Source organism: Flavobacterium ammoniigenes (assembly GCF_020886055.1).
Classification (GTDB): domain Bacteria; phylum Bacteroidota; class Bacteroidia; order Flavobacteriales; family Flavobacteriaceae; genus Flavobacterium; species Flavobacterium ammoniigenes.
Map to the genome: position 1 here is coordinate 1499455 of NZ_AP025184.1, position 57671 is coordinate 1557125.

The 57671-nt window shown below is 33.8% G+C and carries 55 protein-coding genes and 1 other RNA gene (1 of these 56 running past the window's edge); 20 read left to right on the forward strand and 36 right to left on the reverse strand.

The annotated features are described in order from the left end of the window. Positions 1-67 precede the first annotated feature (67 nt). The 6 genes from LPC21_RS06905 to LPC21_RS06930 all read right to left on the reverse strand — a co-directional run bounded on the left by LPC21_RS06905 (position 68) and on the right by LPC21_RS06930 (position 5817). Complete coding sequence (locus LPC21_RS06905; protein WP_229316431.1) at positions 68-808, reverse strand: acyl-[acyl-carrier-protein] thioesterase; 741 nt, start codon at positions 806-808, stop codon at positions 68-70. 7 nt (positions 809-815) lie between these two features. Further along, entirely contained in the window at positions 816-1745 is a 930-nt protein-coding gene (gene miaA / locus LPC21_RS06910; RefSeq protein ID WP_229316432.1) for a tRNA (adenosine(37)-N6)-dimethylallyltransferase MiaA, read from the reverse strand. A gap of 96 nt (positions 1746-1841) precedes the next feature. Continuing rightward, positions 1842-3203, reverse strand: coding sequence for an exonuclease domain-containing protein (locus LPC21_RS06915; RefSeq protein WP_229316433.1), 1362 nt, complete (start codon positions 3201-3203; stop codon positions 1842-1844). A gap of 70 nt (positions 3204-3273) precedes the next feature. Continuing rightward, positions 3274-3939: a YggS family pyridoxal phosphate-dependent enzyme gene (locus LPC21_RS06920; RefSeq protein WP_229316434.1), complete on the reverse strand. Its 666-nt coding sequence runs from the start codon at positions 3937-3939 to the stop codon at positions 3274-3276. A gap of 14 nt (positions 3940-3953) precedes the next feature. After that, complete coding sequence (locus LPC21_RS06925; protein ID WP_229316435.1) at positions 3954-4841, reverse strand: 3-hydroxyacyl-CoA dehydrogenase family protein; 888 nt, start codon at positions 4839-4841, stop codon at positions 3954-3956. A gap of 7 nt (positions 4842-4848) precedes the next feature. Further along, on the reverse strand, positions 4849-5817 hold the full coding sequence (locus LPC21_RS06930; protein ID WP_229316436.1) for a Gfo/Idh/MocA family protein: 969 nt from the start codon (positions 5815-5817) through the stop codon (positions 4849-4851). Positions 5818-5960: 143 nt separating this feature from the next. On the opposite strand from LPC21_RS06930, the gene LPC21_RS06935 reads away from it, so the two are divergent. Further along, the gene (locus LPC21_RS06935) at positions 5961-6602 is read left to right on the forward strand and encodes a protein-L-isoaspartate(D-aspartate) O-methyltransferase (RefSeq protein ID WP_229316437.1); all 642 of its coding nucleotides are present in this window, start codon (positions 5961-5963) and stop codon (positions 6600-6602) included. 25 nt (positions 6603-6627) lie between these two features. On the opposite strand, the gene LPC21_RS06940 is transcribed toward LPC21_RS06935, so the two are convergent. The 3 genes from LPC21_RS06940 to LPC21_RS06950 form a co-directional block, all read right to left on the reverse strand. Next, positions 6628-7677 carry a Fic family protein gene (locus tag LPC21_RS06940; RefSeq protein WP_229316438.1) on the reverse strand — a complete coding sequence of 350 codons (1050 nt, stop codon included), beginning with the start codon at positions 7675-7677 and terminating at the stop codon, positions 6628-6630. A 66-nt stretch (positions 7678-7743) separates the two neighbouring features. Beyond that, complete coding sequence (gene smpB / locus LPC21_RS06945) at positions 7744-8196, reverse strand: SsrA-binding protein SmpB (RefSeq protein ID WP_229316439.1); 453 nt, start codon at positions 8194-8196, stop codon at positions 7744-7746. Between the two features lie 53 nt (positions 8197-8249). Then, positions 8250-8735, reverse strand: coding sequence for a histidine phosphatase family protein (locus LPC21_RS06950; RefSeq protein WP_229316440.1), 486 nt, complete (start codon positions 8733-8735; stop codon positions 8250-8252). A gap of 47 nt (positions 8736-8782) precedes the next feature. Here LPC21_RS06950 and LPC21_RS06955 point away from each other — a divergent pair, with 47 nt between their 5' ends. Beyond that, the gene (locus LPC21_RS06955) at positions 8783-9007 is read left to right on the forward strand and encodes a VF530 family protein (RefSeq protein WP_229316441.1); all 225 of its coding nucleotides are present in this window, start codon (positions 8783-8785) and stop codon (positions 9005-9007) included. Positions 9008-9012: 5 nt separating this feature from the next. Here the strand turns inward: LPC21_RS06955 and LPC21_RS06960 are convergent, their stop codons facing one another. Together LPC21_RS06960 and LPC21_RS06965 are read right to left on the reverse strand one after the other, a co-directional pair. Then, complete coding sequence (locus LPC21_RS06960) at positions 9013-9567, reverse strand: GNAT family N-acetyltransferase (protein WP_229316442.1); 555 nt, start codon at positions 9565-9567, stop codon at positions 9013-9015. Between the two features lie 8 nt (positions 9568-9575). Further along, the gene (locus LPC21_RS06965; RefSeq protein ID WP_229316443.1) at positions 9576-10430 is read right to left on the reverse strand and encodes an aldose 1-epimerase family protein; all 855 of its coding nucleotides are present in this window, start codon (positions 10428-10430) and stop codon (positions 9576-9578) included. Between the two features lie 141 nt (positions 10431-10571). Here LPC21_RS06965 and LPC21_RS06970 point away from each other — a divergent pair, with 141 nt between their 5' ends. Further along, positions 10572-12827 (forward strand): M1 family metallopeptidase, encoded by a 2256-nt coding sequence (locus LPC21_RS06970; protein ID WP_229316444.1) that lies wholly within the window; start codon positions 10572-10574, stop codon positions 12825-12827. 67 nt (positions 12828-12894) lie between these two features. Here the strand turns inward: LPC21_RS06970 and LPC21_RS06975 are convergent, their stop codons facing one another. Together LPC21_RS06975 and LPC21_RS06980 are read right to left on the reverse strand one after the other, a co-directional pair. Further along, positions 12895-13935: an agmatine deiminase family protein gene (locus tag LPC21_RS06975; protein WP_229316445.1), complete on the reverse strand. Its 1041-nt coding sequence runs from the start codon at positions 13933-13935 to the stop codon at positions 12895-12897. 2 nt (positions 13936-13937) lie between these two features. After that, a complete protein-coding gene (locus tag LPC21_RS06980) occupies positions 13938-14825 on the reverse strand; it encodes a carbon-nitrogen hydrolase (protein ID WP_229316446.1) in 888 nt (295 codons plus the stop codon). 147 nt (positions 14826-14972) lie between these two features. On the opposite strand from LPC21_RS06980, the gene LPC21_RS06985 reads away from it, so the two are divergent. The 5 genes from LPC21_RS06985 to LPC21_RS07005 all read left to right on the forward strand — a co-directional run bounded on the left by LPC21_RS06985 (position 14973) and on the right by LPC21_RS07005 (position 20065). Next, positions 14973-15827 carry a CvfB family protein gene (locus LPC21_RS06985; RefSeq protein WP_229316447.1) on the forward strand — a complete coding sequence of 285 codons (855 nt, stop codon included), beginning with the start codon at positions 14973-14975 and terminating at the stop codon, positions 15825-15827. A gap of 104 nt (positions 15828-15931) precedes the next feature. Next, positions 15932-16771, forward strand: a complete 840-nt coding sequence (locus LPC21_RS06990; RefSeq protein ID WP_229316448.1) for a 1,4-dihydroxy-2-naphthoyl-CoA synthase — start codon at positions 15932-15934, stop codon at positions 16769-16771. 47 nt (positions 16772-16818) lie between these two features. After that, positions 16819-17769: a 1,4-dihydroxy-2-naphthoate octaprenyltransferase gene (gene menA, locus LPC21_RS06995; protein WP_229316449.1), complete on the forward strand. Its 951-nt coding sequence runs from the start codon at positions 16819-16821 to the stop codon at positions 17767-17769. Between the two features lie 43 nt (positions 17770-17812). Then, positions 17813-19021 carry a tetratricopeptide repeat protein gene (locus LPC21_RS07000; RefSeq protein ID WP_229316450.1) on the forward strand — a complete coding sequence of 403 codons (1209 nt, stop codon included), beginning with the start codon at positions 17813-17815 and terminating at the stop codon, positions 19019-19021. 6 nt (positions 19022-19027) lie between these two features. Continuing rightward, positions 19028-20065: an o-succinylbenzoate synthase gene (locus LPC21_RS07005; protein ID WP_229316451.1), complete on the forward strand. Its 1038-nt coding sequence runs from the start codon at positions 19028-19030 to the stop codon at positions 20063-20065. A gap of 38 nt (positions 20066-20103) precedes the next feature. Here the strand turns inward: LPC21_RS07005 and ssrA are convergent. Continuing rightward, positions 20104-20500: a transfer-messenger RNA gene (ssrA, locus tag LPC21_RS07010) on the reverse strand. Between the two features lie 115 nt (positions 20501-20615). Then, a complete protein-coding gene (locus LPC21_RS07015; RefSeq protein ID WP_229316452.1) occupies positions 20616-21818 on the reverse strand; it encodes a serine hydrolase domain-containing protein in 1203 nt (400 codons plus the stop codon). 218 nt (positions 21819-22036) lie between these two features. Between LPC21_RS07015 and LPC21_RS07020 the strand changes: the two genes are divergently transcribed. Then, positions 22037-22996 (forward strand): Rossmann-fold NAD(P)-binding domain-containing protein, encoded by a 960-nt coding sequence (locus LPC21_RS07020; protein WP_229316453.1) that lies wholly within the window; start codon positions 22037-22039, stop codon positions 22994-22996. 141 nt (positions 22997-23137) lie between these two features. Next, positions 23138-23308, forward strand: coding sequence for a hypothetical protein (locus LPC21_RS07025; protein ID WP_229316454.1), 171 nt, complete (start codon positions 23138-23140; stop codon positions 23306-23308). Between the two features lie 89 nt (positions 23309-23397). On the opposite strand, the gene LPC21_RS07030 is transcribed toward LPC21_RS07025, so the two are convergent. Together LPC21_RS07030 and arsC are read right to left on the reverse strand one after the other, a co-directional pair. Then, positions 23398-25857, reverse strand: a complete 2460-nt coding sequence (locus LPC21_RS07030) for a TonB-dependent receptor (RefSeq protein ID WP_229316455.1) — start codon at positions 25855-25857, stop codon at positions 23398-23400. Between the two features lie 79 nt (positions 25858-25936). Beyond that, entirely contained in the window at positions 25937-26284 is a 348-nt protein-coding gene (gene arsC, locus LPC21_RS07035; protein WP_229316456.1) for an arsenate reductase (glutaredoxin), read from the reverse strand. Between the two features lie 81 nt (positions 26285-26365). On the opposite strand from arsC, the gene LPC21_RS07040 reads away from it, so the two are divergent. Both LPC21_RS07040 and LPC21_RS07045 read left to right on the forward strand, forming a co-directional pair. Next, positions 26366-27277, forward strand: coding sequence for a CPBP family intramembrane glutamic endopeptidase (locus LPC21_RS07040; protein WP_229316457.1), 912 nt, complete (start codon positions 26366-26368; stop codon positions 27275-27277). Between the two features lie 27 nt (positions 27278-27304). After that, positions 27305-28351 carry an AMP-binding protein gene (locus LPC21_RS07045; RefSeq protein WP_229316458.1) on the forward strand — a complete coding sequence of 349 codons (1047 nt, stop codon included), beginning with the start codon at positions 27305-27307 and terminating at the stop codon, positions 28349-28351. Positions 28352-28388: 37 nt separating this feature from the next. Here the strand turns inward: LPC21_RS07045 and LPC21_RS07050 are convergent, their stop codons facing one another. The 3 genes from LPC21_RS07050 to prfB all read right to left on the reverse strand — a co-directional run bounded on the left by LPC21_RS07050 (position 28389) and on the right by prfB (position 32353). Beyond that, positions 28389-30017, reverse strand: a complete 1629-nt coding sequence (locus LPC21_RS07050) for an acyl-CoA carboxylase subunit beta (protein ID WP_229316459.1) — start codon at positions 30015-30017, stop codon at positions 28389-28391. 98 nt (positions 30018-30115) lie between these two features. Continuing rightward, positions 30116-31114: a UDP-3-O-(3-hydroxymyristoyl)glucosamine N-acyltransferase gene (lpxD, locus tag LPC21_RS07055; RefSeq protein WP_229316460.1), complete on the reverse strand. Its 999-nt coding sequence runs from the start codon at positions 31112-31114 to the stop codon at positions 30116-30118. 140 nt (positions 31115-31254) lie between these two features. Continuing rightward, a protein-coding gene (gene prfB / locus LPC21_RS07060) for a peptide chain release factor 2 (RefSeq protein WP_229316461.1) occupies positions 31255-32353 on the reverse strand; the annotation gives its coding sequence in 2 pieces (ribosomal slippage) (positions 31255-32289 and positions 32291-32353; 1098 coding nt in all). Positions 32354-32442: 89 nt separating this feature from the next. Between prfB and LPC21_RS07065 the strand changes: the two genes are divergently transcribed. Both LPC21_RS07065 and LPC21_RS07070 read left to right on the forward strand, forming a co-directional pair. Beyond that, a complete protein-coding gene (locus LPC21_RS07065; protein ID WP_229316462.1) occupies positions 32443-33468 on the forward strand; it encodes a threonine aldolase family protein in 1026 nt (341 codons plus the stop codon). Positions 33469-33470: 2 nt separating this feature from the next. After that, on the forward strand, positions 33471-34151 hold the full coding sequence (locus tag LPC21_RS07070; RefSeq protein ID WP_229316463.1) for a VOC family protein: 681 nt from the start codon (positions 33471-33473) through the stop codon (positions 34149-34151). A gap of 1 nt (position 34152) precedes the next feature. On the opposite strand, the gene LPC21_RS07075 is transcribed toward LPC21_RS07070, so the two are convergent. Next, positions 34153-34473 (reverse strand): YbaB/EbfC family nucleoid-associated protein, encoded by a 321-nt coding sequence (locus tag LPC21_RS07075; RefSeq protein WP_229316464.1) that lies wholly within the window; start codon positions 34471-34473, stop codon positions 34153-34155. Between the two features lie 72 nt (positions 34474-34545). Between LPC21_RS07075 and LPC21_RS07080 the strand changes: the two genes are divergently transcribed. Continuing rightward, positions 34546-36681: a S9 family peptidase gene (locus tag LPC21_RS07080; RefSeq protein ID WP_229316465.1), complete on the forward strand. Its 2136-nt coding sequence runs from the start codon at positions 34546-34548 to the stop codon at positions 36679-36681. Between the two features lie 72 nt (positions 36682-36753). Then, the gene (gene capA, locus LPC21_RS07085; protein WP_229316466.1) at positions 36754-37794 is read left to right on the forward strand and encodes a cysteate synthase; all 1041 of its coding nucleotides are present in this window, start codon (positions 36754-36756) and stop codon (positions 37792-37794) included. A 72-nt stretch (positions 37795-37866) separates the two neighbouring features. On the opposite strand, the gene LPC21_RS07090 is transcribed toward capA, so the two are convergent. Both LPC21_RS07090 and gcvT read right to left on the reverse strand, forming a co-directional pair. After that, positions 37867-38577 (reverse strand): YebC/PmpR family DNA-binding transcriptional regulator, encoded by a 711-nt coding sequence (locus tag LPC21_RS07090; protein WP_229316467.1) that lies wholly within the window; start codon positions 38575-38577, stop codon positions 37867-37869. A 57-nt stretch (positions 38578-38634) separates the two neighbouring features. After that, positions 38635-39717, reverse strand: a complete 1083-nt coding sequence (gene gcvT, locus LPC21_RS07095; protein WP_229316468.1) for a glycine cleavage system aminomethyltransferase GcvT — start codon at positions 39715-39717, stop codon at positions 38635-38637. A 128-nt stretch (positions 39718-39845) separates the two neighbouring features. Between gcvT and LPC21_RS07100 the strand changes: the two genes are divergently transcribed. Further along, positions 39846-40184, forward strand: coding sequence for a 7(1) septoil knot domain-containing protein (locus tag LPC21_RS07100; protein ID WP_229316469.1), 339 nt, complete (start codon positions 39846-39848; stop codon positions 40182-40184). Between the two features lie 224 nt (positions 40185-40408). Here the strand turns inward: LPC21_RS07100 and LPC21_RS07105 are convergent, their stop codons facing one another. Further along, positions 40409-40648, reverse strand: coding sequence for a helix-turn-helix domain-containing protein (locus LPC21_RS07105; protein ID WP_229316470.1), 240 nt, complete (start codon positions 40646-40648; stop codon positions 40409-40411). 269 nt (positions 40649-40917) lie between these two features. Here LPC21_RS07105 and LPC21_RS07110 point away from each other — a divergent pair, with 269 nt between their 5' ends. From LPC21_RS07110 to LPC21_RS07120, 3 genes are read left to right on the forward strand one after another with little or no spacing between them, the layout of a single operon-like run. Further along, positions 40918-41133: a helix-turn-helix domain-containing protein gene (locus LPC21_RS07110; RefSeq protein WP_255657588.1), complete on the forward strand. Its 216-nt coding sequence runs from the start codon at positions 40918-40920 to the stop codon at positions 41131-41133. Then, positions 41133-41456 carry a HipA N-terminal domain-containing protein gene (locus tag LPC21_RS07115; RefSeq protein ID WP_229316472.1) on the forward strand — a complete coding sequence of 108 codons (324 nt, stop codon included), beginning with the start codon at positions 41133-41135 and terminating at the stop codon, positions 41454-41456. The genes LPC21_RS07110 and LPC21_RS07115 overlap by 1 nt, the downstream gene beginning before the upstream one ends. Before the next feature lie 2 nt (positions 41457-41458). Then, on the forward strand, positions 41459-42445 hold the full coding sequence (locus LPC21_RS07120) for a type II toxin-antitoxin system HipA family toxin (protein WP_229316473.1): 987 nt from the start codon (positions 41459-41461) through the stop codon (positions 42443-42445). A gap of 288 nt (positions 42446-42733) precedes the next feature. Here the strand turns inward: LPC21_RS07120 and LPC21_RS07125 are convergent, their stop codons facing one another. The 12 genes from LPC21_RS07125 to LPC21_RS07180 all read right to left on the reverse strand — a co-directional run. Further along, positions 42734-43378: a nucleotidyl transferase AbiEii/AbiGii toxin family protein gene (locus tag LPC21_RS07125; RefSeq protein ID WP_229316474.1), complete on the reverse strand. Its 645-nt coding sequence runs from the start codon at positions 43376-43378 to the stop codon at positions 42734-42736. Next, positions 43368-43829 carry a helix-turn-helix transcriptional regulator gene (locus tag LPC21_RS07130; protein ID WP_229316475.1) on the reverse strand — a complete coding sequence of 154 codons (462 nt, stop codon included), beginning with the start codon at positions 43827-43829 and terminating at the stop codon, positions 43368-43370. Before LPC21_RS07130 ends, LPC21_RS07125 begins: the two co-directional genes overlap by 11 nt. 430 nt (positions 43830-44259) lie before the next feature. Next, positions 44260-45552, reverse strand: a complete 1293-nt coding sequence (locus LPC21_RS07135; protein ID WP_229316476.1) for a type II toxin-antitoxin system HipA family toxin — start codon at positions 45550-45552, stop codon at positions 44260-44262. Further along, on the reverse strand, positions 45552-45866 hold the full coding sequence (locus LPC21_RS07140; protein WP_229316477.1) for a helix-turn-helix domain-containing protein: 315 nt from the start codon (positions 45864-45866) through the stop codon (positions 45552-45554). The genes LPC21_RS07135 and LPC21_RS07140 overlap by 1 nt, the downstream gene beginning before the upstream one ends. Before the next feature lie 507 nt (positions 45867-46373). Further along, the gene (locus LPC21_RS07145; RefSeq protein WP_229316478.1) at positions 46374-48005 is read right to left on the reverse strand and encodes a tetratricopeptide repeat protein; all 1632 of its coding nucleotides are present in this window, start codon (positions 48003-48005) and stop codon (positions 46374-46376) included. Positions 48006-48079: 74 nt separating this feature from the next. Continuing rightward, positions 48080-49156: an AAA family ATPase gene (locus LPC21_RS07150; protein WP_229316479.1), complete on the reverse strand. Its 1077-nt coding sequence runs from the start codon at positions 49154-49156 to the stop codon at positions 48080-48082. Positions 49157-49285: 129 nt separating this feature from the next. Further along, positions 49286-51244 (reverse strand): DUF2779 domain-containing protein, encoded by a 1959-nt coding sequence (locus LPC21_RS07155; protein ID WP_229316480.1) that lies wholly within the window; start codon positions 51242-51244, stop codon positions 49286-49288. A gap of 10 nt (positions 51245-51254) precedes the next feature. Then, the gene (locus tag LPC21_RS07160; protein WP_229316481.1) at positions 51255-52841 is read right to left on the reverse strand and encodes a hypothetical protein; all 1587 of its coding nucleotides are present in this window, start codon (positions 52839-52841) and stop codon (positions 51255-51257) included. 56 nt (positions 52842-52897) lie between these two features. Continuing rightward, entirely contained in the window at positions 52898-53626 is a 729-nt protein-coding gene (locus tag LPC21_RS07165) for a M48 family metallopeptidase (RefSeq protein ID WP_229316482.1), read from the reverse strand. Beyond that, on the reverse strand, positions 53616-56654 hold the full coding sequence (locus LPC21_RS07170; RefSeq protein WP_229316483.1) for a type I restriction endonuclease subunit R: 3039 nt from the start codon (positions 56652-56654) through the stop codon (positions 53616-53618). The genes LPC21_RS07165 and LPC21_RS07170 overlap by 11 nt, the downstream gene beginning before the upstream one ends. A gap of 4 nt (positions 56655-56658) precedes the next feature. Beyond that, positions 56659-57591, reverse strand: coding sequence for a hypothetical protein (locus tag LPC21_RS07175; RefSeq protein ID WP_229316484.1), 933 nt, complete (start codon positions 57589-57591; stop codon positions 56659-56661). Positions 57592-57602: 11 nt separating this feature from the next. Further along, positions 57603-57671: the 3' end of a restriction endonuclease subunit S gene (locus tag LPC21_RS07180; RefSeq protein WP_229316485.1), read on the reverse strand. Its footprint extends 1089 nt past the window's final position; only the last 69 of its 1158 coding nucleotides appear in the window; its start codon lies beyond the right edge, outside the window; it ends in the stop codon at positions 57603-57605.

Below are 57671 nucleotides of genomic sequence, written 5' to 3' on the forward strand. Positions count from 1 at the left end.
TTATTTGTATATACAAATAAAAATTATTTTTTTTGTAAAAATTTTATATAAGTTGATTCAATACGTTTTATTTCCAGTTTAATTGTAAGGCAAAACAGTTTTTGTCTTCTTTTGTAATACTAAAAATACTGGTGCTAGATTCTGTATTTTCATGAATAATCACTGCGTCATTTAATGAAAGTTCTTTCATAAAATTCATTTCGAAACTATCAATTTCTTGGTTCAAAATTTTGGTTTCGTCGGCTAGATCCAAACACCATTCTAAATATTTGACATTGTTGGCATGATTGACAATGTCCAAATCGGAGAGACGAACCGTTTTTTCAAAGACCATTTCTTTGTCGTGATTCAAGTTTATTTTAGAAAAAGTAGCTTGTGTTGCCTTATTATCCGGAAATAATTCGAAATGTTCATAAGGCAAAGCCAAAGCTTCGGGGCGACGAAGTTCGGTATTGAAAACCGCCCAAAAGGTTTCAGATCCTACGATTTTTTTTCCATTAACATACATTTCTAAAGCACGAACCGAGCGGGAGTTTTCTAACGAATTAATCCAAGTCTTTACTGTAACTACATCGCGCCATTTAGGCAATTTATTAACTTCGACACGCATTCTACTCAACACCCAAGCTTGGTGAAACTCCTGCATATCAGTAAAACTAATTCCGCCAATTTCAGAATGGGCTGCAGCAGTCATTTGCAATAAATTACACAATTCGGTGTATTTCAAATAGCCGTTAGGCGCACATTGAGTGAAATTAATTTCCCAGTCTTTGCTTAAAACAGATGTAAAATTTGGAGCGATTGGCATAAAAAAATTATGAATTATAAATTATGTTTGATTGGATATAATTGATAATTGTTTTTCTATCGGTTTCAAAGTCAAACCATTGGGCATTTTCAGTTCTTTTAAACCAGGTCAATTGGCGTTTGGAAAATCGGCGCGTGTTCTTTTTGATTTCTTCAATAGCAAAGTCCAATGTACTTTCACCATCAAAATGCGCAAACAATTCGCGATAGCCCACGGTTTGTAAGGCGTTTAATTCTTTGTGTGGATATAATTTTTCGGCTTCCGCCAAAAGACCATCGTTTATCATGATATCCACTCGTTGATTGATTCGGTCATACATCACGCTTCGTTCGGCTTCCAAACCAATAATGATAGGCGTAAAATTCCGATTGTTTTTTGCTTGATTTAAGAAAGAGGAGTAAGGTTTTCCGGTACCAATACAGACTTCTACAAATCGCATCATGCGTTGCGGATTTTGTAGTGTTTGCGGATTTTCCAAACTTATTTTTTTAAAATAGTTGGAATCCAAAAGGGCTAATTGATCTTGTAAATACGAAATTCCATGTTGCTCGTACTTTGTATTTACTTCTTCACGAACTGAAGTATCAATATCAGGAAAAGAATCAAACCCTTTTAGAATGGCATCGACATACAAACCAGAGCCTCCTACCAAAATAGCAAAATCATTGGTTTTAAATAATTCGTTGAGTTTTGGAATGGCCTCTTTTTCAAAATCACCAACGCTATAGTTTTCAAAAATGGATTTGTTCTGAATGAAATGGTGAGGTGCAGCAGCTAATTCTAGATCCGTTGGAACGGCGGTGCCTATGCGCATTTCTTTAAAAAACTGTCGGCTGTCACAGGAAATAATCTCACATTGAAATTCTTGTGCCAAAGCAATGCTTAAGGAAGTTTTTCCTATAGCAGTAGGTCCAATGATGGTAATGAGGTATTTCATCTGCGAATTCTAAACGTGTTCTAGCCCCGATTGTAGTGAAAATCCTTTGCTTTAGAGCAAAGATTGTAACGGAAAGCGGGAATAGCTCCTAATAAATTAAAACGAAATTACTTTTAGCGATTTACTTTTCCTAATTTGTCCTTGAATAATTGTTTTGGCATCGCGGTTGTGTTGCATAGGAATCAAAATATTTTTTAAGACGTCAATGTTGGTCACTTGATAATTCAAATCGTAAAACGCATAGCCTTTGTAAATGCCATTTTCAATAAGCACAACGGAACGTTCGTTAATGTTTCGGCCACGGTCAAGTATCACGATATTTTTGTTTTCGAAACTATTTTCGGTAATGAATTTTTGAACTCGTGCATTGTATTCTTCAGGGGTGATTTTGCCAATACAAGCGCCATCACATTCTTTGATTTTGTATTGAAAACAGTCGGCATTGGTTTGGTATAAACCCGTTAATTTTTGGCACAAATGGTACTTTTCGGTAATGCGAAAAAGGGCATTTTTACCTTCTTGTAAAGTGGTAAAAGAGGTGATTTCTTTTTTGCGACCGTCGACTTTTTGGAGTCTCAAATTCAAGTAACCACTGCTGTCTTTTTCAGTATACAAAGCCCATTCAAAGATACTTTTGCGTTGGGCACGATTATAAACGGGCTTATTGATTTTGATTTCTTCGCTTTCTTTTAAAAGCGCAATCAATTCGCTACCCGTTTCTTCGGGAGTAACCGAATAAACTTCTCGTTGTATTTTTTTAGACTTGGTTGAAGTTCCTGTAAAATGCTGGTTGATTCGCTTTTTAATGTTGCGGCTTTTGCCAATGTAAATTAAATCGCCTTTTTCGTTATGAATGTAATATATTCCTGTTTTGGAAGGTAAATGTTCTACTATATCCAACAATTTTGGCGCAATTCCTTTTTGAATTTCCTGTTTGATATAGTCGTTTAATATTTGCTTTTCTACATCTTTTTCCAAAAGCATTTTGAACAATTTGGTGGTTGCTATGGCATCGCCACTAGCTCGGTGTCGGTCGGACATTGGAATACCCAAGGCACGAACTAATTTACCTAAACTGTAAGAAGGTTGGTCCGGAATTAATTTTTTAGACAATTCTACGGTACACAATGTTTTGGCTTGAAAATCATAGCCTAGACGTTTGAATTCGGTTCGTAAAATTCGGTAGTCAAAGGAGGCATTGTGTGCCACGATGATACAATCAGAAGTGATCTCGATAATGCGTTTGGCCACTTCAAAAAATTTGGGTGCCGAACGCAACATGGCGTTATTAATTCCTGTCAATTTGACCACAAAAGGCTGAATGGGTATTTCGGGATTGACTAAACTGATGAATTGATCCACCACCTCGTGACCATCAAATTTGTAAATGGCGATTTCGGTAATTCCTTCTTCGTTGAATTGACCTCCGGTAGTTTCTATGTCAAGTATACAGTACAAATTAGTAGGCAGTGTTCAGTTGATTAGTATTGATTCATTGCTAAGTAGGAAGCAATTTCTTTTTTGTTATTTATCTTCCTCCAAAGATACTACTTCCAATACGAACCATGGTGCTGCCACATTTGATGGCGAGTTGATAGTCACCTGACATGCCCATGGAGAGTGTATTCAGTTGGCAGTTTTTAGTATTCAGATTCGAATACGAATCAAAAATGGTTTTCAAACGACTGAATTCTTTTTCTACTTGAGCTGTATTGTTCGTAAAGGTTGCCATTCCCATGAGTCCCACAATTCGGATGTGGTTCATTTCATTTTTCTCTTCTTGAATGAATTCAAAAATTGTTTCTAATTCTTTTTCGTCCAAACCAAATTTGGATTCCTCTTCAGCGATATAGATTTGTAATAAACAATCAATGATTCGGCTGTTTTTTTGGGCTTGTTTGTTGATTTCTTGTAATAATTTTAAACTATCCACACCATGAATCAAACTCACAAAAGGCGCCATGTATTTTACCTTGTTGGTTTGAACATGTCCAATCATATGCCATTGAATGTCCTTGGGCATGGCTTCCCATTTTTCGGTCATTTCTTGGATTTTGTTTTCACCAAAAATACGCTGACCCGCTTCATATGCCTCCATTAAATCGGAAACGGGTTTGGTTTTGGAAACCGCAACCAAAGTCACTTTTTCAGGAAGGGATGCTTGGATAGATCGTAAATTATTTTGAATTGACATAGCTGTCTTTAGTATTAAATGAATTGAGCGGATACTTTTTCAGCCTTTTTGCTTTCGGCATAATTATAAAAACCTTCTCCTGATTTTGCACCTAATTTTCCGGCACGAACCATATTGACTAACAAAGGACAAGGCGCGTATTTTGGATTTTTAAAACCATCATGCATCACGTTTAATATAGAAAGACATACATCAAGTCCGATAAAATCGGCTAATTGTAAAGGTCCCATGGGATGTGCCATTCCTAATTTCATAACAGTGTCTATTTCATGAACGCCAGCTACTTTATTGTATAAGGTTTCGACCGCTTCATTGATCATGGGCATCAAAATTCTATTAGCAACAAATCCAGGATAATCATTGACTTCAACAGGTACCTTCCCTAATTTTTCCGAAAGATTCATGATGATTTGAGTGACTTCATCGCTGGTGTTGTACCCTCGAATTACTTCTACTAATTGCATGATGGGCACTGGATTCATAAAGTGCATGCCTATTACTCGTTCTGGATGTGCTACTACAGCTCCAATTTGAGTGATAGAAATGGAAGAAGTATTCGTTGCTAATATCGTATTATGGGAACAAGATTCGTTGAGTTGTTTGAAAATAGCCAATTTCAAATCGACATTTTCTGTAGCGGCTTCAATCACTAAATCAGCGCCAACTACTCCGTCTTTTAAGTCGGTATAGGTAATAATATTGGTGATAGTTGTAGCAACATCTTCCTGCGAAATAGTTCCTTTGGCTAGCATTCGATTCAAATTAGACGCTATTGTGTCCATTCCTTTGTCCAAAGCCTTTTCAGAAACATCAATCAATTTTACAGTAAAACCTTTTTGAGCAAAAGTATGGGCAATTCCGTTACCCATGGTACCAGCTCCAATTACAGCAATTGTTTTCATTTGGTACTTATTTATTTTCCATAGAATCTATAATCTGATAGGCCACACGCAAAGCGTTGGTTGCTTGTTCCAAAGTAACTACTGGTGTAGTGTCGTTAGTAATAGCATCAGCAAACGATTCTAATTCGTCTAAAATTGCGTTGTTTTGTTGCACTTCAGGATTAGAAAAATAAATTTGTTTTTTCACACCTTCAGCATTTTGTAAAATCATATCAAAGTCACCAGGAACCTCAGGAGCGTCTTTCATTTTGACTACCTCACATTTTTTTTCTAAGAAATCAACAGAGATATAAGCGTCTTTTTGAAAAAAACGTGTTTTGCGCATGTTCTTCATCGAAATTCGGCTGGAAGTCAAATTGGCTACACAACCATTTTCAAATTCGATTCGAGCATTGGCAATATCAGGAGTTTCACTAATTACTGAAACGCCACTAGCATGAATGTTTTTTACTTTTGAATTGACAACACTCAAAATAGCATCAATATCGTGGATCATTAAATCCAAAACTACAGGAACGTCAGTACCTCTTGGATTGAATTCAGCCAAACGATGTGTTTCAATAAACATCGGGTTTTCAATCATATTTTTAGTAGCAATAAAGGCAGGATTGAAACGTTCTACATGTCCTACTTGACCTTTTACTTTGTATTCATTGGCTAAAGCGATAATTTCTTCCGCTTCTTCAACAGTGGTAGCGATGGGTTTTTCGATAAACACATGTTTTCCTGATTTGATAGCAACTTTGGCACATTTGTAATGCGATAGTGTAGGAGTTACGATGTCAATAACATCTACAGCATGAATTAATTTAGCAATTGTATCAAACTGTTTGTATCCAAACTCCGCAGCTATTTTCGCCCCGTTTTCTTGATTTTCATCATAAAAACCAACTAATTCGAATTTTTCCGATTGTTGCAACAAACGCAAATGTATCTTTCCTAGGTGACCAGCACCCAATACTCCAATTTTCAGCATAATAATGTAGTTTGGACAAAAATAGCAATAAATTGGTGAATTAATTAGGCGATAAAGACAATTATTTGTTCCATTTATAATTAAATTTTGCTATTTGGAATTGGAATTTCTTTGTTACTTTTACCAAAATTAAATCCCGAATTTTGAGAGACACTGCAAAACATCAAGGGCTTCGTAATCAATTAGTAAGCGTTTTAGAGCAAAAAGGTATTACGGATAAAAAGGTACTTGAGGCGATAAAAAAAGTGCCAAGACATTTGTTTTTGAATTCCAGTTTTGAAGATTACGCCTATCAAGACAAAGCATTTCCAATAGGTGCTGGTCAAACTATTTCTCAGCCGTATACTGTTGCATTTCAATCCCAATTATTAGAAGTTCAAAAAGAACATAAAATTTTGGAAATAGGAACGGGATCGGGCTATCAAACCGCTGTTTTATGTGCTATGGGAGCCAAAGTATATACGATAGAACGCCAAATAGAATTGTTTAAAAAAACTTCGGTTTTATTACCAAAATTAGGTATTCGTCCTAAGTATTTTGCTTCGGGAGATGGATACAAAGGATTAGAAATTCACGGACCTTTTGACAGTATAATTGTTACTGCGGGTGCTCCAATTATTCCGAAACCATTGATGGCACAATTAAAAATAGGAGGACGACTAGTTATCCCATTAGGTGAAGAAGTGCAAATAATGACACTATTGATCCGTAAAAATGAAACGCAATTTGAAAAACACGAATTGGGAGAATTTAAATTCGTTCCTCTTTTAGAAGATACTAATTAAATAATCCCATTGATTCGGTATTTTTTTATTGACTACTACTAGCCAAATATCGTTCTAGACTTTCTTTTTCTACTTGAGCTATAAACAAAATAAAATCTTCTTTGTTGTTTAGAGTTTGTGCTATTTGCAAAGTTTCATAATAGCGTATTTTGGTTTCGAAATCTCCTTTGATATTGGCTATTACATAACCGTGTTGTAATAAAATTAAGTTCATTATTAAACGAGAAGTTCGTCCATTTCCATCAATAAATGGGTGAATGTTAAACAAACGTTCGTGCATTTCTGCTGCAAGAATTAAGGGGTGTACTTTATCTTTATTTGCTTTGTACCAAATAAAATAATTGTCCATTTCCTTCGCAATTAAATAAGGTTGTGGTGGAATAGAAGAACTTCCTTTGATTTCTATTGGTACTTTCCTGTATCGACCTGCATCTTCCGGTTGAATTCCTCTGAGAATAAGGTTATGGATTGCTAATAAATCGCTTTCGATTAATGAAGTTTTTTTAATCATTAATTCTTTTATGCAACCAATCGCTTCCTGATGGTTAATCGCTTCCAAATGCTCCCGCATACTTTTCCCCGCAATAGTCAAGCCTTTATTAATAACTAAATCCGTTTCATGTAGCGTTAAAGAATTACCCTCAATACGATTACTTTCAAATGTATATTGCAATTCTAACGATTGTGATATTCTGTAACCCTTAGATTGAGGAAGGCTATCCAGTTTGGCTTTCAAAAGATCAATTTGGGATAAAATGTCTGCTAAATTGGTAGGCAATGTACTCGATGTTCTTTTTGTGAGATGGCGTATTTCTTCTTCGGCAAGTTGCAAGGCTTTTAAAGCGAATTCATCTTGGCCAATTTCATGCACTATTTTCTCTTTTAGCCATGCTACCATTAAAGTTTCATAATCGATCTCCAATAGCGAAGCCATCTTTATGACCTGTTCCTTTGTAGGTTTTCTCCTTCCTGATTCAAACTTGCTAATCAATGCTTGGTCTATTCCTAATAACTGCGCGAGCTCTCTAGTTTTGAGTCCTTTTTGTTCTCGTGCTTTTTTGATTAGCGTTTTCATCGCACTACTATTAAGTTATTTGTCAAGACAAAATCAGTCATAAATGTATGTAAAAAAACTTTTTGATTAAAAAGCTTTCTTAATTCGGTCTAGATCTCTTTTGGTATCTTGTTCTTTTAGAGATTCTCGTTTGTCATAGGTTTTCTTTCCACGACACAAACCGATTTCTAGTTTTGCCATTCCTTTTTCATTGGTAAACATTTTTAAAGGAACAATGGTAAGTCCTTTGGCTTGAACGCTTCGGGCCAATCCTTTTAACTCACGCTTATTTAAAAGTAGTTTGCGCTCGCTTCTTGATTTGTGGTTGAATTGATTTCCAAAGGCGTATTCTTCAATGTAAGTATTGATGGCAAAAAGTTCATTGTTGCTAAATTCACAAAAACTCTCTGTAATATTGGCTTTGCCAAGTCGAATGGACTTAATTTCCGTACCAGCCAATACAATTCCAGCGGTGTAGGTTTCGATTATTTCATAATCAAAACGAGCTCGTTTATTAAGTATGTTGACTGTTTTTAGCATAGTGTGGCAAAAGTAGTGCAAAAAAGAAAAAATGAAAAGGCAATAGTGTTTTATTATTTTAAGTGGAGTAATTGTGATACAATTTGATTTTCAAATAAAGTAACAATGTACAGGTTTCCAAATTCATTTTCTTCAATGTTTGTGTACTTATTTTCTTTGATGATTTGGTTTATCATGTTGGGAATAGTGTTGCTATGGCCGACAATTAATATGGTTTTACCATGAGTTTCTTTTTTGAAGGCCTCTATATCTATCATTTTGGGATTGTAAATTTTAAGTAGCTGGTTGTTGCCTTCTACAATAGGTTGAATCGTCTGTAGTGTTCTATTAAAATCAGTTGAATAAACGGCATCAAAATTAATTTCTGAAAATAATGTTTTCCATTCTTGTGCTCTTTCCAAACCTTTTTCTGATAAATCAGGGTTCTTTGAACTATCTGCTTTTTCGGCATGTCTTATGAAATAATATTGAGTGAACGTATTTTGGCCCAAAGAAATTTGGAAGAAAAAAAAGAGTAGAAACACTATGATTTTTTTCATTTGGAATTATTTAAATTAATTATTTATCGAATATATATCTTTGTATCATGGAAAACAAATCTTCTAAAGATCCGCTACACGGAATAACACTTCAAAAAATAGTAGAACAATTGGTTCAATATTATGGTTTTGATACTCTTGGGGAATTAATTAAAATTAAGTGTTTTAATGAAAATCCCTCGGTGAAATCGAGTTTAACTTTTTTACGTAAAACAGATTGGGCCCGAAAAAAAGTTGAAGAATTGTATATTCAAACTCTTTCTAAACTTTAAGTGACTCAAAAATTTTTCTTTAATAGAGAGTAAAAAACACTATCAAAAAATTTCCCATCAAAAAACTGGTGTTCTTTAAAATGACCTTCTTTGATAAAATTGGTTTTTAATAGTACTTTTTCTGAAGCAAAATTGTCAGGATCAATTACTGCCTCGATAGAATGCAAACCCATTTCTTCAAAACCAAATTGAATCACTTTTGCTAAAGATTCAGTTATTATTCCTTTTCCTTGAAATTCTGCAGACAATAAATAGCCCACTTCAGCTCTATAATTTTCAGGTTTCATTCGGTAATAACCAATCATTCCAATTAATCGATCTTCTTCTTTAGTCGTAATTCCCCAATTAATTAATGAATTACTATTGATATTGGTATCCATTGTTTCGATAAATTTTAGCGCCTCTTCTTTAGTTGTAATTAAAGGTCTAGGTATGTACTTCATGATCTCTGGATTAGAACGCAAGGCAAGGGTTTCATCTACATCTTTAATTTGCAGACGTCGTAACCTCAAACGTTGCGTTTCGAGATTTGGAAATGGAGTAAAGTTGAATTCTAACATAGGAGTGGTTAAAGGATTTCTATACAAAATTTGGTTTGAAAAGTATCGGTTGATTTTAATACAATGATACCTTCTTTTTCAAAAAGGTTGCCATTAGTTTCAGTGGTGTCAGAGTAACCAAACCAAGGTTCTATACAAAGGAATGGTGCCCCAACTTTAGTCCAAATGCCTAAATTAGGAAAGTCTTCAAAATGAACTTTTAACCGGGGTATTTCTTTTTCAACAATAGTCAACAATTTGGATTGCAATTTTTTGAATATCAAAGCATCTCTCTCAAACAATTTATGGGTCAAAGGAACGAAATTGGAGTTGGTAGCTATTGTTTCAGTTTGTGTTGAAACCAAATCATTTTCAAGCAAAGTATATTCTAAAGGTTCTACTTTTTCGAATTCAAGAGAATAATTTTCGAAATTACCAGAAAGGGCAAATGCAGGATGTGCTCCAATAGAAAATGGAATAGCTGAATTATCCTTGTTAATTACTTTGTAAGCTATCTCCAAAGTAGAATGGAATAGTGTGTATTGAATTTGCAATTCAAATTGGAAAGGATAACTTGCTAAAGTTGTTGAATTGGATTGAATAGAAAAAGTAGCAGTGTTAGCTGTTTGATCCACCAATTCGAATTCCATATCTCGAGCAAACCCATGCCTCGTCAAGATGTATTCTTTATTATTGTGAGTGTAGGTATTGTTTTTTAATGTACCAACAATTGGAAATAAGACAGGAGAATGTTTACCCCAATAGGCAGGATCTCCTTCCCAAATAAAGTCTTTATTTTCGGTGTTTTTTAGTGAACATAATTCAGCTCCCAATGTATTGATTTGAGCACTAATTACGTCATTTGATAAACTAATTATTGACATCGTATTTTTTATTTTAGAATGGTAAATATAAAAGGATAAATTGTAAAACCTGAAAGCTTGTTTTGTTTTTCAAATATATTTAAGATGACTTCGTTTAAATTCTGCTTTTTTTTCATTTATTTGTGATAAAAATTTAATAACATGAAAAACATACGTTACAATCTCATTTTAGTATTGACAGTTTTACTCAGTATTTCCACAGTTTGGTCGCAAGAACAAGCGGCTGTAGTAAAGCAAAAGTCAAATTACAATTACCACGATGCTTTCGCGCCTTTTTTCTACACGAAAAACGGAACCAATACGCGTTCAGCCAATGGACAGCCAGGTCACGAATATTGGCAAAACAGAGCCGATTATCAATTGACGGCTAAACTAGACGAACAAAAAAATGAAATCACAGGTTCTGGAGTAGTAACCTACACCAATAACAGTCCTGACAAAATGAATTTTGTTTGGATGAACTTGGATCAAAATTTATTTCAAGCTGACTCTCGTGGAAATGCTGTAGTGCCTATTTCTGGAAGTCGTAATGGTGCACAAGGCCAAATTTTTGACGGAGGTCATAAAATTAAATCGGTAAAATTAATTACATCTTCTAATGGAAAAACAACAGAGGTAGTTGCTAAGTACGTTATATCAGATACTAGAATGCAAGTTTTTATTCCACAAGGATTGAATGCAAAAGGTGGAGTAGTGAAAATCAAAATCGACTTTTCATTTATTGCTCCATTTGAAGGTTCAGATCGTATGGGGGTTTTGGAAACTAAAAATGGTAAAATTTTCACCATGGCACAGTGGTATCCAAGAATGTGTGTGTATGATGATGTAAGAGGATGGAACACTAATCCGTACTTAGGAGCTTCTGAATTCTACTTGGAATACGGAGATTTTGATGTAAAAATTACGACACCTTCTAATCATGTAGTAGTGTGTTCAGGAGAATTAGTAAATCCAACTGAGGTATATTCTTCAGAAGAACAAAAACGTTTGGCACAAGCCAAACTAAGCGATGCTACAGTTTTGATTCGTTCTGCAGCAGAAGTAAATGCGTTGCCTAAAACAGTTGCCACTACTAAAACATGGCATTACAAAATTAAGAGCGCAAGAGATGTTTCTTGGGCTTCTTCTCAAGCCTTTATTTTAGATGGTGCCAAAATTAATTTACCAAGTGGTAAAAAAGCTTTAGCATTATCGGTTTATCCAGTTGAAAGTGACGGTAACGATGCTTGGGGAAGATCTACCGAATATACTAAAACTTCAATTGAAAATTATTCAAAAAGATGGTTCGAATATCCTTATCCAGTAGCTACAAACGTTGCAGGTAATGAAGGTGGAATGGAATATCCTGGAATTGTTTTTTGTGGATGGGAATCGAAAGGAGCTAGTCTTTGGGGAGTAACGGATCATGAATTTGGACACATTTGGTTCCCAATGATTGTTGGATCTAACGAACGATTATTTGCATGGATGGACGAAGGATTTAATACGTTTATTAATTCATTGAGTTCGCATGATTTTAATAATGGAGAATACAAAGAAGATAAAGCCGATTTACATAAAGATGCCGAGCAGTATACTAATCCCGCTTTGGAAACCATGATGAGTTCGCCTGATAATATGAAAGAGGCTAATATAGGTACTTTGTGTTATTCTAAACCAGGTGCTGGTTTAGTGATGTTGAGAGAACACATATTAGGGCCAGAACGATTTGATTTGGCTTTGCGCACCTACGTTGAGCGTTGGGCATTCAAACACCCTACGCCAGATGATTTCTTTAGAACTATTGAAAATGTAGCAGGTGAAGATTTAAGTTGGTTTTGGAGAGGTTGGTTCCAATACAATTGGCGTTTAGACCAAGGAATTAATTCGATTAAATATATCAAAAACGATCCAGCTAAAGGAATCATAATCAATATTGAGAACTTTGAAAAAATGGCTATGCCAATTGTTTTAGATGTTAAAACTAAAAGTGGTAAAGTTACGCGTGTAAAATTACCGGTAGAGATTTGGCAAAAAAATGTAGACTGGTCATTCAAACATAATTCTACTGAGACAATTGAAAGTATTACATTAGATCCTGATCACGTATTTCCTGATGTGAATGAAGCCAATAATGTTTGGACTGCTGAAAAAGGTAAAGTAGACGAAGATTTAATTTTAGATGGGTTTTTGGGAACATTTACAACAGATAAAGCGCCACTTAAATTTAACATTACTGAAAAAAATGGGGCTTTAAATGTAGAGATTGTTGGTTATCCAAAATTCAATTTGACTCCAATTGGTAAAAACAAATTCGAATCCAAACGAGCAGGTTTGCAAATAGAATTTAATGAAGCTAAATCCGGATTTGAAATGATTTTAGGAGATGGACGAAAAATGTCATTTACTAAACAATAATAGTATTTTAAACCATAAAAAAAACGACTGAGCAATCAGTCGTTTTTTTTTATACTAGAATTCCGATTTACGATGGAATTTGTTGGCTCAAGCAATGTAAAGTTCCGAATCCCCAAATAAAATCGGTGGCATTGATACCAATAATTTCTCTATCAGGGAAACAATCGGCTAAGATGTTCAAAGCAATTCTATCCTTATTATCGTTAAAAGTAGGTACTAAAACACATTGATTTAAAATCAGGAAATTGGCATAACTAGCAGGTAAACGTAAGCCTTCAAAATCCAAACGCTTTGGCATAGGTAAACATACTATTTTTGGCGTTTGACCATTTTCTAATTTAGCATTTTGCAAACGCTTAAGATTCTCCTGCAGCGGTTGGTAGTTAGCGTCTTTTTGATCGTCTTCAACAATAGTTACAATCGTATCTTCATTGACAAATCGGCATAAATCATCAATATGTCCGTGAGTGTCGTCTCCTTCAATACCATCTCCCACCCAGATTACATTGGTAACACCTAAATACTCTTTAAAAACAGCTTCGTAATCGGCTTTCGTAAAATGGGCATTACGGACTTGAATCGAAGGATGCATCAAACATTCCTCCGAAGTTAATAAAGTTCCTTTTCCATTTACATCAATAGCACCGCCTTCTACAATTACTGGTTTTCCTTTGTAGGTAACCTGAGTTAAAGGCAGGTTCAAAAAATCGGCTACTTTGTTGGGAACATGTTTGTCTAATTGAAAATTGGAATACTTTGCCCAACCGTTAAAGTTGAAATTCAAAGCTTCTCTTTTGGAACCATTTTTCACAATAATCGGCCCGGAATCTCGCATCCAAGAACGATTCGTTTTGTGAATAATATAGGAAACATTAGTAGTTTGAACATGCGCTCTTTCGAGCATTTCAGTTACTTTAATTTGTAGTTTTTCATCAGCGACAACTAAAAATACTTTTTCTACAGCCGCTACTTTTTTTATGAATTCGACAAAAGCCCATTGAACGGCCTCGTATTTGCCAGGCCAATCGTTTCCATTGTGTGGAAAACAAAGTAAAATACCTTCTTGTTTTTCCCATTCGGCAGGGAAACGTCTGTTAGGAGTACTCATAATTAATCGATGGCTCTTTTGGTAATATCTCCAAATGCATCAATACGGCGGTCTCTAAAGAAAGGCCAGTTTTGACGAACGTTTTCTTGTAAATCCAAATCGACTTCGGCAATCAAGATTTCTTCTTTGTCGTGAGAGGCTTGCGCCAAAATTTCGCCTTGTGGTCCTGCAATAAATGACGAACCCCAAAATTCAATTCCCGAGGTATTCGGCAGGTATTTTTCTAAACCAATACGGTTAGCAGCAGCAACATATACGCCATTCGCTACAGCGTGACCTTTCATCACATTCATCCAAGCCCCGTGTTGATTAACACCATATTCTTCTTTCTCTAAAGGATGCCACCCAATTGCAGTGGGGTAAAACAACACTTCGGCACCTTGTAAGGCAGTCAATCGCGCTCCTTCAGGATACCATTGGTCCCAACAAATTAGGGTACCAATTTTTCCTTTGTTAGTAGGGAAAGCTTTAAAACCTAGATCACCAGGAGTGAAATAAAATTTTTCGTAGAAATGAGGGTCGTCTGGAATGTGCATTTTGCGATACAAACCCGCTTCTAAACCGTCAGTGTCTATGATGTAAGCACTGTTGTGGTAAATTCCGGCCATTCTTTTTTCGAAGAAAGGCACAATAATTACCACACCTAATTCTTTGGCTAATGCACTAAATGCAATAAAAGAAGTACTGTACAACGGTTCTGCTAAAGCAAAATTATCCACATCTTCACTTTGACAAAAATAATGACTACTGTACAATTCCGGTAGCGAAATTACTTCGGCACCTTGACTAGCTGCATCACGAACCCAACTCAAACATTTTTTTAAGTTGTTTTCGGCAACATCATTCAGATTCAATTGAATGACTGCAATTTTGTATTTTTTATTTGGCATAGCTAAAAAATTAGACCGCAAAAATAGTTATTTTTATAAAGAGTACACGAAAAGAAATATAGAAAAAGTAAGGCTATTTTTTTGTTTCTGAGGAATAGCTCGGATATTCAAAATCGCTTCGTACCTTTGCGCTTTAGAACAGAAGAAATGTTAGCAATAGGAAAATACAATACACTTACGATTTTACGGGATACCAAAGTAGGTTTGTTTTTGGGGAACCCCGAAAAAGATCCTGAAGGAATTCACGACGTGCTTTTACCCAACAAATACGTTCCTAACGAATTTGAAATAGGAGAAGAGTTAATCGTTTTTGTGTATTTGGATCACGAAGAACGTCCGGTAGCCACAACTTTAGCACCTTACATTTTGTTGAATGAATTTGCACTTTTGCGTGTTAATTACATCAATCAAATTGGTGCTTTTATGGATTGGGGAATGGAAAAAGACATCTTAGTTCCGTTCAAAGAACAAGCGCGTCCCATGGAAAAAGGAAAGCGTTATTTGGTGTATTTGTACATGGACGAAAAAACCAACCGTTTGGTGGCTTCAAGTAAAACCAATCAGTTTTTGAACAACGATCATTTGACCGTTGAAAAAGGAGAAGAAGTAGATTTAATTGTTTCTCATATTACCGAAATTGGAATCAATGTCATCATCAATGAACAACACAAAGGATTGTTGTACAAAGATGAGGTCTATGATGATGCGATACGAACAGGAGACAGAATGCGAGGATTTATTAAAAACATTCGTCCTGACAACAAAATTGATGTGGCTTTGCAAGTACAAGGCTATCAAAGTATTGAGCCGAACGCTGAGAAAATTTTAGATGAATTAAGAGCGAATCGCGGATTTTTACGTTTGAATGACAATTCACATCCAGAAGATATTAAAACGGTCTTAAAAATGAGTAAAAAGACTTTTAAGAAAGCGATAGGAGCTTTGTATAAAGAGAAATTAATTGAAATAAAAGACGACGGAATTTACTTGGTTAAAGAGTAAATATTCATTTATATCAGTATCAAAAGGCAATTCATTTTATTGAGTTGCCTTTTTTTGTAAAGAATCTAAAAAATGACTTATTTTTACACTCAAATCAAAGAATTATGAGCAAGATAGATTGGCAAACCGTCCGAGAATTTGAAGATATTACCTATAAAAAATGCAATGGAGTAGCACGAATAGCTTTTAATCGCCCAGAGGTGCGCAATGCGTTTCGTCCTAAAACTACTTCCGAATTATTGCAAGCTTTTCACGATGCGCAAGAAGACACTTCAATTGGAGTCGTTTTGTTATCAGCGGAAGGGCCTTCGTCTAAAGATGGTATATGGTCTTTTTGCAGTGGAGGGGATCAAAAAGCACGTGGACACCAAGGATATGTTGGTGAAGACGGCTATCATAGATTGAACATTTTAGATGTGCAACGATTGATTCGCTTTATGCCAAAAGCAGTTATCTGTGTGGTTCCTGGTTGGGCTGTGGGCGGTGGTCATAGTTTGCACGTAGTTTGCGATTTGACTTTAGCGAGTAAAGAGCATGCTATTTTTAAACAAACCGATGCTGATGTGACAAGTTTTGACGGAGGCTACGGTTCTGCTTATTTAGCCAAAATGGTGGGGCAGAAAAAAGCCCGTGAAATCTTTTTCTTAGGGCGCAATTATTCGGCTCAAGAGGCGTATGAAATGGGCATGGTGAATGCTGTTATTCCTCACGATGAATTAGAAGATACAGCTTATGAATGGGCGCAAGAAATTTTGGCTAAATCACCAACGTCTATCAAAATGTTGAAATTCGCCATGAATTTAACCGATGATGGTATGGTTGGGCAACAAGTTTTTGCTGGTGAAGCGACTCGTTTGGCCTACATGACCGAAGAAGCGACAGAGGGTAGAAATGCCTTTTTGGAAAAAAGAAAACCTAATTTCGAGAAAAAATGGTTGCCATAAAAGGTAGAATGCTACACTTTTAAAACATAACCTTATAAAAAATAAAAATGAAACACTGGATCGAAGCTGCTCGATTAAGAACCTTGCCCTTATCAGTTTCTGGAATTATAGTGGGTAGTATGTATGCGTTGGCAAACCCAACAGATGACGTGCTTACCCCAACCGAAGTATTCAATTGGAAACTTTTTGCTTTTGCAATTATTACCACTTTGGGATTGCAAATCCTCTCCAACTTTGCCAATGACTATGGTGATGGAATGAAAGGAACAGACAACGAAGATAGAGTAGGTCCTAAGCGCGCAATTCAAAGCGGAGTCATCACGCCCCAGGCAATGAAATCTGCTATTATTTTAACTTCCGTGCTGACTTTATTATCTGCGATTTATTTAATTTATTTGGCTTTTGGAGCGCATAATTTAGGATATTCCTTGTTTTATTTGATTTTAGGAATTGCTGCAATTGCATCTGCGATACGCTATACTGTAGGTAATTCAGCTTATGGTTACAGAGGTTTTGGTGATGTGTTTGTGTTTGTGTTTTTTGGATTAGTGAGTACACTTGGTGTTAATTTTTTGTATTCCAAACAATTAGACGCGGTTTTGATTTTGCCTGCAACCGCAATTGGGTTTTTAAGTGTAGCAGTTTTGAATTTGAATAATATGCGTGACGAAGCTTCTGATAGAAAATCAGGAAAAAATACTTTGGTGGTTAAAATGGGAATCGAAAACGCAAAAAAATACCATTACTTTCTGATTGTAGGTGCCATGATATTGGTGTTGTTGTTTGCTGTTTTAAGTGATTTTAACTTCGATCAGTATTTATTTTTATTAGCCTATATACCTTTAATACAACACCTAATTACAGTTCGTAAAAACGAAAACACTAAATTATTAGATCCTGAATTGAAAAAAGTAGCATTGAGTACTTTTGCACTTTCTATTTTGTTAGCCTTATGCATGATCTTTTTCTTTTCAGATTTAATTGTAAATAACTCGTAAGCGATTACTATTAATTGCCATCTCAATTATACGAATATCTAGTATGTTAAATAAAATCAGTTTCCTCTTTTTCTTTTTGATGACAATTCCGGTGCTACATGCTCAAAAAGAGGGGTACTGGGATAAAGAACGCTCAACTACAAAAGAAGTTGTGGTATCTGCAAGAGATCGAATTTTAATTAAGATTGATGACCTACCAACAGGAACTACCGAAATAATTTATCGCATCACGCTGTTGGATAAAAACCAGCAAATGTCCAATAGTCTAGTTTCGGTTTTGAAAGCGATTCCAGATCCAACAGGGATAAGCCAAGGATCAGCTGGAGCGGTATTTTTGCTATCTAAAATATCAGGAGACGATAAATGTAAATATGCTATCTTTTCTAAGTTGGATGCGGCGAACAATTATATAGCTTCAGGAGATACTTCTGATGCTTGCTTAGTACAAGACGAACCTGTAAGTAAAGATGCAAAGCGATTGTCAACAGAGAAATCCGATTGTTTGAAGTGGAGCGCAAATTCCAATCTGTTGTGGTTTGGTTTTGAAAGTAACAACTGGATTTTGAACCAAAAAATTATACTAGAAGTAGTACCTTGGGTAGATTATAAATTGAGTCGAGGTTGGACCAAAGAAAATCGCAAGACAATAATTGACCAATGCAAAACATCTAGTTTAGCTCAAAAAATGTCTAATTCAGATGATTTTTGTGTTTGTGTTTCGGATAAAATTCAGGCAAAATATTCGTTCAAAGAGTTTCAGAAATTATTAATCGAAGAGCGTAATAAGGCTTTTAAAGATTATGGTGCGCTTTGTTTTAACGAAACAGGAGCTTCTAGCGCATTCAATTCGGATTTAAGATCACAAGCTGCAGTTTTGGCAAAAAAAGGCAAGTACGGCGCGGCAATTGCTAAAATGAATACGATTATAACTAATACAAAAGGTGCTGCTTTGGATTACAACACACTTGGTTATTATTATCTAATCACCAAACAATACGGTAAAGCACTTAAGATTTTACAAGAAGCTGAAAAACAAGACGCAACCGAGTTGTTGATTCAATTGAATTTAGCTCATGCGTATTTACTAAACGGTAATTACAAATCGGCTAAAATAATTCATAAAACCTATTCTAATCAAAATGTTACGGATAGCTTGAGCTGGATACAAAAGACTAAATTGGATTTTGATGCTTTTCAAAAGGCAGGAATTCAAAACGAAGACTTCAATGCTATTTTGAAAATTTTAGAATAAATTCCTTTGAAAGCAACCTATCACAAATACCTACTACATTTCAAACGTCCTTCAGGAACTTCTAGAGGAGTAATGACAGATAAAGAAACTTGGTTTATTGTTATTGAACATGACGGTAAAAAAGGAATAGGTGAGTGTGGTATTCTTCGCGGACTCAGTTGTGACGATCGTCCCGATTATGAAGAGAAATTAGCTTGGACTTGTGCGAATATTCATTTGGGAAAAGATTTACTTTGGGAAGCTTTGTTAGAGTTTCCTTCGATACAGTTTGGAGTAGAAATGGCGTTCCAATCTTTAGTAAGTGAAACACCTTATTTACTTTTTTCATCTGACTTTACTCAAGGTCAAAAATCGATACCAATAAATGGCTTGATTTGGATGGGTGAGGAGTCATTTATGAAAGAACAAATAGAAGAAAAACTAGCGACTGGATTTCGATGTGTAAAATTAAAAATTGGCGCAATAGATTTTGATAAAGAACTCCAATTATTGCGTTTTATTCGAGCTAATTTTTCCGCTGAACAAGTCGAAATCCGAGTTGATGCTAATGGCGCTTTTAATGAAAATGACGCTTTAAATAAATTAGTTCAATTATCTGAATTTGAATTACATAGTATCGAACAACCTATTGCTAAAAATAGCACTGACAGGATGTCAGAACTCTGTAAAACTAGTCCATTTCCTATTGCTTTGGACGAAGAGCTAATTGGTGTATTTTCGGTATTTGATAAAGAAGTTTTATTGCTAAAAATAAAACCTCAATATATCATTTTGAAGCCTAGTTTTGTGGGTGGTTTTCGAGGCACACAAGAGTGGATTTCGTTGGCCGAAAAACACCAAATCGGGTGGTGGATTACTTCAGCCTTAGAGAGTAATATAGGTTTAAACGCGATTGCACAATGGACTTTTTTACAGCACAATTTGATGCCTCAAGGGTTAGGAACAGGTGCTTTGTATACGAATAATTTTGATTGTCCATTAGAAGTTGATGGAGGACAGTTGTGGTACGATATTAATAAGAATTGGGATTGTAATCTGATTTAAAATAAAAAAAAAGCCTTGTATAAAATACAAGGCTTTTTTTGTGGAGTCGCCGGGAATCGAACCCGGGTCCAAACAAGCAACTAAAGAGCTTTCTACAGGCTTATTTCCTGATTGAATTTTCGATGTTTTGCTAGGCCAGAAACAGCCACAAAACACTTAGCTTCTTTATTTTCGAAAATCGCCCGAAACCAACGAAAATCTAGGTTTATATTTACGATTCCCCTAGATCAAATGCTATAAACCAAAGCCTTTGAGGAGAATCCTGCTTTCCTACCTGGTAGGACGAGGCTAATCTTACTATGATTCAGATTATGCAGCAAGAGCGTAGTTTCCTTCGCCGTGTAAAAAGTGTGAAGCCTTTTATTAACGAGAATTACTTCAGTTCTCGACCTGCTTACTTTTCAATTCGACCTGCTGTCAAAACCAGTCGACCCCATTTCGATTATAGTAAAGTCAATAACTAACCTAAAAACCGAGTGGCAAAGGTAAATCATTTTAAGGGATAAAACGAATTGATTTGGGTATTTGAAATCGTAATTTCTAAATGAGATTATTCGTCAGTATCTGTTTCAAAAGGGTAGTCTCCAAAAAGTGGCGCCACTTTTTTAACATTATAAGTGCTTTTGTTCATTTTGTTTGATAAAGCAATTATGGTAACTTGTTCTTTAGGAAGTGTAATGTAAGCTGAAGTATTACCATGCCACCAACCGTTATGAAAATAAAAATTTTGTCCTGTTTTCCAATTAATCATACGAATACCTAAACCGTAATTTTTCTCACCTTCTCTTTCATTACTATACCCTACATGAACTTGTTTGGCCAAAGCAGGTTCTAAGAAATCTTTTCTACTTCTAGCACGATCAAATTTCAATAGGTCTCTTACGGTAGAATAAATATTTTTATCTCCATACACTTCGTCAAGGTAGTCTTTACCAATTTCTACTCGGTTAGCCTTGTACGAAGGAACAATTCGGTCTTTATCTTTTTCATAGTCAAAAACGAAGGTGTCTTTCATTCCAAGAGGCTTGAAAATCATTTCAGTCATCGCAGTTTTGTAGCTCTTTTTAGTTATTTTCTCTATGATCAGTGCCAACATGGCATAGTTGGTATTACAATAGGCAAAACGAGTATTTGTGCGTGATTCGAGTCCAATATTTTTGGTCGCCAAAAGCGTCAAAATATCTTGATTGGTCAAACGGTTATGGCGATCCCAAACGCCATCATCTCGATCAGTGAAATAAGCATAATTACGCAATCCGCTACGGTGATTCAATAACATTCGGACAGTCACTTCTGGGAATGGAAATTCTTTTAAAATGGTATTGACTTTTTGATCTAATTTCAGTCGATTTGCATTAACCAGTTTCAATACAGCTGCCGCAGTTAAAACCTTACTCACGGAAGCAATATGCAATGGAGTAGTAGGAGTAATACTGTCTTTTTTGCTAAGATTAGCCAATCCATCGTATTTTTCAAAAATAATTTGGCCGTTTTTAGCTACCAGAAAAGCGCCATTTGCACTATTTCCTGGCCAATTTTTATTGTAAAAATGAGCGATTTTTTGTCGAGTAGACCTTACATAGGATTCACTCAGTTTTGGTTCCTCATTAGTTAAAGATCTCATTTTAGGTAAGACGTTCTCGGGAAGTTCCGAATCTTTGATATCAGAATCAGTTTCGTTTTTACCGCAAGAGTTTAAAACAAGAGATAAAACCAGTATTTGTAGTATATTTGTTTTCTTAAAATAATTCATTTGTGTAGTGGTACTTGAATCACAAATATATTGATTCCATCGCTTTTAGGAAGGCTTTTTTCGAATATGAGGAATTATTTATCCACAACAAAATGTTATTAAAATGGTATTTAATTGGGTTTCAAGGAGTCTTATTTTAATTGGAATCAAAATTTAAGTCTAAATAGTATGATTTTCTAATTTATTAGAAAATTTAAAAGGTATAATTATAGTAAATAATGAGTTTAAAATTCGGGATTGTAAAAGAATTAAATCAGGAATTAGACCGTCGAGTTGCTTTTTCTCCAACACAATTGGAGGAATTGAAGTTGCTTTATCCACGGTTGGAATTTCGAGTAGAATCTTCAGATAATCGAATCTTTACTGACGAAGAATATGAATCAAAAGGGATTACAGTTAGTAGTGATATTACAGATTGTGATGTTTTAATAGGAATCAACCCGATAGCTCCATCGAATTTAATTCTTGGTAAAGAGTATCTATTTGTTACGGATTTAATCAAGAAAGTGAATCCATTATTTACATTGGATGCTTTGACCAGTCTTGTAGGAACCTATAATGCTTTTCGTGCTTTCGGACTTAAATTTGAATTATTTAAATTACCTGCCATTGCTACTTTTTCAGACCAAGCGACTTTGACAACCTATTTAAAGCGACCTGTTTTACCTCCATTGAAAATTACATTTATCGGGTCAGAAGCTAATTTAGTAGGAGCGGAGGTCATTATGAAAGCATTAAAAATAAAGAAAGTAAGTTCGGATGATTTTCTCTCCAAGAATTTTGCCCAAGCAGTATATACATTCATTAACTCTCCTGAACAAATTAATTTAGAATCCTTTACTACAGTTTCAGATATCTGTATTATTAATTCGTCTATTAATGGAAAATCAGTGCTTGTCTCACAAGAATTGTTGAATACAAAAGACGGCAAGTTGCGAGTTGTAGCTGATTTGAATCCTATGAGTACGAATTCCATTGCTTGCACACTACGTCAATCTACTCCGGAAGATCCGTTTTATGGTTATTTACCTAACGAAAATAAAGAAGTTGATTTGCATCACCCTGGAGCCATTGTTGTAGTTGCTGTGCCAGACACCACAATTGAATATCCTAAAGAGACAAGTGAATTCATTGGAAGTCAATTGGCTCAATATTATATTCCTACCGTATTTAAGTAAATTCTAGAGCATACCAACTTAAGGTAATTTTCTAATTTTGATATCAATATAAAAAAGTTGACCTAGTTTTTAATTTTTTTGTTGTCAGGCCAAAATATTAAACTTACATTTGTGCTTGTATACAAACAAATTCCGGAAAATATGTTTACTTTTTCACAGTACTTAGGCTTTTTACTTTTCTTAACCATTTTGACAATGGGATTTTGGCTAATGTTTTTCTTAGTTGGATTCGTGTCGTACTGGGTTGGTGGAGCTTCTTGGGAAGCTTACAAAGAAAAGAAAGCAAAAAAGAAAGAAGAACAATCAGCTTAATCTGATTGTTTGATAGTAAAAAAGCTCCGAGATTCGGAGCTTTTTTTATGCAAAAAAAAGACTGCCTTTTCAGACAGTCTCCTATTTATTTATCCTTGATATTCCATTTCACCGCCACCACCTTCGTTCATTTTCTTAGGTTGTTTTTCTCTTTCGTTTTTAGCTTTGTTGAAACGATAGGTAAACGATAAAGTTACTTGTCTTACTCTCCATTGCATTTCAGCTCTTGAGCTTAAAACACCTGGAAGGTAGGTTTCCATAATTCTTTTTCTACCATTAAAAACATCGTTTACATTTAGCGCAAAAGTTCCTTTGTCTTTGAATACATCTTTGCTGAAAGCCAAATTGGCACTAAAGTTACCTAATACTTTTCCTTGTGCATTAGTTTGTCCTCCCATATACATTAAATTAGTTTGCCAATCAATTTTAGCGGGCAATGTAATTTTAGATGTTAAACGGCTAAACCAAGAAGTTGCGTTGTTATTGAATTTTTGTGTTACTACTACATTGTTAAAGTTAGTATATACAAAATCTCCTTTGGTATCACTTTGAAAGAAGTTGAAGTTAGAATTCAATTTCCACCATTTGTAGGGTGAATAGTTTAAGGTAAATTCGAATCCAGTTCTAAATTCTGTGGCAATATTAATTGGCGAAGTGATGATAATTGGTGTGCCATTTACAAAATTTCCAGATTCTCTTCGAGCCATCTGAAACACATCGGTTGTTTTGTTGTAATACAATGAAGTGCTTAATGTTAATTTTGACCAACGTTTGATATATCCAAAATCGATGGCATCAGTCATGGAAGGATCTAAATCAGGATTACCAACAAATATATTGATGTTACTAGACAAGTTGCTAAATGGATTTAACATTCTTCCTCTAGGTCTTTGAATTCTTCTACTATAACTGATAGAAGTACTGCTTTTATCTGAAATCTCATAAGTAAAGAATGCACTAGGGAATAAGTTACCGTATTTTTTGGTATTAAAATCCGAAGTAGCTAATTGGTTAATTTCAATATTTGAATCTTCATAACGCAAACCTAAAAGAACGGATGCTTTATTTTTTTTGAAACCATATTGAGTATAAACCGCGTTTACTTTTTCTTTGTATTCTAAAACATTAGTAAAGTTAGGATTGATAACGCCTTCATTCTTCACTTGATAATCAGTAACTAATTTTGAAAAATCACCACGATAACCCGCTTCAAACTGACTTCCTTTGCCTAATGGCAAAACATAATCACTTTGAATCAAAACTCTATTTTGTTTTTGGTTATTTATGGTGTTGTCAATGCTAGAAGTACTATTGGACCTAGATGCATTAACTATTGCGGTTGTATTATCGTCATTAGAAGATACCGAACCGTCGATAGTAAACTTGTGTCCCTGTTTCTTAAAGTTTTTAGTAAAATTAGTAGTGTATTCTATATTGTTACTGTGGTTGTCCTCTTGATTCGTTCGATTAATAGTATAATCGAAGAGACGTGCTTGTGTGTAATAATTTTGGAAAACATTATCGGTATGATCACCATTACTATTACGATAATTGATGGTATTTGTCCAAGAGGTATTTTTGTCTATTGCAATATCAATTCCAAAGTTCCCATTGTATCCTTTGTCATAACGTTTATTATCTCTAGGTTCTACAATATAATTGCGAATCGAATTATTCGAATTGAAATAGGTAGTTTCATTGATCATGTTTCCAGGATTACTTCTAAAACTGTAACCTTGAGTAGTAAATAAACTCACCTTTTCAGTTTTGTAATTTACATTTCCACTTAATCCATTGTTATCAGGTATTCCGCCAGTGGCAATAAAAGTTCCATTAAATCCTTGATTTTTTCCTTTTTTCAAAACGATATTCAAGATTCCGCCACCTCCTTCAGCATCATAGCGCGCCGATGGATTGGTAATTACTTCTACTTTGTCAATAGCATCTGCAGGAATAATACGAAGGGCTTCCACTATATTAATCGCGTTTGAAGGTCTACCATCGATTAAAATTTTTACATTTTCGTTTCCTCTTAAACTAACATTTCCTTCAACATCAACCGATACCGAAGGGATGTTCCCCAACACATCACTTACTGTTCCTCCTTTTACCATTAAGTCATTTCCAACATTAAACACTTTTTTATCCAATTTGATTTCGACAGTTGTTTTTTCAGCACGAACAACCACCTCGTTCAATTGAGCGGCGTCTTCTGCTAAACCTATTGTTCCTAAATTAGTATTGGAGTCAATAGTCTTTCCTTTAAATTCAGTAGATTTAAAGGAGATAAATTCTACTGTAATGTCATAATTGCCTGCAGCAGCTTCGACAGAGAACTCCCCTTTGTTGTTGGTAATTCCTCCAGTGACAGCTTTTGGATTGTTGGGTAATCGAAGGGTAATTGTAGCATACTCTAGTGGTTGCTTACTTGTTTTTTCAATAACTTTTCCAGTTATTTTTACTTTAGAACTAGTTGGTGCTTGTTGCCCAAAACTTAGTATACTGCTCAAAAACAGTACAATTAATGCAATCGCATTTATTTTTTTCATCAATGGTGTTTTTAGTTACGGGGGGTTAGACTGACAAATACTGAAAAGGTTACATGAATCTATTAAATAATAAATAAAATTATTCCAATAGAAATTGCGTCACCTCTTCAGGAATTCTGCCTATGATGGCTTTGTCTCCTTTGACTAGAATAGGTCTTTCAATTAGAATTGGATGTGCCGCCAAAGCTTGAATAATTTCTTCATCAGTAAGTGATTTGTTTTTATAGTTCTCCATCCAAATGCTTTCTTTGGTTCTGACCAACTGAATGGGTTTGAAATTTAATTTTTGTAAAATAGCTTTGATTTCTTGTTCTGTTGGAGGGGTTTCAAGATATTTTGCAATGGCAACTTCTGATTCTTTTTCGGTTAACAAAGCCAAACAATTTCTTGACTTTCCACAACGTGGGTTATGGTATATTTGTATCATAAATTATTTTTTTGCGAAGTAATAAAAATATTGGATTTAAAACCGTATTTTAGAATCATTATTATTTATAGCTCAATCAGTATGTTTTTAAAACAAGTTAACCCAAAAGAAAAAGAGTTCTGGAAATATTTAATTGGTTCTGTTCTCTTATTTTGTGCTTCACTTTTTGGTCAGTTTCCTTTTATGTTGGGTGTATATATCAAATCATTTAATGATAAAATTCCTTATCCAGATTCTTATGAAGCTACAATGGGATTTTTAGAACCCAACCTTAGCTTATTTCTAATGTTGCTATCATTTGTTTTTGTATTCTTTCAATTATATGCTGTAGTTCGGTTTTTACACAAACAATCATTTATACAAATTATTACTTCTAGAAAGAAAATAGATTGGCACCGAATCCTATTTTCATTTTCCATTTGGGCCGGAATATCGATTCTTTCCACATTTATATTTTATTTACTCTATCCAGACGATTTTATTGTTCAGTTTCAATTGATTCCTTTTTTAGGATTGTTTGTAGTAGGCTTACTGCTTTTTCCTTTTCAAATTGGTTGCGAAGAGTTAATTTTTAGAGCCTATCTGATGCAAGGTTTTGGCAATTTGGCTACAAACAGATGGTTTCCTTTACTGATGACATCACTTATTTTTGGTATGCTTCATATTGCTAATCCGGAGGTCGATAAAATGGGATACAGTATATTAATTTATTACATTGGAACAGGATTATTTTTAGGAATAATCACTTTGATGGACGACGGAATCGAATTGGCTTTAGGGTTTCACTTTGCTAATAATTTTATTGGGGCGTTATTAGTTACTTCTGATTGGACTGCGTTTCAAACCCATTCCATTTTTAAAAGCACCTCTGATCCAAGTGTTTTATCAGATATTATTTTACCAGTCTGTATCATTTTCCCGATTTTACTTTTACTTTTTGCTAAAAAATACCATTGGGCCAACTGGCGCGAAAAACTGACCGGGACAATTTAAAAACAATCATTAAATAGCTATAGAATAATGAATACAGTAACTTATCAAAACGTTCACAACAAATTCAAATTAAATGGTTTTAGCTTTACCAAAGAGGATTTACTCCGTGTAGCCTATTCCTTTATTAAAGAAGGAGAGTCGTATGAGAAACCGTTAGGAATTTTTATCCTGGATTGGTTTGATCCAAAATCGTATTTAGAAATGAATACTTCGGGTTCAACAGGCACTCCAAAAATTATCCGTGTTGACAAACAAGCGATGGTCAATTCGGCTTTAGCCACCGGCGATTTTTTTGGTTTACAACCTGGGCAAAAAGTACTTCATTGTTTGCCAACCGATTATGTAGCCGGTAAAATGATGTTTGTCAGAGCATTTATCTTAGGTTTGGATATGGAATTTGTTGCGCCAAGTTCACATCCGATGGACCGCGTAAAAGGGGATTTCGATTTTTGTGGGATGGTCCCTTTGCAAGCCAAAAACTCCTTGAAGGACTTGCACCGAATCAAGAAGTTAATTATTGGCGGTGCCAAAATCAATAAGACGCTAGAAAACGAACTAGCTACAATACCGTCTCAGATTTATGAAACCTACGGAATGACTGAGACGATTACGCACATTGCTGCCAAACGAGTAGGGGAGTCGGCTTTTACCGTGTTGCCTAATGTAAAAGTTACTCAAGATGACAGACATTGTTTGGTCATTGACGCCCATAAAATTAGTGGTGAGAAAATTGTAACCAATGATTTGGTCGATGTAATTTCTGATACGCAGTTTGTTTGGAAAGGCCGTTTTGATAATGTGATCAATAGCGGAGGGATTAAATTAATTCCAGAGCAAATTGAAGAAAAACTAGCTTCATCAATTTCAAATTGTTTCTTTGTGTACGGTCAAAACGATGAACTTTTAGGAGAAAAATTAATCTTGTATGTGGAAGGCGAACGTATGACCATAGAAGAATCTATTTTTGAGGTGTTAGACAAATACGAAAGACCGAAAGAAATTGTATTTATACCTGAATTTAAGCGAACTGCTACAGGTAAAGTAATTCGAGATAAAACAGTTGTAAATAGTTAAATAAAAAATAAAAAAGAGAGGTAATTACCTCTTTTTTTTATACTTGAATCACTCCTAAATTAAATTGTTTCTCAATAGGAGCGTGGTTGGCTGCTTCAATCCCCATCGAAATCCAAGTTCGCGTATCTATAGGATCAATAATCGCATCTGTCCACAATCGAGAGGCAGCGTAGTAAGGCGACACTTGTTCGTCATAACGGGCTTTTATTTTGGCAAACAATTCGGCTTCCTTAGCTTCATCTACTTCTTCTCCTTTTGCTTTTAGTGAATTGGCTTCAATTTGTGCCAATACTTTGGCGGCTTGTGTGCCACCCATTACGGCTAATTCAGCACTAGGCCAAGCCATAATCAAACGTGGGTCGTAGGCTTTGCCACACATGGCATAATTTCCAGCACCATACGAATTTCCAACAATTACAGTGAATTTTGGCACTACGGAATTAGAAACGGCATTCACCATTTTGGCACCGTCTTTTATAATTCCGCCATGTTCTGATTTACTGCCCACCATAAAACCGGTTACGTCTTGTAAAAACACTAACGGTATTTTCTTTTGGTTGCAATTGGCTATAAAACGCGTGGCTTTATCGGCTGAATCAGAGTAAATAACACCTCCAAATTGCATTTCGCCATTTTTAGTTTTGACTACTTTTCGTTGATTGGCTACAATCCCCACAGCCCATCCGTCAATGCGAGCATAACCTGTAATAATTGTTTGACCATAACCTTCTTTGTAAGCTTCAAATTCGGAATTATCCACCAATCGCTTGATGATTTCCATCATATCGTATTGATCGGTACGCGCTTTTGGTAACACGCCGTACAATTCATTTTCGTCTTGACTAGGTTTTTCAGATTTGATGCGGTTGAAACCGGCTTTATCATAATCGCCAATTTTATCAACGATATTTTTTATTTTGTCCAAAGCATCTTTGTCGTCTTTGGCTTTATAATCGGTTACTCCTGAGATTTCGCAATGGGTGGTTGCTCCACCTAAAGTTTCGTTGTCAATGCTTTCGCCAATGGCAGCTTTGACCAAATAACTTCCGGCTAAAAAGATGCTACCCGTTTTGTCTACAATCAAAGCTTCGTCACTCATGATGGGTAAATAGGCACCACCTGCTACGCAACTTCCCATTACCGCCGAAATTTGGGTAATTCCCATACTGCTCATTAAAGCATTGTTTCTGAATATACGTCCAAAGTGTTCTTTATCAGGAAAAATTTCATCTTGCAAAGGCAAATACACCCCAGCACTATCGACTAAATAGATAATTGGAATACGATTTTCCATCGCAATTTCTTGCGCACGTAGGTTTTTCTTAGCGGTTATTGGAAACCAAGCACCTGCTTTAACGGTGGCATCATTGGCAACGACAATGCATTGTTTTCCTTTGATATATCCTATTTTTACCACCACACCACCTGATGGACATCCGCCGTGTTCTTTGTACATTCCATCACCTACAAAGGCGCCAATTTCAATACTTTTTTCATTGGTATCCAACAAATAATCGATGCGTTCACGGGCTGTCATCTTTCCTTCAGCATGCAATTTTTGGATGCGTTTTTCTCCGCCGCCTAGTTTTACTTCGCCTAACTTTTTGCGTAATTCAGAAAGTAACAGTTTGTTGTGATCTTCGTTTTTATTGAAATTCAAATCCATGTAAAGTGTGGGTGTTGCTATTTAAAAAGCTAAAATACAAAATCATCATTTGAAAAGGACTTCCAAATGATGATTTTTAATTTCTTTTGATTGTTTTTTTATTTTTTGGATTCTTCTACTAGACGTTTTAAAATAGCCCATTGTTTTAGTGCATCTCGAGCGTCAACAGCAGGATAACCTAAAACGGTTTTCCCTGCTTCAACATCGCTAACGACACCTGAACCTGCTCCTACAATAGCGCCGTCTCCTAGTTTGGTATGATCTTTTATCGAGGCGCTTCCGCCAATGATCACGCCATTACCTAAGGTTACCGAGCCTGCTAATCCAGAGTTTCCAGCCATAATACAAAAACGACCTAGTTTACTGTTGTGTCCAATTTGTACTAAATTGTCAATTTTACATCCGTCTCCCAAAACGGTTGAACTGAATTTTCCGCGATCTACACAAGCATTAGCTCCAATTTCAACTCCGTTGCCAATTACTACATTACCAATTTGTGGAATTTTTACCAAACCTTTTTGTGGATCAGGTCTAAAACCAAAACCGTCTGCTCCAATGGTTGCATTAGGGTGGATGATACATTGATGACCAATATGACAACGCTCTCTAACCACGGTTCCTGACCAAATTACGGTATGGTCACCAATAGAACATTCGTCCAGTACGGTTACGTTCGGGTAGAGGATGGTATTTTCTCCAATTTTGGTATTTGGTCCTATATAAACATTGGCGCCAATTTTACTACCTTTTCCGATAGTAGCAGTACTATCAATTACAGCTGTTGGGTGAATTTCGACATGAAATACTGGACTTGGTGGAGCAAAAAGTTCCAACACTTGTGACATAGCCAAATCGGCATTTTTTACTTTTATGAATACCTTATTCTCTCCTGGCTCAATTCGAATATCTTCATTCACAACTGCAGCACAGGCTTTAGAAGTAGCCCAATTTTTTTCATATTTTCGGTGACCAATGAAGGATATTTCAGTTGCTGAAGCTTCGTCTAATTGTTCGGGAGCAGTTATTAAAGTTGTTGTAGATCCAACAATTGTTCCTTGAAGTAGTTCGTTTATTTCTTGAATGGAGTAGGATTTCATAATAATTAGTTTGGTTTTTTGGCAGTATAATTTTCAAATAAAATCAATTCGTTTTGAATTTGCAACTATTTAAAATAAAAACTCCTCAAACGATTCTTGTTTAGAATGTTGAGGAGTTTTATTTTTAGTACTTCTGTAATTTATTCTTCTTCTTTTTGGCCCATCATCATCAGGTAAGCTTTCAAGAAATGATCTATTTCGCCATTCATCACCCCATCAACATCAGTGGATTCAAATCCGCTACGAACGTCTTTGACTAATTTGTAAGGATGCATGACATAGTTTCTAATTTGCGAACCCCATTCAATTTTCATCTTTCCGGCTTCAATATCGGCACGTTGCGCCAACTGTTTTTTCAACTCAATTTCATACAATTGGGAACGAAGCATTTGCATCGCACGGTTTCTATTGTCGTGTTGCGAACGAGTTTCAGAACATTGAATCTGAATTCCAGTGGGTTTGTGAACCAGTTGTACTTTGGTTTCCACCTTATTTACATTTTGACCTCCTGCACCACTAGATCGAGCCGTTGTGATTTCGATATCGGCAGGATTGATGTCAATTTCGATAGTGTCATCTACCAATGGATATACATATACCGAAACAAAGGAAGTATGTCTTTTGGCATTGCTATCAAAAGGTGAAATACGCACCAATCGATGTACTCCATTTTCTCCTTTGAGATAACCAAAAGCATAATCGCCTTCAATTTCTAAAGTCACTGTTTTAATTCCTGCTACATCGCCTTCCTGAAAGTTCAATTCTTTGACTTTGTAGCCTTGTTTTTCGGCCCACATCAAGTACATTCTCATCAGCATGGAAGCCCAATCACAACTTTCTGTTCCACCGGCACCGGCAGTTATTTGAAGGACGGCACTTAATGTATCTCCTTCTTCCGAAAGCATGTTTTTGAATTCAATTCCTTCGATATGTAACTCGGTAGCTAGGTATTGCTCGTCTAACTCTTCTGCTGATAGTTCCCCTTCTTTGTAGAATTCGTAAGCCAGTTGTAATTCGTCACTTAATCCGATTGCTTTTTCATAATCTTCGATCCACTTTTTCTTGTTTCGAAGGTTTTTAACTACGATTTCAGCTTCTTTGGCATTGTTCCAAAAGTCGGGAGCAAAGGTCTTTTCTTCTTCGTTGGTAATTTCAATTAGTTTAGCATCAACGTCAAAGATACCTCCTCAACGCACCAAGGCGTTCTACAATACCTTTTATTTGTTCGGTAGTTGTCATAAATTATGTAATTTTGTGAAGCAAAAATAAGACTTTTTTAAGGAAAGACAATTCGCGAATTGTCGGTCTGTCACTATAAAAACATAAAAATGGAAATAAATTTAGTTAGCGATACCATTACCAAGCCTACGCCGGAAATGCTTCAGTACATGTTCAATGCAGTTGTGGGAGATGATGTATACAAACAAGACCCTACGGTGATTGAGTTAGAAGCTAAGGTGGCTGCGCTATTTGGAATGGAAGCAGGTCTTTTTTTTCCATCAGGAACCATGGCCAATCAAACCGCAATTAAATTACACACGCAACCTGGCGAACAGTTAATTGCAGATAAATATGCCCACGTTTATAACTACGAAGGTGGGGGAGTTTCCTTTAATAGTGGCGTTTCCTGTTGTTTGTTAAATGGAAATCGCGGCATGATTACCGCTTCACAAGTCAAATTAGCAATTAACGATCCGGAGTTTTACCATAGTCCGTTGACGAGTTTAGTTTGTGTTGAAAACACGACCAACAAAGGAGGAGGAGCCTGTTATGAGTTGGATGATTTACGCCAAATCAAACAAGTTTGTGAAGAACACAATTTGAAATTTCATTTGGATGGTGCGCGTATTTGGAATGCTTTGGTAGCCAAAAACCAGGATCCAAAAGAATTCGGAAAACTGTTTGATACGATTTCAGTATGTTTGTCCAAAGGATTAGGTGCGCCTATTGGCTCTGTTTTATTGGCAGATAAAAAAACGATTCATCGCGCGTTGCGCATCCGTAAAATTTTAGGCGGCGGAATGCGTCAAGTTGGATATTTGGCTGCAGCCGGAATTTATGCTTTGGATCATAATATAGAGCGTTTGGCTGAAGATCATCGTCGTGCCAAAGAATTAGCATCGGTTTTACAACAAAAAGATTGGGTAGCATCAGTGGAACCAGTAGAAACGAACATTCTTATTTTTACTTTGACCCCTCAAGTAAGCGAAGCCCAATTGATTGAAAAGTTGAAACAAAAAAACATTTTAATTAGCTCGATGGGACAAGGTAAATTACGAATAGTTACCCATTTGGATTACCGAGAAGTGATGCATACCTATGTTATAGAAACACTGGAGAAGTTAGCAATTTAGATATGGAAAATCACATCAATCAACTTACTTTAGTCGTTAAAGACTATGATGAAGCCATTGCTTTTTATACTCAAAAATTACATTTTGAATTAATTGAAGATACGGTACTTAATGACACCAAAAGATGGGTTGTCGTAGCTCCAAAAAATTCACAATGCCGATTGTTATTAGCAAAAGCAGCAAATGAAGAGCAATTAAATTCTGTTGGAAATCAAACGGGAGGTCGTGTTTTTCTATTTATGAATACAGATAATTTTGATGTTGAGTATCAAAATTTAGTTGATAATCAGATCAAGATTGTTCGCGAACCTACTACTGAAACTTACGGAAGAGTATTGGTTTTTGAGGATTTGTACGGCAATTTATGGGATTTGATTGAGCCAGTTTCGACTAAAGATACTAGTTTTTACTCGACTGCTATTTTAGCTATTAAACCCGAAGTTCATTTTGACACAGCGATTAAGGCGTTGAAAAAATTACAAGCAGCAACTAAGTTAGAAAAAGGTAATTTTTTATTTGAACTTCATTTAGATACAGAAAATAAAAATCAAATAATTGTTTGGGAAGGATTTTATTCAGAATCTGATTTTCAAGCTCATTTGAATTCGGTTCATTTACAAGATTTCCTGAAACAAAATGTCGTTGATTTTATCTCAGGATATCCTGCAAATCGAATAGTGTAAACTATTTAAACAAATTATCCATTCCTGGAATCATCGGCATGTCCATTTTAGCCACCGCATCCAATTCGGCTTCGTTTACTTTGGTTGCTTTTTCGATGGCTTTATTTAGTACCAAAATCAAATAATCTTCCAGTTGTTCTTTGTCTTCTAACAAGCTGTCGTCAATGGAAATTGATTTGATGGTTCTATTGGCAGTCAAAGTCACATTGAGTGTTCCGTCAGAACTTTGTTCGTCAATAAGTACGGTATTTAAACGTTGTTTGGTGTCTTCTATTTTTTGTTGGGTTTCTCTTAATTTACCCATCATTCCCATTAAATCCATTGGTTGTTTTTTATTTAATTAATTTTCGATGTAAAATTAGTACATTAGTTCTTTATTTTGAATTAAATAATCATGAAAAACACACTGCTGATACACTTTGTTTGTGTTATTTTTGCCGCTTCATTTACAACAATTAATGCACAGTCTATGTCACATACTCTTTCAGCTCCTGTAGCTAAAAAACTTCCAAAAAAATTAAAGAAACACAATGAGATTCGAATTGACGATTATTATTGGTTGAATGACAGAGAAAACCCTGAAGTCATTGATTATTTGAATCAAGAAAATTCGTATTACGATGCTATGACGGCACATACTAAGGATTTTCAGAAGCAATTGTTTGAAGAAATGAAAGGTCGAATCAAAGAGGACGATCAATCGGTTCCGTATTTATACAACGGCTATTATTACATCACTCGTTATGAGAAAGGACAAGATTATCCAATTTATTCGCGTAAAAAAGGAAGTTTAGACGCTCCAGAAGAAATTTTATTTAATTGTAATGAATTAGCGAAAGGACATACATTTTTTCAATTGGGTGGTTTGAGTGTAAGTCCTGATAATCGTTTTGCTTCCTTTGGAGTAGATACAGTCGGAAGACGTATTTACACCATTAAAATCAAGAATTTAGAAACCAACGAAATTCTTCCAGATGTGATTGAAAATGCGACAGGAGGTTCGGTTTGGGCTAATGATAATCACACCCTTTTTTATACCCGACAAGACAAAGTAACCTTGCGTGCTAACCAGATTTTCAAACACAAACTACAGACTTCAGCCGATCAAGATATTTTGGTTTTTGAAGAAAAAGACGAAACATTCAATGTATCTGTAGGCAAAGAAAAATCAAGAAAATATATTGTTATTGGTTCTGAAAGTACCATGACAACCGAATATCGAATTTTGAATTTGGAAACACCAGATGCTGAATTCAAGGTGTTTCAGCCTAGAGTCCGCGGTTTAGAATACAGTATTTCGCATTTTGGAGATTCGTTTTATATTTTAACCAATAAAGACAAAGCGACCAATTTTAAGTTGATGAAAACTCCTGAAAATGCCACCGAAAAGAAGCATTGGAAAGAAGTTATTGCGCACAGAGACGATGTGTTACTAGAAGATATTGAAATCTTCAGCAACTATTTGGTAGTCGAAGAGCGTTCCAATGGTTTGAATCATATTCGCATTTTGCCTTGGAGTGGAGAAGGAGAGTATTATTTGCCTTTTTGTAGCGAAACGTACAACGCTTATACTACTACTAATGTTGATTTTGATACGGATATTTTGAGATACAGCTATCAATCGTTGGCCACTCCTTCATCGGTGATTGATTTCAATATGAAGACCAAAGAGAAAGAAATCAAAAAAGAGCAAGCTGTTTTGGGTGGCCAATTTGATAAAAACAATTATGTAGAAGAGCGAGTTTGGGCTACTGCCAAAGACGGAATTAAAGTACCCATTTCATTGGTTTATCGTAAAGATTTGAAAAAAGATGGAACGAATCCGCTGTTGCAATATGCTTATGGTTCTTATGGTGTGACAATGGAGCCTTATTTTTCTACCACTCGTTTGTCATTGTTAGATCGCGGTTTTATTTATGCCATTGCTCACATTCGTGGAGGAGAAGATTTAGGAAGACAATGGTATGAAGACGGAAAATTATTAAAGAAAAAAAATACATTCACGGATTTTATTGATTGTTCTCAATTTTTAATTCAGGAAAAATATACTTCACCTGCTCATTTGTATGCCGAAGGAGGCTCAGCTGGTGGTTTGTTAATGGGAGCGGTAGTCAATTTGGCGCCTGAATTGTACCATGGTGTCATTGCGCAAGTACCTTTTGTTGATGTGGTGACAACTATGCTAGATGATAGTATACCATTAACTACTGGTGAATATGACGAATGGGGAAATCCAAACAAGAAAGAGTATTATGATTATATGTTGTCGTATTCTCCCTATGATAACGTAAAAAATCAAACGTATCCTAATATGTTAGTGACTACAGGCTTACATGATTCTCAGGTACAGTATTGGGAACCAGCCAAATGGGTCGCTAAATTACGTACGCATAAAAAAGACACTACTGTTTTATACTTACATACCAATATGGATGCAGGTCATGGTGGGGCTTCAGGGCGATTTGAAGCGATTAAAGAATTGGCTAAAGAATTTGCATTTTTATTGGATTTGGAAGAAATTAAAAAATAATTAGAAATTTATTGTTAAATTTGGTCCTCGATAAGGCGATTAAAAAAATGACCTTATTCAACTATTTTTTTTATGAAAGAAGAAATAAATGCTCATAATTCGGTTTTGGATTTGATAGGTAATACACCGCTTATCAAACTGAAAAAAGTAACTGAAGGGATAGAAGGTAATTTCTATGCTAAAGTGGAAGCATTTAATCCAGGTCACTCCTCCAAAGATAGAATTGCACTTTACATTATTGAACAAGCTGAAAAGCAAGGGATTCTTACTCCAGGTGATACTATTGTAGAAACTACATCTGGAAATACAGGATTCAGTTTAGCTATGGTAAGCATCATTAAAGGATACAATTGTATCCTGGCGGTGAGTTCTAAATCGTCCAAAGATAAAATCGATATGCTACGCGCGATGGGAGCCAAGGTATATGTTTGTCCTGCTCACGTTTCAGCAGATGACGATCGTTCCTATTACAGTGTAGCTAAACGTTTGCACGAAGAAACTAAAGGTTCGGTTTATATCAATCAATATTTTAATCAATTGAATTTTGATGCTCATTATTTGAGTACAGGTCCTGAAATTTGGAAACAAACCAACGGAAAAATTACCCATCTTGTCGCTTGTAGCGGAACAGGAGGAACTATTTCTGGGACAGCTAAATATTTGAAAGAACAAAATCCGAATATTAAAATTTTAGGTGTAGACGCTTTTGGTTCTGTATTGAAAAAATACCATGAAACAAGAGAATTTGATAAAGACGAAATTTATCCCTACCGAATAGAAGGTTTGGGTAAAAACTTAATACCATCGGTTACCGATTTTGATGTGATCGATAAATTCATGAAAGTAACTGACGAAGAAAGTGCACATGCTACTCGTGAGTTAGCTAGGACAGAAGGTTTGTTTGTAGGATATACTTCAGGTGCTGTACTTCAAGCGATTAAACAATATGCTGATGATGGTGAGTTTACACCAGAGAGTAACGTAATTGCTATTTTTCCAGATCATGGATCCCGATATATGAGTAAAGTATTTAGTGATGATTGGATGAATGAACAAGGTTTTTTTGACAGTGTAAATGAAGAAGAAGCCCAAAAAATAGAATTTATAAAATAATAATTCAAAAAATACAACATAAAAAAACTCTCGAGAAATCGAGAGTTTTTTATTTTATATAGGATAGAAAAATTATTCTTCCATTGTGTGATAAACGTTCATCACATCATCATCTTCTTCTAGTTTTTCGATTAATTTTTCCACATCAGCTACTTGCTCATCCGTTAGCTTTTTAGTGATTTGAGGAATTCGTTCAAATCCAGAAGATAAAATTTCCAAACCTCTATTTTCTAATTCTTTTTGGATCGTTCCAAAACTTCCAAAAGGCGCATAGATTAATATTCCGTCTTCGTCTTCAAATACTTCTTCTGCACCAAAATCAATGAATTCTAATTCCAATTCTTCAGGATCTAATCCTTCTTTTGGTACGCGGAAATTACAGGTATGATCGAACATAAATTCAACCGAACCTTGTGTTCCCATGGTGCCATTGCATTTGTTGAAATAAGAACGAACATTGGCAACAGTTCTATTATTGTTATCAGTTGCTGTTTCAATTAAAAGTGCAATTCCGTGAGGCGCATAACCTTCAAATAATACTTCTTTATAGTTGGCTGTATCTTTATCGGTCGCTTTTTTAATAGCACGTTCTACATTTTCCTTAGGCATATTGGCTGCCTTTGCATTTTGTATTACCGCTCTTAAACGTGAATTAGCATCCGGATTTGGTCCTCCTTCTTTTACTGCCATTACAATGTCTTTACCAATTCTGGTAAAGGCTTTGGCCATAGCTGACCAACGTTTCATTTTTCTTCCTTTTCTAAATTCGAAAGCTCTTCCCATTGCTAATATTTTTTAACGGTGCAAAAATAGTATTATTTTGCGTTTTTACAATCCTTGTTATTTTTTATAAAATGGTAGTTTAACCACTTTGGCAGGCACATCATTTTTACGAATTCGAATATAGATATCGCTATCTACACCACTGAATGCTGCACTTACATAACCTAAACCAATACCTTTATTCATGGATGGCGACATAGTCCCCGATGTTACAATTCCGATAGCATTTCCAGCAGCATCTACAATTTCGTAATCATGTCTTGGCACTGCGCGTTCTTGCATTTCAAAACCCACTAATTTTTTGGTAACACCCGCTTCTTTTTGTTTTTTCAAGTTGGCAGAATTCGTAAATTCTTTATTGAATTTGGTAATCCAACCCAATCCTGCTTCTAAAGGCGAAGTAGTATCGTTGATATCGTTTCCGTACAAACAGAATCCCATTTCTAAACGTAAGGTATCACGGGCAGCCAAACCAATAGGTTGGATGTTGAATGTTTTTCCAGCTTCAAAAACAGCATTCCAAATTTGTTCTACATCGGCATTTTTACAATATATTTCAAATCCTCCCGCTCCAGTATAACCCGTTGCCGAAATAATTACGTCATTAATTTCTGCAAAATCACCCACTTGAAAATGATAGTATTCAATTTGTGCCAAATCCAATGAAGACAAACTTTGCATGGCTTCTACTGCTTTAGGACCTTGAATAGCCAATAAGGAATAATCATCAGAAAGGTTTTTCATCTCCACACCTAAATCATTAAAACTGCTAATCCAGTTCCAGTCTTTCTCAATATTAGAAGCATTCACCACCAAAAGATACTCGTCTTCTTTCATTTTGTACACCAACAAATCGTCTACAATTCCGCCTTCGGTATTGGGTAAACACGAATATTGCGCTCTTCCAATAGTTAGGGTAGCGGCATCATTAGAAGTTACTTTTTGGATCAATGCTAAGGCATTAGGACCCGACAGTAAAAATTCGCCCATGTGCGACACGTCAAATACGCCTACGCCAGTACGAACAATTTCGTGTTCGGCATTTACCCCTTCGTAAAGAATAGGCATATTGTATCCGGCAAACGGTAGCATTTTAGCTCCCAAACTTTCGTGAATGTGCGTTAAAGCAGTATTTTTCATGGTGATTGAAGTGATTTTTTGATGGCGCTAATTTATTGCTTTTTTATGGAGTGGCAAAAAATAAGCGAAACGGATTTTGATAGCAATTTTTAAGTATTTTTAAAATGAATTTTAAATACAATTAGCTTATGAAATCATTTTATTTATTTCTCGCTTTATTTTTTTTCTTTTCTGTTTCAGTTAAAGCCCAGAAAGTATTTTCGGTCAACTATCAAAATCAGGCCGACGTTAAAGTATATGTTGCAAAATATGAAAATCAAGCGGATCTAAAAGTTTTTAAATTAAAGTATACCAATCAAGTTGGTCAAAACGATGGTAAATGGTTTTTCACAGACTATCAAAATCAAGCTAATAAAACGCTATTTTTTGTAGATTATGAAAACCAAGCGGATCTAAAAATATTTTTTGTATCGTATGAAAATCAAGCAGGATGGAGGAATAATTCCAAAAGGCATTTGATGTATTGATTCTACAAAAAAACCGATTAGTTGCCTAATCGGTTTAATGTTGCGGAGAAAGAGGTATTCGAACCCTTTAAATATTATCAGTAAATTCAAGGTTTCCCATTTTCGAAATCACACAGGGTAACTCATAGGGTAACTGATTTTTTATATGTATCAATTGTACTGACGTAAATGAACAAAAAATAATTTAAATCGCGAAGTTTTGGTTCAACTTTAACATATTTTATTCAGTCAATTATATCTACATGTGCGTTATTGATTTTGAATAGTTCTCTGGTCTTAATTGGTGCTAATGTGTGTCCAAACACTTTCAACACATGGTTCACTTTTTTCAGATTGAAATTTTCTTTGCCTTGTTCAATTTTTCTAACCACTGTGAGTGCTACTCCCGCTTTTTGAGCGAATTCTTCTTGAGTCAGATTTACTGATTTTCTTTTGTCTTTTACAAATTGAGATAGTGACTTCATGGATATATGTTTTAACGACTATTTTTACTAAAAATACTAAATTATATGTAAAAGCATATAAAACGCTATTTATATTTCAATTTATATGTAAAAGCATATAAATTTTGGTTTAAAATTCATAATAAATAGGCGGTATATGGCATTATTGTGCTTTTTTTTAAAGTAAAACAGTTTTACAAATGAATAACAAGCATAGAAATGCTATATATAGCATTTTTTATTGAAATTATATTTAATAGTTGTATATTTGCATAAAAAAAAGCTATATAATGCATTTTGAAGAGTTAATACAAGTAATAAAGGAACGTAGGGAAATGCTACAGGTGACTCAAGAAACCTTAGCTACACTTTCTGGAGTTGGACTAAGGACTTTACGACAATTTGAGAGTGGTAAAGGGAATCCTACTTTGTCAACGTTGCAAAAACTCACCGATGCTTTAGGATTAGATTTAGTTTTAGTGGTTAAAAATAAAAATGAATCGTAATGAGAGAAGCTACTATTTTATTTAAAGGTGAAAAAGCGGGTATATTGACTCAACATGATGATGCAAGTTTTACATTTGCCTATTCGGATGATTGGGTGCTGAATATTGAAAAACCTAGTATTAGTTTGACATTGCAAAAAATCAATAAAGTGTTTCACTCTCCTTATTTGTTCCCTTTTTTTTATAATATGCTTCCAGAAGGAACTAATAAACAGGCGATATGTAAATTAAATAAAATCGACCTAAATGATTATTTTGGGTTATTATTGACCGTTGCAACTGAGGATACAATTGGAGCTATTACAATTGAAAAACGTTACTAATTATGAGTTTATTAGAAATCAATCACTGTCCTGGTACTTTAGCAGAGGGCTTTTCTACTTATAGTAGAACTTGTTTGAATAAAGTATTTCAAGGAAAAAAGGTAAATCATATTTTACCATACGATTCACCTTTTTCAGGTACTGAATCCGATATTCTTTTTGAAGAAAATAGAAATCGAATTTCAATATCTGGTGTTCAAGAAAAATTTTCAGTGGTACTCGAGAAAAATAAGTTACGACTTGTTAAAGAAGGGGAGGTAGGTAAATATATTTTAAAACCCATACCTTCATTCGGTAAAAAAGCAAATCAAATGCCTGCAAATGAACATTTAACAATGCAAATTGCTAAACAGGTTTATGGAATAGAAACGGCTGAAAACGCATTAATTTTTTTCAATAATAACGAAAAAGCCTACTTAACTAAACGATTTGATTTTAACAAAGAAGGATATAAACTAGCTCAAGAAGATTTTGCTTCTTTGGCTCAAAAGACTCCACAAACCCATGGTGAGCATTATAAATATTCAGGTAATTATTTTGATTTGTTTGAATTAATGAAAGAACATTTACCTGCCTATCTTTCTGAAGCTCCAAAATTATTGAAGTTACTTGTTTTTAATTACTTGTTTTCTAATGGTGATGCTCATTTTAAAAATTTTTCCTTATTAGAAACCCCGATGGGAGATTATCGTCTTAGCCCTGCATATGATTTACTTAATAGTAGAATTCATATTGAAGATAAAGATTTTGCTTTAGATGATGGATTACTTCCTAAAAAACTTTCAGGTGGCACTATTAAAAGTCAATTTGTTTCTCTTGCTCAATTAGCAGGAATTAATGAAAAAATAGTCAAAGAAATACTTCTATTAATGACATCTAAGACAGAGCAAGTGGCTAAATTAATTGAATGTTCTTTTCTGGATGACACTACAAAACGTAATTATTTACAATCTTATCAAGGGCGTTTAAAACGGTTGATGAAAGAATAATACATTTGTCTTGGCCTAATAGTAATGGAATAGTAATTCTCCTGAAGTATTATTAAGAGATTAAGGTATTCGAACCCATTGAATATTGCAAGTGAAATTATGTTCCCTTATTCTTAGGCGGGAAATCTTCTTGAGTTTGATTTATAGATTTTATTTTACAAATTGAGCGAGGTTTTTATTATGCTTTGTTTATTCTTCTAAATTAACAAAGTATATATAAATGCATTAAATACGATAAGGGAGTAATTTTTTTCTCTTGGATAAAGAATATAACTTTAATATGAATTATTAGTTATTTACAAAATCAATCAAATCAAGTTTTATAAATTCCCAGTATTTATCTCTTAAACATACCGGATCAAAATCGTCATTCGCTTCTTCAAAATCAACGAAATTATTTAGTATCTGCTTTTTATTGTGTGTATATGGATACCTTTTTAGATGAAAACCCAACATGTCTTTTATGTTATATTGGCCTTTTAGTTCATGTAAATCCCAGTAGTCTTTTTTCCTTCCTGTACGTTGAATTACATCAATTTTCATTGCTATAATTTCTTCAATTGTTGCCATACGAATAGCATCTACTTCTATAACATCATCAATAAATGGTTCCGTATAATACAAATCAAGTTTTATTGCGTTTTGACTATCATTCCCAATAAAATAAGATTTACCCATTCCAACAGGAAGGTTATTAAAGTCAACATAGGTAAATTGTTTTACTAGATAGTCTTCAATATCCTGAAAATCTATCGTTCCATATTCAGCTTCTGTAAATAAATCAATGTCAACGGACATACGATGGCCACAATAAAGACTTAAAGCCGTGCCCCCAACTAATCTAAATTGAGCAAATTCATTAGCCTCCATTAGTTTTTCTAATATACTTTTGAGTAATGGGGTTACTGTATTATAATGTAATTTATATGTCATTTGTAATCATGATTTTTTTTACAGCGGCTTCGCCATAATAACGTTTAATTTCGTTTTTTTCATCCTCATTACCACGTTCAAAAACTCTTTTAATAACTGCTTTTTTTTGTTTTATCCAGTCTATATTTTCGAATTTAGTATCCCAAAATAGTACAGGTCTTATTAATTTTAAGTTGGGTTTATTTTGTATTTGTTTCTTTTTCTCAACTTCAATATCAAAATACACTTGAAGCATCATTAAAAATCCTTCATCAAATCCTAATGTTTTTTCTATTTTTAAGGCTAAGCTAGTTGTAATACCTCTTCTGCCTTTTGTAATAGCTGTAAGGGTTTGTGGATATTCTTGAAGTTTTAGAGCAAAACTATTTTTACGAAGTTTTCGCTTTTTTAATTCCCGTTCGATAACTAATCCAGGGTGTAGTCCTTTTAATATGTTTAAATTCGAATTCATGTTACAAAAATAAACAAAAATGTTTATTATTTATGAATAATTGTAAAATTAAAATCATTAATTCGATAAACTACATATTATGTATTATTGATAACATAATCTAAACAGACCTCGGTACATTATATTGTATAGATTTAAATTTGAACTTATTAATTTTATTAAGAGTTGAGGGTAGAAGGGTAAGTGATTAAGGTATTCGAACCCTTTAAATAGTATCAGTAAATTCAAGGCTTCCTATTTTCGAAATCACACAGGGTAACTCATAGGGTAACTGATTTTTTATATGTATCAATTGTACTGACGTAAATGAACAAAAAATAATTTAAATGGTGAAGTTTTGGTTCAACTTTAACATAATTATTTACTCTCAGAGTGTTTTATTTTTTTTCGCTTTTAGTTATTGTTTGTATTACTTTATTCGTAAATATTTTTATAAAATTAAATGTGAGTTGCCAATTGTTTCTTTAAAATTCTTTTCTACTTTGGCTATTTCAGCAAATTCATACCATTTAGTAACCGTTTCACTAATTTGCTGAATGATTGTATTTGCTTTTTTTATATTCATTGATTTTGCTACTGTCAATAAATCTTCTTTTGTAATATTGGTTCTTTTTCCATTGATGCTTAGATTGTGTTGGCTAACCCAATTACTATCAGGGCGATAAGCAAAACAAATATCATAAGCTGGGGCTAATTCCCAATTTCCCTCTTTTTTTAATCGAAATGCAAAGTTTTTGGTGTGGTCATCACAATTTCTGGCTATTACATTAAAAGCCATTCTTCTAAACAACTGTTCGGCTTGTTTATAAGGTAGTTTAAGTAATCGCATGGTTTGGAATACTTGTTCGTAGCTAAAACTTGTAATTTGGTTGAAATCATAATGCTGCATGGCACATAATGTTTGGATGTGGTGTTTTTGTTCAGCCCCTTCACGATCAAAACGTTTGGTCATGAAATGGGCTCTACCATTTTCTTCCATTAATCGACATTCCATCATTTCTATTTCACAAGCTTTTGCCATTAGGTAATACGCCATTTCAATTCTACCATAGCCAGTACTTTCACCAAATTGGATATCACTTACTGTATCTAATTTAATTAACCAATGTTCAAAATCTCTAGGAGCATTAGTTTGTCCGGATTTTACTTGACCTGTTTTTTCATTATAGGCAATAATTGCTTTGGGACGCGCTCCACCTGCTGAGGTTCCTATTTTAAGAATGTCTAACATGGCTTGTTGCTCGTCTTCGTTTAGGTTAGTTTGAAACCCTTCTCTTTTGGTAAGCATTTTTTGAGTAATATTGACCAAACTATCCACTTCAATATCAAATGCTTTTTTGGTGCTTTTGAATTGAGAAGGTTCGAACTCTAATGCGCCCATACCTCGTGTTCCAATAAAACATAGTAGTTCAACTGGATTCATGCTGTTTTCTGGCCGACCATTTTGTGCTAACCAATTGTTTATTAATTGGTTTCCATAATCATCGGGTAATACATCGGCTAATAAACCGGGTAATCCTTTGAATGTTTTTACATCCCGTAGTTCCGGGAATGAAAAAATACGTTTATTGCTATTTGCAATTGGCATTTTTAATGGAGCCAAATCCGATTTAGTTGCAATAAATTTCGGTTCGTATTCAAAACTAGCCACACCTGTTTCCTTGTTCCATGCTACGGCACCGACTCTTTCTCCCCATATTTTTAAAAATGCTGTTGTTATCATTACCAATCAGATTGTTTAGCGTTATCATTATCATTTTTTCTAGCGCGTTGTCTTTTTTGTTGCTCCTGCTTTGCTAGTTTTATAGGGCTAATTTCTTGTTTTACGGAAAAGACATCTAATAGCTGTAAAATTTCTAAAGCCCTCATGATTTGAATTAGCGAAATCATCGTTATAGCTTCACCATTTTCAATTTGGCTAAGTGTCCATCGGTTTATACCTGCTTCATCCGCCAATTGCGCTTGCGTTTTATTGATTTTTAATCGCTCGTTTTTAATGAACTCTCCAATTTTACTTACGATAGCTGTATCGCTCATTGCTATCCAGTTTATGTTGGTATTTACCATTTTTATTGCTTTAAATTGTATTTAGTGTTGGTATTTACAAACAAATATATTAAAAATTAATAGTTAAAACATAATTGTAACAAATATTTTTTGTTGGTAAATACCATCGTTAGTGTAGTAAATTGTATTTAGTGTTGGTTTTTGCTGGTATTAAAGAATTATTTTAGCCGTTATAAAACTAAAAAATCTAAATCTTCGTTTTCATTATTATTTTCATCTGGAATTTTAATAAGTGTAAATCGTCAGTAAAAAATGTACGGATTTAGATTCAAAATTTCTGGCAAAAATGCTCGAGTAACTCTGTATAAACACTAAGTTAATTGTTTTTGAAGATTTAAAGTAGGTTAATTATCATTTACAGTAATTTATATGCAAAAGCATATAAATTACTGTAAATGATATATTTTATATGTAAAAGCATATAAATAATATATTAACTTACAATAATTGAAATAGCCTTATTTCCCATCCGTGATTCTATAAATTATTCTCAACCTTAAATTTTTCAAACCATTTGGTATATAATGAAATGTATTCAGGCGTCTGTTTGATATTGTCTAAATCGTCATCAATACTGATGTGTTTAAAATTATTATTGCCTTTTTCAAAAGAAGTTTTCAATGCATTTAGTGCTTCTTCTTTTTTATTCATTAAAGCGTATAGACAGGCAGCTTCGTAATAGTTGCCTTCAGAAGGATATTTTTCTAGGATATCTTTCATCAATTGAAGTGCTTCTGACTTTTTATCTAAGTGAAATAGGGCATATTGTTTGCAGTTCCCATCTTCTTTAATTTCTTTTTCTAATGTTGCGATTACGTTAAAATCTTCTATTGCTTTTTCTTTTTCATTTCGTTTTTCTAATAGTAACCTTCCTCTCATTAAACGAGTATAAGCATCTTCAGGGTTTAGTGTCACTGCGGTGTTGAAATCCTCAAGGGCTTTGTCATTTTCTTTTAGCATTTCAACGTAAATCCAGCCTCTCATATAGTAATTCCAGTAGTCTTCTGGGTCAAGTTCCATTGAAACGTTTAAATCTTGAATGGATTTTTGGTACTCGCCAGCATGGCGATAAGCATTGGCTCTTTGACTGAATACAACGGCATCAGTAGGATCATTTTCAATTAAATAATTATAATCTTCAATTGCTTTATCATATAAGCCTGCATTCTCAAAAGTTGTGGCTCTTTCATAGATTAAATAATCGATATTATTTTCATTTCCAACATACTTAATGAGTTGATCGAATTCTTTGATGGCTAGTTTGAATTTCCCATGCTTAGCATATAATCGTGCTCTAGTTGTATTCCAAAATTCATTGAAAGGAGCGTTTTTTGATTTTTCGTTTAGTTCAGTCAAAGCCAATTCATAATCATTTAATGAATAGGTTAAAAATTGGTCTCGACTATCGGAATCATCTGGTTCGATTGATATGACTTCTACTATATCCAAAATAGCTTCTTTATATTTCTTTTGTTCGAAATAGGTCTGAGCTCTTAATTGAAGTGCAACATAATACAAATCGTTAAGTTGTATGGCTTTGGTTAATTTTTTCTCAGCCAAGTCATACCGTTTCTCTTTTAAATAATTTCTTCCTAAGCCTCCATAAGCATAAATATTTGAAGCATCAATAGTTAGAATATGTTTGAAATCGGCCTCGGCTTTATCTAATTGACCGAGTTCAAAATAATATTGCCCTCTATCGAGATACAAATCGATTTCCTTGGGTCTGAGTTGAATGGCTAAGGCATAGTATTTAAAAGTATTGTCAATGTTTTTAAGTTTATATGCAATATCGCCCTTGACTACATAAGCTTTGGAACGCATTGTACTACTTGACTCTGGAAAGTATAAAAGTGCTTTGTCAATATGGTTCTCTGCAACCTCTAGTTTTTCTTGAATTACATATAATACCGAAAGGTAAAAATGGCTGTAGGCAGAATTTGGATTTTCGACTACATCTTTTTCAAAATATTCTAATGCGGTTTCATTATCGCCGCCACTATAGGCTTCGTAAGCTATTTTATAATTTTCGCTTTGAGCACAACTTAAATTTGTGATTAGAATTAATAGGAATGTGAAAATACTTTTTTGAAATAGAGTAGGAGTCATTGGTGGGGTAAATTAATCGTTTTTATAAATAACTCCAAAGAATAAATTTTATTACAAATACATATAAATTAAATCTATTTACCAAACCCAACTATTTTTTTTTGTTTAGGAGTATAATTATTATCTGAATTAAAATTGAAAATATCTGTAATTGCTAAGGGTTCGCTTACTTTCTCTTTATGGCCTAATATATTTAACAATGTATTTGTTCTTTCAATCGACAATTTTGTAAATTCATAAATTGTTGTTAATCTTCCTTTTCGAAGTAGTGCTTTGTCGATGTTAGCGATATCCGTATTAAAAGTTGCAATAATTTGAATACCTAAACTTTCGCCTAACAATCCATCTGTTAAGTTTAATAACATGGAAAGATTAGAATTTATTATATCTTCTCTAGAAGCAATTAATTCTTCAGCATCTTCAATAACAAGGACGGAATTCCTATTATTTAACAAAAAGGTAGTCATATTAACATTATCCAACTCTCCTGCCATTTTTGGAGAAATAAATATGACTTTCTTTTTTAATTGATAAATTAAGTATTTTATGTAAGTACTCTTTCCAGTTCCAGGTTCCCCATGGAATAAGTAAAGTCCATTGATGTCTTTTTTATTAATTATTTTAACAATTTCATTATGAATCGGATAAAAGTTTTCGTTATAATGAATGTTGAAATTTATTTTCGGTTTTTTTATATGAAGTTCTTTAGAATCTAATTCTCCGTTCAATGAATATATCAAACTGATATCAGTTGTTTTTTTTGATTTGATTTTAAATTTTTTAAGGCTATTTAAAATTGAATTCAAAATATCGCATTGTTCATCAGAAAACAATAGATAAACATTTGAATCTTCAATGTTCACAACTATTTCGTTTTCCAATAAAAAAATATTATCTAAATACTCAAATTTGTTGGAATTAATTAAAAATTCTTTTTGATAATGATGCTTTATAATTTTATTATTATACTCTTTTTCGAACCAATTTTCATATAATTTAGTATTAATATCTTCAATTGAAATAATGTTTGGTATTTTGTTATAGTATCCAAAATACATTCTGTTACAGTTGATATAACTTCCAGGATTATGAAAAATTATTAAGTCTTTATTTTTTATGTCTATTGTTTTTAATTCAGATTCTAGATTCATATATAATTTTTCAAAGTGTTTCTATTTTTTAAGATAATTAAAATGAATTTTAATTTGAATTCAATATAAGTTTATTGGAATAATTATTTATTAGTCTTAATTTCAATATTAATATTGTTAAATGAAAAATTATTGGATGATTTCCTTTAAATGTTCATATATCATTACCATAGCCAAAGTATCTAACTCACAATATTTCAATAACCCATTTGTGATTTCACCTCGTTCTTTTTCGGTCATATCTTCGTATTGCAATTTTGCATAGGCAGTTAATGCTGCACCACCATCAGCAATATTTTCAATTTCTGAAATAGTTTCATTTATTTCATCATTTTCCCAACCCTCATAAAGTGGGGGTAACATTTTGTATGGATTAATTAATTCATCATTTTTCATTGACAACCAAATATGATTACCATTGAAGTTTTTACTGCTTACATTAATTTGATCCAAACAATTAGCATATTTATTTTTCAAAAATTCACTAGAAATTAAAGAAGCTGGTAAAACCGCTTTGATTGAATTCGAGCCTTTTGTGTACGGATTATAATAGTAATCTTTAATTATTTTATTTAAATCTATCATTTTTCGCTCTCCAGCCCAAGTTTCTGCACTATCCTTTTTGGATACTGTTATCGTTTTTAAAAATGAAATCAATTCCTCTTTATCTGTTTCACTAGAATTTTTAAGTTGTTCTATAATTGCATTTAGTATAGAGTTTTCGTGTGTAGCGAAACGGAAAACGCTCCCATTATCATATCGTAAAGCTTCTCGAAGTGCTCTTGCAAATATAAAATTTGGAAACTGACCTGGTGTATTACTAATGAATTCTGTTCTGTGTTCAATTGAACCATCTTCATTATAAACATGGTGTGAAAATTGGAAAGCTACTTGCTCATAAGGGCTTCTGCCAGCTGTAAAAGGAAGTGCTACTGTACTAGTTTCAAAATCAATAAAGTGCATTGGAAAATTCCATTGAGCCATTTCAGCTTTCAATCCTTCTTTTTCAACATAAACCGAAGTATCTGCTGTTCTTGCTTTTTCTACTTGAATCCATTGCCTTTCACTTGGTGATATTTTAGTAGCTATAGGTATAACTTTCAAATCATCTTCGGTCAAATCATCTAAAAATAAACGGTTCTCTTCTAATAAATAACCACCTCTATAATTCCAAATCTCCATCGAATTTGGTCTATTAAAATCGGAATCACTCCAGTTTAGTTGTTTTTTAAAACAATGTTCAAAACCAGATTTCAATCCCTGTTGTATTTCTTCCTCCGAGGCTTTGAACTCGCATCCTTTACAATTACTAAATTTTAAAGGCCAATTCAAGTATTTTTTTTCTTGGTAAGCGTCTCTAAATAAGTGCATAGCTTCTGAAAAATTCAAATTATCGTAATACAAAAATGTGCCATCAATTATTGAATTAATTACACTATCGACATTTATTTCAGATAGTACAGATTGACCAATTTCTTCAATTTTAGTTACTTTTTTGATGATATCCGTTCTTGGATTACCGTTTTTAGGTACTCTGAAAAGTTGATTTAAACCATTTATTGTTGCCATTTTTGTTTTGTCAGCCATCATTAAGAAAGCTTCCACTTCTAGGTTAGGAAATGCCATTTGTACTACTTTCTTCTGAAATGCCAAATCAAAAAGATACGGTTTCCAACCACTTACCAATTTCCCGTTTTTACCAATAAAAAGGTATTTATCATTTGGATTAAAAGATTTGGCTTTCACTTCAATCAGTCTTATTTTGTTTCCTGTTTTTTCAATAATATCGCAACGCACATAATAACCATCAACTAAAAAAGCACCCTCATATAAAATCACATTTTCTCTTAATAGAGCATCTGATGTCAATTGAACGGCCATTTCATATTCTAATGATTCGGCATCAATAAAAAATCCGTTTTCGTAATGTATTCGAGCCAATTCTTCCACTTGAAATCCACCTTCTGCCAAAGATTGCAAAAAGGTGTCATCTGACTTTTTATTCGCAAATGTTTTATCATTTGTAAAATACAACTTATTGGGACATTCAAGACCTAATTTGAAACGTGATTTAGAAAGTACTCGCATAATTAATTTATTAACTTTTATGTGTAAAATTTTTAATTGTTGTTGATAAATCAAAATTTACAAAATGATTCACTTTATCTGATATTTCATTTGCAATATCAATAATATCTCTTGGTTGTTCAACGTTTTCGATGAAGTTTTCTATCTTATAACTTCTAGAATAAAATGTTTTGGTTTTATTAGGGTTAAATCCTTCATTTTTGTATTCAGTAAAATTAACTTTTTCTTTAACAAAATTTAAAATTTGCGTATCATCACTAATTTCTTTTAATATTTTTTGAACGAATTTTTCATAATTATTGGTTAAATCTGATTCATTTATATTATTATGAATTTTTAAAACTTTCGTATTATCATAATCATCAGCTGAAACATAATATTTGAAATTTTCTCCTTGAACTTGTATACCTATATTAATTTTCTGCTTTTTTACTTCATCTTTCATATTTGAAAAAAAAGTATATTTTTCATCTAAATTTATTTCTTTATAAAATGCAAAAAGTGGTATACCGCCATTTGATGAACCAGCTTGTATATATTCATATATTGAGTTTTCTTTGTTATCATTTGAAATAGAATTTAAAATACTAACATCTTTAAACTTAGTTTTCACTAAAGCAAATAAAAGTTTAAAGTAATCAAATCTTGCATATTCTTCATTTTGATTAAAATCATCAAGATTGACTTCTTCTTTGATGTTGTCTTCAATAAAATTAATATAGGCATTAGCAATAATGATATTCTCTTTTAATTGTTGTTTATCATTTAAAGCATCATTATTCTTAATAGTTTCTATTAATTCTTCATAGGTAATTGTTATCCATGGATTGTCTCCTAATTTTTTATTCCAAGCATTTAATTTATCAAAATAATAATGCACGGAATTTAAGTCATTTTTTATTTTATTTGTGAAATATTCTTGGTCAATACAAACACGAGAAGGTTTTAAATATACATAGCTACAATATTCTGCATTTATATTTTTGTCTTCATTCAAAAATTTAATACAATCTTTTTTGAATGATTTTTTACTAATTGAAGATTGAATTGTTGATACATTCTCAGAAATGTATTTTTGAAGAATCGAATACGGATTAGCCTCAAAACTCGGTTTGTCATTTTTTATTTCATAATCAACAATTTGTTCTGCTCGCTCCATTTTTTCTCGCAAATAATAATATTCAGTTTGAGAAAGCATTACTTTACCATCATCATCTTTGCTTAGAAATTTTATTTCATCTTCACTCAATTGCTGTTTGTAATCATCGAAATTTTTTCCTTTTTTTAATTTTTCGGCTTCAATTTTATGCTCTGAAGCTTTTATTTTATTCTCAATAATAATTTGATAGTTTTTAGAATCGTATGAATACTTTAATAAAATATCAATTTGATTTGATTCTGCCCAACAATATTGATTATTCAATTCGATTTTGTCGATTGATGAAATGTCTGTGTGTATAGATTTAATGAAATTTTTTGCTGTATCTGGAAAAGTATTAAAAATCCAAGCAATTGTTTCACTGTGAAATCTTTCAAGGTTATGGTGTGCAACAGATTCAAAGAAAGAATTGTAATTTATTTTTTTTTCATTAGTCATTTTTTTTTCTTTTTTAAATTATTGGTTATCAATATAAAAGATAATTTTTAATAAATTTAATACCCCCAATCGTTATGCACAATTGGCAATTTATTCAACTCATCACGATGTAACCTCCACTTTGGCATGAATTTATCCATTAAGGATACAAATCTGTCGTTATGGTTTCTTTCATGTAAATGAACCAACTCATGAACCAAAATATACTCTAAACAAATTGGTGGTTTTTTTGCCAACTCTAAGTTTAACAAGATGCTTTTAGAATCAGTATTACAAGAACCCCATTTGGTTTTCATGTGTTTTACACGCCAATCATTGGTAGAAACCTCAATGATTTTTTCCCATTTATCTAATAAAGGTTTAATCTGCAACTTTAATTGTTTGCGATACCATTCTCTTATAACAATTGCTTTTTCTTCAGTTGTAGCACCTTCTTTTATTTTTAATATAATTTTTTTTGTTCCTTCAATTTTCACCGAACTATATCCGTTCTTTTCTTGAACCTCTAACAAGTATCTGACACCTTGAAAAAACAAACTTTCACCAGATACATAATCTCTTTTAGTCTCTCTGGCTTGTTCTTGAAAGCCCTTTACATGCTTTTTTATCCATCCAAGTTTACTAATAGCAAATAGTCTAAACACCTCTTCATCCGTTTTTAATGGAACAGCTAATCTTATCCTACCATGAGGTGGATAGACAGCGAGGTGCATGTTCTTGATGTCTTTTCTAATAACATCAATTTCGATGTTTGCGATATGTAAAAGATTAGAATTAGTACTCATTTTGAGCTTTTATAATTTCCATAATATTCATTGTTTTCTCTGGGTCTCCAACAATATTATTTACCTCAATTCTTAATTTCTTTTCTTTTATTCCGCCATCTCTCCAGCCATCCAATTTATTATATTTAACAGCCTCATCTAGTAAAATGGATAAATTTTCATCATTATCTAAATTATCATAAAGGGCTTGTTTAGCTCTAGTGTTGATGCTACTTGGATAAGATTGACTGGATGTTGAATTGGATACTTGTTCAGCCAATTCTTTAATTTTATCCAAATACTCTTTGTAGTCTATGGTTTCTTGCTTACGTTGTTTAATTAACTCATCCAACAACTTCGACATTCTTTCGTAATATTTTGGATTCGTTTGTGATTCCTCATTAACTACTTTTCGAACATTATTCTCTATGGTTTCCGCAACTGCTGTTTGCCGTCCACGCTTTTTATCTTCTGGTGTACCTTCTAATTCATCTCTTAGTTTGATTATCAAATCTACTAGTGATTTGTTCTCAAAGTCAGATATTTTTTTACTTGAATTAGCGTTCAGATACATATCCATCAACTGTCGCATCCCTGGCTCGAAACGCTTCAAATCTAAATAATCACCACTTGCTTGTTTGATGGTTTCTCTTAAATCGGAATAATACTGAACTTCTTGCTTAATTTTCTCAGCTTCTTGTTCCGTGTATTCAAGTTTATGCATTTCGTTGGCAACATTGGCATACGCTCTAATCAACTTTACAACCGCTTTATATAACGCTACTCTTTTCTCTTCTGTAGCCTTTATATCATCTGGATTTTCAGTATTACCACAGAAGAATTTAATAAAACTAGGCTCGTCTTTAGGATGAACAGGTTCACACATGGCTCTTACTGTTTCTAAAGCTGTTTCTAATCTATCTTTACTTTCAGAAATTCTATTCTTCAACAACCCTATAACATCATCCTCATCAAACAAATCAAATGCTTCCGATGTATAATCATTTATAGATTTTTGAAGGCTATGGAATAAATCTTTGTAATCAATTATGTAGCCATAATCTTTATCTTCTGTATCTACTCTGTTAACACGACAAATAGCTTGAAATAAGCCATGGTCTTGCATCCCTTTGTCAATATACAAGTAAGAAGCTGAAGGTGCATCAAATCCAGTTAGAAGTTTGTCTACAACAATTAACAGCTTCATTCTAGCTGGTTCTTTTATAAATTGAGCTTTGGCTTCCGATTCAAATTCTTCTGTTGATTTTCCGTTTAACATCTTAGTGTAAACTTCATATTTCATCAACTTCTCAGTCAATCCTTCACCTGTTTCTTCACCTTTGATATCTGAGTGATGTGGCTCGTAGGATGTTATAATAGCACAATTCTTGAAGTTATTGTTCTGAAAAATCTCATAGTATTTACAAGCTTGATAAACAGAACTTGATACCAACATTGCATTTCCTTCTCCAGTACTTAACCTTGGTTTTGTCTCAAAATCAAATATAATATCGGCTACAATTTTTTCTAATCGAGATTTTGAACCGAGAACTTTTTGCATTGTTCCCCAACGTTTTTTTAGTTCGACTTTAGCAACATCTGTTAAACCCTTTGTTTTAGCATCAAACCATTCATCAATCTTTGTTTGGTCTGTTACGAATTGTTCTACATCTCTTGCTTCATAAAGCAAATCTAGTACAACTCCATCTTCAACAGCCTCATCAAATTTGTATGGATTACCTATATAAGGTCCGAAAATTTCGATTGATCTTTGTTTGTCTTTTTTAAGCAAAGGTGTTCCCGTAAAACCAATAAAAAGAGCATCTGGTAGTATCATTTTCATGGCATCATGAAGCTTTCCAGATTGCGTGCGATGACACTCATCTACAAATACATGTATGTCACCTTTGGCTTTGAAATCACTTCCAAGGTTTTCTTTTAATTCTTTTATGAATGCTTCAAAATCGCCTTCGTCAGTTTGCCTCCCAAATTTATGAACCAAACTACCAATTAACATTTCTGTTTTAGCATTCAGAACATTGATTAAATCTCTACCACTTTTGGTTCTGTATATTTTTTCATCTATCCCAGTGAATAGCTTTTCTATTTGGTCGTCTAATTCTTCACGGTCTGTAATGATAAGCACACGGCTGTCAGCAACATTTTCTCTAATCCATTTGGCTAACCAAACCATCGTTAAACTTTTCCCAGAACCTTGTGTATGCCAAATAACACCACCTTGTTTGTTTCTGATGTTTTGATGAGCCGCTTTTATGCCAAAATATTGATTAGGACGGCATAATTTCTTCACACCTTTATCAAATACTACAAAGTCATGAATCAGCTCTAAGAACCTGTTTTTTTCGCATAATTGAAAAATATGTTTGTCTAAAACATAATCAAATGACTTATCACATTCTTCTTTCCATTTCAAAAAGTATTTCTCCGATGTTTCAATCGTTCCATATTGTAAACCACCAGAATCGTGTCCAGCTAGAACTAATTGAATGGTGGTAAAGAAATTTTGTATGAACTCTGGTTTTTGGTTGTCCAAATTCTGACGAATTCCTTCTTCCACACTTACTTTACTTCTTTTTAATTCCAGAATTCCTAGAGCAATACCGTTAACATATATTACAATATCTGGTCTTTTATTGTATTTTCCTAGTACAGTTACCTCTTCAGCAACTGCAAAATCGTTATTCTCAAAGTTGTTCCAATCAATCAACCATACAGTTTCTTTTGGACTTCCTAACTCATCACGTACGGTTACACCATAGCGTAATAAACTATATACTTCTTTATTCGATGCATACAAACCACTGGATAAGTTAGTTGCTGATTTGACTAGTTCATCAACTGCTTTTTGACTCAATGTTTCAGAGTAACCTCTTGAAAGCAAATGTTTTTTTAATATGGGTTCTTCAACAGGACTAGTGCGAATTTCTTCTTGCCAGTCTCCAAGGTAGTTGTATCCCAATTCTTTTTGAAAAAGCTCTAAAACTCGATTCTGAGAGGTGCGTTCTGATTTGCCAATATTGTTACTCATACAATTACTTTTTAGCGATTCTAAGAATTTGATTCCAAACCAAATTTTCAGACCATTCTTTGTCTCTTTTATTTAATGTTTTCTCCACCTCATTGGATAAAAACTTACCAGCATTTAAAAACATTTGATTACGTTTAGTTACATCCCTTTCTCTAGAAGCAAAATCTGTTATTGCATTCCAAACGGCAAACTCATTATAACCCAATGTTTCAATGTTGTCTGATAGGATACTCTCGGCATTATGATTATTGTCGAATTCTCTTAAAACTTCAATATTTTGTGGCATAATACTAATTTTAAGCACACGTTCCATCTTTCGAATTGCCTTCGATTCAAAACTACCTGTCGTTTCATCAAATAATTTATCATCTCCATATTGTAGGATTTCAAAATAATCTTTCAACTTTCTTTGATAGGTTTCAAAAGTACATTTTGACCATTCACAACCAATATCAAAAATTTTATCTGAGCTAATAGTTTCGGTGAAGTTTTTGGACATTACACTTACCATTCCATTGGAACAAACTTGACGATAAATAATTGGATAATAGGTTACGACATTCATTTTTGAATAACTATACTCACACATTATGGAAGCAAAATAATCTTCATTTCCAATTTTGAATAGATTTTTATTAACTAATTCAAATGAAAGTCCCAGTTGATTCAGACTAGGTTTTTTATAAAGAATTACCTCCAAATCTAAATGGTCAGGAGCAAATAATTTTTCCATCCGTTTCACGGCTCCAGTAATAACTTTATTGAAACTTGCATGCTCAAATGGTTTGGCTGATTTTTTAATTACTTTTTCAACACCATCCATTGAAATTGAAAGTTGGTATATTTTTTTTCTACCCTCTAGTATTCTGTGATATATAGCTGGAATGAAGTACGGTTTTAATACTTCAAATGATTGAGTATCTTGTATAAATTTCATAGTATATTAGTTTAGATTAACCTCGTTTTACCTGTTAATAATTCTTGCATCATACCTTGTTTAACACTTTGGTATTTTGC

Excerpts from the sequence above, each read along its gene's own strand:
- LPC21_RS06905 (WP_229316431.1), bottom strand. The coding sequence starts at position 808 with ATGCCAATCGCTCCAAATTTTACATCTGTTTTAAGCAAAGACTGGGAA.
- miaA (WP_229316432.1), bottom strand. The coding sequence starts at position 1,745 with ATGAAATACCTCATTACCATCATTGGACCTACTGCTATAGGAAAAACT.
- LPC21_RS06920 (WP_229316434.1), bottom strand. The coding sequence starts at position 3,939 with ATGTCAATTCAAAATAATTTACGATCTATCCAAGCATCCCTTCCTGAA.
- LPC21_RS06925 (WP_229316435.1), bottom strand. The coding sequence starts at position 4,841 with ATGAAAACAATTGCTGTAATTGGAGCTGGTACCATGGGTAACGGAATT.
- LPC21_RS06930 (WP_229316436.1), bottom strand. The coding sequence starts at position 5,817 with ATGCTGAAAATTGGAGTATTGGGTGCTGGTCACCTAGGAAAGATACAT.
- LPC21_RS06940 (WP_229316438.1), bottom strand. The coding sequence starts at position 7,677 with ATGAAAACGCTAATCAAAAAAGCACGAGAACAAAAAGGACTCAAAACT.
- smpB (WP_229316439.1), bottom strand. The coding sequence starts at position 8,196 with ATGCTAAAAACAGTCAACATACTTAATAAACGAGCTCGTTTTGATTAT.
- LPC21_RS06950 (WP_229316440.1), bottom strand. The coding sequence starts at position 8,735 with ATGAAAAAAATCATAGTGTTTCTACTCTTTTTTTTCTTCCAAATTTCT.
- LPC21_RS06955 (WP_229316441.1), top strand. The coding sequence starts at position 8,783 with ATGGAAAACAAATCTTCTAAAGATCCGCTACACGGAATAACACTTCAA.
- LPC21_RS06960 (WP_229316442.1), bottom strand. The coding sequence starts at position 9,567 with ATGTTAGAATTCAACTTTACTCCATTTCCAAATCTCGAAACGCAACGT.
- LPC21_RS06965 (WP_229316443.1), bottom strand. The coding sequence starts at position 10,430 with ATGTCAATAATTAGTTTATCAAATGACGTAATTAGTGCTCAAATCAAT.
- LPC21_RS06970 (WP_229316444.1), top strand. The coding sequence starts at position 10,572 with ATGAAAAACATACGTTACAATCTCATTTTAGTATTGACAGTTTTACTC.
- LPC21_RS06975 (WP_229316445.1), bottom strand. The coding sequence starts at position 13,935 with ATGAGTACTCCTAACAGACGTTTCCCTGCCGAATGGGAAAAACAAGAA.
- LPC21_RS06980 (WP_229316446.1), bottom strand. The coding sequence starts at position 14,825 with ATGCCAAATAAAAAATACAAAATTGCAGTCATTCAATTGAATCTGAAT.
- LPC21_RS06985 (WP_229316447.1), top strand. The coding sequence starts at position 14,973 with ATGTTAGCAATAGGAAAATACAATACACTTACGATTTTACGGGATACC.
- LPC21_RS06990 (WP_229316448.1), top strand. The coding sequence starts at position 15,932 with ATGAGCAAGATAGATTGGCAAACCGTCCGAGAATTTGAAGATATTACC.
- menA (WP_229316449.1), top strand. The coding sequence starts at position 16,819 with ATGAAACACTGGATCGAAGCTGCTCGATTAAGAACCTTGCCCTTATCA.
- LPC21_RS07000 (WP_229316450.1), top strand. The coding sequence starts at position 17,813 with ATGTTAAATAAAATCAGTTTCCTCTTTTTCTTTTTGATGACAATTCCG.
- LPC21_RS07015 (WP_229316452.1), bottom strand. The coding sequence starts at position 21,818 with ATGAATTATTTTAAGAAAACAAATATACTACAAATACTGGTTTTATCT.
- LPC21_RS07020 (WP_229316453.1), top strand. The coding sequence starts at position 22,037 with ATGAGTTTAAAATTCGGGATTGTAAAAGAATTAAATCAGGAATTAGAC.
- LPC21_RS07025 (WP_229316454.1), top strand. The coding sequence starts at position 23,138 with ATGTTTACTTTTTCACAGTACTTAGGCTTTTTACTTTTCTTAACCATT.
- LPC21_RS07030 (WP_229316455.1), bottom strand. The coding sequence starts at position 25,857 with ATGAAAAAAATAAATGCGATTGCATTAATTGTACTGTTTTTGAGCAGT.
- arsC (WP_229316456.1), bottom strand. The coding sequence starts at position 26,284 with ATGATACAAATATACCATAACCCACGTTGTGGAAAGTCAAGAAATTGT.
- LPC21_RS07040 (WP_229316457.1), top strand. The coding sequence starts at position 26,366 with ATGTTTTTAAAACAAGTTAACCCAAAAGAAAAAGAGTTCTGGAAATAT.
- LPC21_RS07045 (WP_229316458.1), top strand. The coding sequence starts at position 27,305 with ATGAATACAGTAACTTATCAAAACGTTCACAACAAATTCAAATTAAAT.
- LPC21_RS07050 (WP_229316459.1), bottom strand. The coding sequence starts at position 30,017 with ATGGATTTGAATTTCAATAAAAACGAAGATCACAACAAACTGTTACTT.
- lpxD (WP_229316460.1), bottom strand. The coding sequence starts at position 31,114 with ATGAAATCCTACTCCATTCAAGAAATAAACGAACTACTTCAAGGAACA.
- LPC21_RS07065 (WP_229316462.1), top strand. The coding sequence starts at position 32,443 with ATGGAAATAAATTTAGTTAGCGATACCATTACCAAGCCTACGCCGGAA.
- LPC21_RS07070 (WP_229316463.1), top strand. The coding sequence starts at position 33,471 with ATGGAAAATCACATCAATCAACTTACTTTAGTCGTTAAAGACTATGAT.
- LPC21_RS07075 (WP_229316464.1), bottom strand. The coding sequence starts at position 34,473 with ATGGATTTAATGGGAATGATGGGTAAATTAAGAGAAACCCAACAAAAA.
- LPC21_RS07080 (WP_229316465.1), top strand. The coding sequence starts at position 34,546 with ATGAAAAACACACTGCTGATACACTTTGTTTGTGTTATTTTTGCCGCT.
- capA (WP_229316466.1), top strand. The coding sequence starts at position 36,754 with ATGAAAGAAGAAATAAATGCTCATAATTCGGTTTTGGATTTGATAGGT.
- LPC21_RS07090 (WP_229316467.1), bottom strand. The coding sequence starts at position 38,577 with ATGGGAAGAGCTTTCGAATTTAGAAAAGGAAGAAAAATGAAACGTTGG.
- gcvT (WP_229316468.1), bottom strand. The coding sequence starts at position 39,717 with ATGAAAAATACTGCTTTAACGCACATTCACGAAAGTTTGGGAGCTAAA.
- LPC21_RS07100 (WP_229316469.1), top strand. The coding sequence starts at position 39,846 with ATGAAATCATTTTATTTATTTCTCGCTTTATTTTTTTTCTTTTCTGTT.
- LPC21_RS07105 (WP_229316470.1), bottom strand. The coding sequence starts at position 40,648 with ATGAAGTCACTATCTCAATTTGTAAAAGACAAAAGAAAATCAGTAAAT.
- LPC21_RS07110 (WP_255657588.1), top strand. The coding sequence starts at position 40,918 with ATGCATTTTGAAGAGTTAATACAAGTAATAAAGGAACGTAGGGAAATG.
- LPC21_RS07115 (WP_229316472.1), top strand. The coding sequence starts at position 41,133 with ATGAGAGAAGCTACTATTTTATTTAAAGGTGAAAAAGCGGGTATATTG.
- LPC21_RS07120 (WP_229316473.1), top strand. The coding sequence starts at position 41,459 with ATGAGTTTATTAGAAATCAATCACTGTCCTGGTACTTTAGCAGAGGGC.
- LPC21_RS07125 (WP_229316474.1), bottom strand. The coding sequence starts at position 43,378 with ATGACATATAAATTACATTATAATACAGTAACCCCATTACTCAAAAGT.
- LPC21_RS07130 (WP_229316475.1), bottom strand. The coding sequence starts at position 43,829 with ATGAATTCGAATTTAAACATATTAAAAGGACTACACCCTGGATTAGTT.
- LPC21_RS07135 (WP_229316476.1), bottom strand. The coding sequence starts at position 45,552 with ATGATAACAACAGCATTTTTAAAAATATGGGGAGAAAGAGTCGGTGCC.
- LPC21_RS07140 (WP_229316477.1), bottom strand. The coding sequence starts at position 45,866 with ATGAGCGATACAGCTATCGTAAGTAAAATTGGAGAGTTCATTAAAAAC.
- LPC21_RS07145 (WP_229316478.1), bottom strand. The coding sequence starts at position 48,005 with ATGACTCCTACTCTATTTCAAAAAAGTATTTTCACATTCCTATTAATT.
- LPC21_RS07150 (WP_229316479.1), bottom strand. The coding sequence starts at position 49,156 with ATGAATCTAGAATCTGAATTAAAAACAATAGACATAAAAAATAAAGAC.
- LPC21_RS07155 (WP_229316480.1), bottom strand. The coding sequence starts at position 51,244 with ATGCGAGTACTTTCTAAATCACGTTTCAAATTAGGTCTTGAATGTCCC.
- LPC21_RS07160 (WP_229316481.1), bottom strand. The coding sequence starts at position 52,841 with ATGACTAATGAAAAAAAAATAAATTACAATTCTTTCTTTGAATCTGTT.
- LPC21_RS07165 (WP_229316482.1), bottom strand. The coding sequence starts at position 53,626 with ATGAGTACTAATTCTAATCTTTTACATATCGCAAACATCGAAATTGAT.
- LPC21_RS07170 (WP_229316483.1), bottom strand. The coding sequence starts at position 56,654 with ATGAGTAACAATATTGGCAAATCAGAACGCACCTCTCAGAATCGAGTT.
- LPC21_RS07175 (WP_229316484.1), bottom strand. The coding sequence starts at position 57,591 with ATGAAATTTATACAAGATACTCAATCATTTGAAGTATTAAAACCGTAC.